Below are 54,507 nucleotides of genomic sequence, written 5' to 3'. Positions count from 1 at the left end.
GCGCTGAGCCGCCAGGTCCTGGGTGAGACCGGCCGCGACCCGGTGGTGGCCGACCTGGTCCGCACGAGCATGCGCGACCGGATGGCCCGGTCCTGGGTGGTCTACGAGCGGGCGATCGAGCGCGGCGAGCTCCGCCCCGACGGCGACCTGTGGCTGCTGACCGACCTGTTCGCCGGGCTCGTCGCCTACCGGGGTCTGCTCGGCCTCGACCTCCCCGACCCCGACGAGGTGGTCCGGTCCCTGCTGCACGGCTTCGCGACGACGGGCTGAAGCCGCCGTACGGCATGCGACGGGACGGACGCGGCCGGATCCGCGGCCGAGGACCGGCTCGGCGGCGCCGGACGCGAGCACGGGGCCGGTCGGGCCGACATCCCCCGCCGATGGTGACAGCGCGGACGTTCTGGGCGATAGTGGCTCCGGTGAAGGCACCGAGGCAGGCGGCAGTGCTCGTGCCGCTCACGCTGCTCGTTCTGCTCGCGCCGACCGTGACGGCCTGCGACGCTCCGCCGCCGCGGGATCCGGCCGCTCCACCGGCCCCGTCTCCGTCGGCCTCGGCGTCCCCGGCGGCGTTGACGCCCCGGCCGCTCCGGATCCCGCGCATCCCGGCGGGCGGCGGATGCCCTGTCACCGCCCCGCGCCCGTGGTCCGGCCCCGGCGTGGCGACGGCGGTGCTCGGCGACGGGCCGGTGTACCCGGTCGCCGACTACTTCAGGGCCGGCACCGTCCTGGAACTGCGCCCCGACGACCGCGGGCCCGACGGCTCCTACGTGAAGAAGGTCCGCTGGATCGGCGCGGGGTACAGCGGGCCGGTCCTCGTCCGGGCCGCCCGGATCGACGGGAAGGGCACCGCGAGCAGCAGGTTCTCCTACATCGGTGAGGAGCGCCACGGCGGCCACTACGCCGAGCTCACCTCTCCGACGAGCGATCTGCCGGGGACGACGACGGTCGGCGGGCCCGGCTGCTACGTGCTGCAGGTCGACGGCACGACGTTCACCACGACCGTCGTGTTCCGCGCCGCCTGAGCCTCCGGGTCGTTCTCAGCGTCCTCACAGCCGCGCTCAGGGTCCTCACAGCGAAGCCCGGCGATGATCGGCCCACGCCGCGGAGGGACGCGCCGCGGATGTCGTCGAGACGGTCCTGGCCCCGCTCGTGGGAGAGGGCCGTCGCGCGGAGAGGAGGAACCGTGCGGAGTCCGCATACGCCAGATGGAGCGGCGATCGGTGAGGCGGGGGCGCGGTGGACGAGGACGCGGAGCGTCGCGGCGTACGGCGCGGCCCTCGCGATGCTGCCGTACTTCGTCATCAAGGTCTTCTGGACGGTGGACGGCCTGCGCGGCGGGGGTCTCCAGGACGGCGCCTGGAGCACGCTGGACTGGGCGGCGGTCAACGCCATGACCGTCGGCATGGCGGGTGCGGCGATCCTGCTGGGCCTGGCGCTGGGCCAGCAGTGGGGCATGCGGATCCCCGCGTGGCTGCTGCTGTCGCCCGCGTGGATCGGCATGGGCTTCCTGGTCTCGATGATCCCCCTGCTTCCCGTCATGCTGCTGCTGGCGGGGGAGGACTGGGATGCGGCGGGGAGCGCGTCACTGCCGTCGTGGGAGCTTCCCCTGATCGGCCTGTCCTTCGCCGGGTTCGCACTCGGGCTGGCGGTCGCGGCCCCCCTCTACGCCGGGCAGAGATGGCCCGAGGCGTTCGCCGGACGGGTGGACGCGGAGGGGGCCCCGGCGGGTGCGAGCGGACCGCTGCAGGTGACGGCGGCCCGGATCGCGATGGCCGTCTGCGCCGTGATCGGCCTGCCGCAGCTCTACTGGGGCGCGGGCGGCACCCTGGGCCTTGAGCGGCCCGGCGCCGGAGACCTCCGGTGGCACCTCCTCACCGCGAACGACGGGCTGTGGGCTCTGATCGCCGCCTGGGGGGTGTGGACGCTGACCCGTCGGCGCAGCGGCATGCGGTTCCGGGTGCCCGTGCTGCTGACCTGGGTGGCCTCCGGGTCCTTGTTCGCCTGGGGCTCGTGGAGGGCGCTCTTCATGTTCGCGACCACGTCCGCGTATCCGTCCCCCGAGCCCCCCTGGGCGCTGGCGCTGGAGCACCACTTCGGCGCGCTCGCCGGCCTGCTGATCCTCCTGGTGCTCCTGCTGCTGATCGGCGACCGCGGGCACGCGTCACGCCGGTGAGCCCCTCCGCCCTCCGGCACGGGTCGACGGTCCCGGCCTCCGCGGTCACACCGGCTGCCGGAGGCCGTGGGGCATGTTCCAGCCCTCGGCGAGCCTGGAGGGACGGAGGTTGCCCGCGCCGCCGAAGAACTCGCAGAACTTCATGATGAGCGGGTCCCACTTGAGCGGATCGATGTGGTCCGTCCCGGGGATGATCAGCTCCTCCTCGACGTGGACGCGCACGACCTCCACCTGGAAGGCCGTGGCGTCCGCCATCGCCGAGGACGGCAGGTTGAGCACGCACTCGCGCTCGCGGAGCAGGTTCGCCGTCGTCTGCGAGGTGTCGTCCAGGCCCAGCATGCAGCACCGCCCCAGCCACCAGGCGGAGGACATCGGGGCGAGGTCGGCGGTGCCGTCCTCGTTGCGGGAGCCGATCAGCACCACGGGCGTACCGAAGTACATGACCTTCAGCTCGTGGATCCTGTGCACGTCCGTCCTTCCTCGTCGAGCCCCGGTCCGCCGGGGCCGGGATCCGACTCTGGCGGAACGGCGTGCGATCCGCTGGCGCTGATCGGACGCCGCACTCACCGGCCACCCGGGACCGCGTCATCCGAAGGGCGCACGGGTGCCGGGACGGGCGCCCCTCCGGGAGGCCGCCTCGGTGGAGACCGTCCGCGCCCACGTCGGAGCCTTCCTCGACCTGCGTCTCCGCGGACACCCCCGGCCGCTGCGCGACCGGCCGTCCCGGAGCCACCCCGAGGCCGGGTTCCGGCGCCGCTCGGGTAGCGTCGATGCCGATCTTCGAAGGCGACCAGGAGGCCGTTCCAGCATGAACCCGCCCGCCCGCACCCCGGAGCAGCGCAAGCAGGACACCCTCGACCGGTTCGAACGCGACGTCGACGCGTGGGTGGCCACGGCGGACGGGGAGAGCGGAAGCCCCTGCATGGTGCCGCTCTCCTTCCTCTGGGACGGCGAGACCCTGCTGCTGTCCACGTCGAGCTCCACCCCGACCGGCCGGAACCTGCTGGCCGGTGGCACGGTCCGCCTCGGCATCGGGCAGACCCGGGACGTCGTCCTCGTCGAGGGGACCGTGCAGGTGCTGGAGATCTCCGGCATCCCGGACGAGGTGGGCGACGCCTTCGCCGCCAAGACCGGCTTCGACCCGAGGAAGAGCGGCGACTCCTACCGCTATTTCCGCGTCCGCCCCCGGTGGATCCAGGCCTGGCGCGAGGTCAACGAGCTCGAAGGACGCGACCTCATGCGCGACGGGCGGTGGCTCGTCCCCTGACCGGCGCGGCCGGGGGGTGAGGGGATCCGTCCGCGGGCGGACCGGGTGTCGGATCCCGTCCACGGGCGGCCGGAGACGGCGGGACCGTCAGCGGGCGGCGAGTTCGGCGAGCAGGTCCATGCCGACGCGGTCGGGCGACCGCACATCGGCGCCGAGCACGACGACCGCGGCCCGGCGCTCGGGGGAGACCGCCAGCAGGGAGCGGTAGCCGCCGGTGCCGCCGTTGTGGAACAGGGTCCGGTGCTCGCCCCGGCCGGGGGGCTGCCGCAGCTCGATCCAGCCGGGGCGGACCGTCGCGCCGCCGGTGATGCGGTGGCCGGTGGCGTGGGTGAGGGCCACGGCCTCGGCGAGCCCGTCCGGCGCGTCGCCGAACTGGGTGCGCGCCAGCCGCAGCAGGTCGGGCACGGTGGAGTGCAGGCCGCCCGCTCCGGCGAGCGCGGCCAGGTTCCAGCGGGGGCGGGGCCTGCCCAGGCGGGAGTGGCCGGGTGCCAGCCGGGCGGTGCGCTCGGCGTCGAGGGCCACCCGGGTGTCGGCCATGCCGAGCGGCCGGCAGATCTCCGCCTGGACGAGCTCGTCGTAATCGGCGCCGGAGCCCGTACCGCCGCCGGCGCGGCGGGCCAGGGCCAGGCCGAGCAGGCCGGCGCCGAGGTTGGAGTAGCGGAAGCGGCGCCCCGGCGCCGAGCGCAGCCGGGTACGGCCCAGCCCCTCCAGCAGCATCCCGGGCGTGCAGCCGGCGTAGGGGTCGGAGCTGAACAGTCCGCGCGGCAGCAGCCCTCTGGGCAGTTTGGGCAGGCCCGAGGTGTGGCAGGCCAGGTGGACCAGCTCGATCTCCCCGCCGTCACGGCGCGGTACGGCGGTGCCCTCGGGCAGCAGGTCGCGCAGCGGCTGGTCGAGGGCGGCCTCGCCGCGTACGGCCAGCCGGGCCAGGGCCAGGGAGGTGAAGGTCTTGCTGATCGAGCCGATCTCGAACAGGGTGCCCGGGTCGGCGCCGTGCATGGCGGTCTCCTCGCCGAGGATCGCGCCGACCGCGACGGCGCCGCGCCGCTTGGCGGCGAGCCGGTCGGCGGCCCGGCGCACGAGGCCGTCGAGAGAGGTCGTGGTGGTCATCGCGGCTGTTCCTCCGTAGGTTCGGCCGGCCCGGGGGCGGACGAGTGGTCGATTCCGGCCGTGGCGTCAATGCTGGTTGACGCGAATCCCTCATGTCAACTGAGGTTGACCGCAGAAGCCCGTACTGAGGCAGGCCACAGGGTCCGCCGGGAACGCCGAGCCGCCCGGTCCGGCCCGCGTGCATTGAGTACACCGGTCGTCGCTGGGCAGGGGATCACCGTAAGGGCGGTGGCACGGGCCGTCGCCTTTCCACCAGACTGCCGAGGGACATGCCGTATGACGTTCACCACGCCCCCTTCTTCAGCCGCCCGGCATCTCACGCCGGTTCCGTCCACGGCCCCGGAGCCCACGACCGCGGGGCCCGCGGCCGCAGAGTCCACGGCCGCGGAGGGGCACCGCACGACGCGTGCCGGTGATGTGCGGGCGTTCGTGGGCGCCGCCGTGCAGCGGCCCTCCACCATCGGGGCCATGGCGCCCACCGGCGCGCGCGTGGCCCGCCTGCTGGCCACGATCACGCCCAGCACGCGCGAGGCCGTCGTGGTCGAGCTCGGCGCCGGGACGGGCCCGGTCAGCGACGCCGTCCAGGACCGGCTCCGGCCCGGGAGCCGCCATCTCGCCGTCGAACTCGACCGGGACCTGGCCGAGCACCTGCGGGCCACCCGGCCCCGGATCGACGTCGTCCAGGGCGACGCGGCCGACCTGCGGAGGCTGCTCGACGCGGCGGGCGTCGGCGCCGGGGAGGTGGACGCGGTGGTCAGCGCGCTGCCGTGGACCCTGTTCGACGGGTCCCAGCAGGAGCGGATCCTGGACCAGATCTGCGCCGTGATGCGGCCGGAGGCGGCGTTCGCCACCATCTCCGCGCATCCGTCGAGCTTCTTCCCGGCGGCCAGGGAGTTCCGTCACCGCCTGCACGAGCGGTTCGACGAGATCGTCGTGAGCCGTACGGTGTGGCGGAACGTGCCGCCCGCCCGCGTGCTGGTCTGCCGCCGCCCCCGGCTCCGGGTCCTGCCCTGAGGACGCGGGGCGGCCTCTGCCCCCGGCTCCGGGTCCTGCCGGGGCGCGGGGCGGTCTCTGCCCCGAAGGAGCGTGTGACCTGCCGCCTGGAAGGGCCGGGCGGCCCGTCCCGGGAGGGCTCCTCCCCGGGTGGAACGATCCTCCCGAGCCGGACGGAACGGCCGGAGGTCAGGCGGATCCCCGGTCCGGCTCCGGACCCGGACCCGGGAGGGCGAGCCTGCGGAGGCGGTCCTCCGCGCCCAGGATCCGCAGCGCCCGGACGAGGGGCTCGCGGTGGATCTCCTTCTCCGCCCTGTCGTACATCAGCGTGAGCGCGTCACGCAGCTTGGCGGCCTCCGTCGCCAGCGCCTGTGCGGCGGTGACCCCGGCGTAGGTGTACTCGGCGGAGGCCGGGTTGATCCGGCCCAGGAGTTCGAGGATCCGCAGGTAGTGATCGAGGAAGTCCTGCTCGGCCCGGGTCAGGGCCGGAAGCGGGCGATCGGGCTGCATCGTCGTCACTCGGAGCCGCGGTCGTGGCGCCAGGTGAGCAGGGAGACGGTGCCGTCGCCGCGGTCCCGGACGACGGGCTCGTCGTCGGTGAGGCGGAAACCCGCGGAGCGCGCGACCGCGGCGCTGGCCTCGTTGTCCGGGGCGATGCGCAGCAGCACGCGGTCCATCGCCAGGGTGTCGTAGGCGTAGTCGGTCATCAGCCGGACCGCCCGGGTCGCCAGGCCCCGCCGCCGGTGCGCGGCGCCGATCGCGTAGCCGAGCTCCGCGTCGCGCTCGTCCGGGGAGGCGCGGAAGAGCAGCACCTCGCCCAGCGGGGCCCCGCCGTCCTCGGTGACCGCCAGCTGGAGGCGGAGACCGGCGGCACGGCCCTGCCGGGCCCGCGCGAGGTAGGCCCGCGCGGTCTCCAGGGTGAACGGCGAGCGGAGCGGGGTCCAGCGGTCCACCTGCGGCTCGTCGAAGAGCGCGGCCATCGCCGGCAGGTCCTCGTCGGTCCAGTCGCGCAGGTGCAGACCGAGCCCCGACACGGTGACGGAGGGGGCTAACGCGGCACGGGGGAGGTCGGAGGTCGTCATCTGCCTGATTCTGCTACTGCGGGCCGACCGTGTCAGCACGCCGACGATCACCGCTCCTCCCCTCGGGAGCCGGGGGAACCGATGACCGGGGCAGGGTGAGGTGGACGCACACGCCGTCGTGCAGTTCGTTCTCCATCCGGGCGGTGCCGCCGTGCATCTCCATGATCTTCTCGACGATGGACAGGCCGATCCCGGTGCCCTCGGCGGCCTCCTCCTCGGCCTGCGGGGCGCGGTAGAACTCCTCGAAGACGCGCCGCAGGTCGTCCGACTCCACCCCGATGCCGGTGTCGTGGACCTCCACCCCGGGTGCGGGGTCGGAGACGACGACCACGTCGACGGCGCCATCGCGGCCGGTGAACTTGATCGCGTTGTCCAGGACCTGCAGCAGCGCGCTGCACAGCTGCTCGACGTCGGCCCAGACCTCCACCCGCTCGGAGGCGTGCAGGTTCAGCGCCAGGTGCTTGAACTCGGCGGCCGGGGCGGACCGTTCGACCGCCTGACGGGCCAGCTCGGCGAGGTCGACGCGGGCCGGGCTGAAGGTGGCGGTCTGCGCCTTCAGACTGGCCATCAGGAGCAACGCGTTGACGAGGCGCAGCATGCGGTCGCTGTTGCGTTCGACGCCCTGCAGGAAGCGCCGCTCGGTCGCCTCGTCCAGGCCGCCGTCCTGGACCAGTTCCAGGTAGCTGCGGATCGCGGTGAGCGGGGTGCGCAGCTCGTGGTTGATCCTGGTCAGGAACTGGTTCTTCAACTGCTCCAGGGCGTTCAGCCGCCGGACGACCTCCTCGGCGTGGTGGGCCCGGCCGTGCAGCTCGATCAGGGTGACGGCGTGGGTCGCCAGAGTGCGCAGGGTCTGGCGCTGGGCGTCGTCCAGCCGGTCCGGGCGGCGGTCCATCACGCAGACCGTGCCCAGGGCGTTGCCCTGGCGGCTGATCATCGGGGCGCCCGCGTAGAAGCGCACCCGCGGAGGGCCGGTCACGATCGGGTCGTCGTGGAAACGCGGGTCGTCGCGGGTGTCGGGGATCTCCAGCAGCTCCCGTTCGGCGACGGCGAGATCGCAGAACGGGACCGGCGGGTTCACGCCGGTCAGATCGGTGCCGGCGCGGCCCTTGACGTACTGGCGGTTCTCGGCGACCAGGTTGACCAGCGCGATCGGCGCCCGGCAGACGTGCGCGGCGGAGATGGCGATGGCCTGGAAGTCCGGCTCCAGCAGACTCTCCAGCGCGTTCAGCTCGTCGAGCTCCCGCACGCGCCCGGTCTCGTCGGCCGCCACCGGTGTCCTGGTCATCTTCGGCCTCCTGCCCGTTCGCCCGTCGCCGGGCTCCCGCCGGTAAGCCCTACCCGGTTCCGGCCGCCGGGTGCGCGCCGCACCCCGGCGGACCGGTAAAGACCAGGTCAGATCGGTCCATGCAGGTGGAAGGCGGCACGTACCGCGACCGCCATGACCGGGCTCGCCAGCACGGCCGGGAGGCGACCCTGGTCCGGCCGCGCTTCCTGCCCGGCCGCGTTTCCCGCCTGGCCCCGCTCGCCGGGCGCTCGCGCTCAACCGCGCGCCGGGGCGAGCGGGGCGAGCGTGTCGCGCAGGGCCCGTACGGCGGCGCGGACCGCCGGGATCTGGTCGGCCTCGCGGGGGTGGACCAGGTGCAGGGTCCGGGGGAGCAGCCCGGCGGCCGGGCGGACGGCGACGCCGGGGGCGGTGAAGGCCTCCAGGGCGAGCCGGGGCAGCAGCCCGATGCCCAGGCCGCGGGCGATCAGCGCCTGGGTCACCACGTAGTCGTCGGTGCCGTGCCGTACGTCGGGGGTGAACCCGGCCTCCCGGCAGGTCCGCAGCAGGCTCGCCGCGCACCGCTCGCAGCCCGCGATCCACTTCTCCGCCGCCAGCGTCCGCAGGTCCACCGGCTCGTCGCCACCCGCGGCGTGCGGGTGGGAGCGTGGCAGGACCAGCCGGACCGGGTCCTCGCCGACGGCCGTCCGGACCAGGCCGGGCTGCTCGTCCGGCTCCTGCCCGGCGTGCGCGAACGTCACGGCCAGGTCGGCCTCCCCGGCGGCGAGCAGGGCGAGCGCCTCCGGGGGCTCGGCCTCGCGGAGCCGTACGTCCACCCCGGGGTGGCGGCGGCCCAGCAGGCTCATCGCGGCCGGGACGACCGTGGCGCTCGCCGAGGGGAAGGCGGCCAGCCGTACGGTGCCCTCCCGCAGCTGGACCAGGGCGGCGAGGTCGTCGGCGGCGGCGTGCAGCCGGACGGCGATGGCGTCGGCGTGGCGGAGCAGCACCTCGCCCGCCTCGGTGAGCCGCACGCCGCGCGGACGGCGCAGCACCAGGGCGGTCCCGGCCTGCCGCTCCAGGTGGCGCAGGTGCTGGCTGACGGCGGGCTGGGTCCAGCCGAGGGCGCGGGCCGCACCCGCGACGGACCCGGCGCGGGCGATCTCCCGGAAGACGAGGAGGCGGTGGACGTCCATTCCCTGGGTCATACGTATAAGTATTCCTTTGGGGTCAGCCAACAAGGACACGTCTACCTGTGGGGTCGCACTCCGGCCAGGATGGCGTGCATGACGGAGACCATGAGAACGATCGGCCTGATCGGCGGCATGAGCTGGGAGTCCTCGGCGGAGTACTACCGCCTGCTCAACGAGGAGGTCCGCCGCCGCCTGGGCGGCCACCACTGCGCCCGGAGCCTGCTGCTGACGGTGGACTTCGCCGAGGTCGAGGCGATGCAGCGGGCGGGCGACTGGGAGGCGGCCGGGCGGCTGCTCGCCGGAGCGGCCGCGACCCTGCAGGACGGCGGGGCCGAGCTGGTCCTGCTCTGCACCAACACCATGCACCGGGTCGCGGCGGAGGTGGAGGCCGCGCTCACCGTGCCGTTCGTGCACCTCGTCGACGCGACGGCCGAGCGGATCACCGCCGCCGGGCTCACCACCGTGGGCCTGCTCGGCACCCGGTTCACCATGGAGATGGCGTTCTACCGCGACCGGATGCGCGGGCACGGGATCGAGGTCCTGGTCCCGGACGAGCCCGGCCGCACGCTGGTGCACGACGTCATCTACGAGGAGCTCACCCGGGGGCGGGTGGAGGACGCCTCCCGCGACGCCTACCGGCGGGTCATCGCGGACCTGGCCGCCCGCGGGGCCGAGGGGGTGATCCTCGGCTGCACCGAGATCACCCTGCTCGTCGGCCGGCGGGACAGCCCGGTGCCGGTGTTCGACTCCACCCGCATCCACGTCGAGCGCGCCGTGGACCTGGCGCTGGCCGCGCCGGTCCCGGAGGCCGCCGGACCGCGCCGGTGAGACCGGTCCCGGAGGCGCAGGGCGGCGGGACCGGGCCGGTGCCTCCGGGCGGGACCGGAGGCACCGGCGGACGGGGACCCTCAGGCAGGGGTCCGCGGGCGGGGATCAGTGGGTCGGGTCGATGACGCAGAAGCGGTTGCCCTCGGGGTCGGCGAGGACGACGAAGTCGGGGTCCTCGGGGTAGAGGTCCCAGTCGACCCGCTCGGCTCCCAGGGAGACCAGCCGCTCGACCTCGGCGGCCTGGTCGGCGGTGCCGCGGGCGTAGAGGTCGAGGTGCACGCGCGGGTGCTCCTGCACGGGCGTCGCGCTGACGTCGAGCGCCACCGCGACCCCGTGGCCGCCGCCGGCCGGGACGAGCACCGTCCAGTCGTCGCGCGCCTCGCCCTCGCGGGGCACGTAGCCCAGCGCCCGGGTCCAGAACTCCACCGCGCGCGGCATGTCGCCGACGCCCATCACGACCGTACGGATCTCCAGCATGCCGCCGATTCTGGCAGACCGCCCGGGGCCGTACGGCCCCGCAGGAGCCCTGCCCCGCCGGGCCCCGGCCGGTGTCAGCGGGCGTGCCAGGCGGCGAGGATCTCGGCCTCGCGGGCCGGGGTGACGGTGGTCTCCACGGAGAAGTCCGCCTCGGAGGCGCGGATCTCGCGTACCGACTGCCCGAAGGGGCGCGGGTCCAGTCCGGCGGCGCGGGCGGCGGACGGGTCGGCGGTGTTGATCGAGGTGTCCCCTCCCTCGCCCCAGAGCGGGAGCGAGCGGCCGTCCTGACCGGCGGCGTGCAGGAAGTCCGTGTCCACCCAGGTCAGCGTGGTGCCGGGCGGGGCGACCTCGGCCGCGATCCGCTCCAGCATGTCGCCGAAGGTGAACGGCGGGGGCGGGCTGACCGCGTGGAAGGTGCCGCCGTCCCCTCGCCCGGCCATGGCGACGGTCCAGGCGGCCATGTCGCGCCCGTCGATCACCTGGATGGGGGCCGACGGGTCGCCGGGGGCCAGGACCTCGCCGCCGCGGGCGAGGCGGTTGACCCAGTAGGTGAAGCGGCCGGTGTAGTCGTACGGGCCGATCACGTAGGTGGGGCGGACGACGAGCGTGCCGGGGCCGAACCGCTCGATCGCGGTCCGCTCGCACAGGACCTTCAGCGGGCCGTACGTCTCGCCCGTCACGGTGTCCGGGACCGGGCCGTCGCCGTCGAGCTCGGCGAGCGGGGAGTCCTCGGTGAAACCGGGCCGCTGACCGGGAGCGTAGACGGCGGTGGTGGAGACGAAGACGTACCGGCCGGTGGAGACGGAGCCGGCCAGCGCCTCGATCTGGGACGGCAGGTAGGCGCTGACGTCGATCGTCGCGTCCCACTCGCGGCCGTCCAGGACGGCGAGACCGGTGTCGCGGTCGGCGAGCAGGTGCTCAGCCTCGGGGAAGAGATCGGGGCCGGTCCGGCCGCGGTGCAGGAGGGAGACGTCGTGCCCGGCCGCCAGCGCGGCCTCGGTGATGTGCCGGCCGACGAACCGGGTGCCGCCGATGATCAGAATGCGCATGTAAGGCATCCTTCCCCACCCCGGGCGGACCTGGGGGCGCCGCCACGGGATCGGACGGGACCGCCCCTGACCGGGGTCTCTTCCGCGGGCGGGACGTCCCTGGCCGGGGTCCTTTCCGCGGGCGGGACCGCCCCTGGTCAGGGCCTCTTTCCCAGGGAAGGGCCGGGTCGCCTTTTCCCATCGGGCGGGGGAGCGGGTACGTTGAGGCAGTCGGTTGTCTATTTTCGGGGTGGTCCGTTTGACAATCCAGCCCAGGGCCAATCCGGACGGCCCGCCCCGCCTCTCCCTGCCCGATCCACCGGTCTCCCCCGTCCGGCAGTCCTCTCCACCGGGTCTCGTGATCAACCTGATCGAGCCCCTCTCCGGCCTCGAGGTGATCGGCGAGATCGACCGCACGACCAGGACGGCATGGCAGGAGGCGCTGGCCGCGGTGGCCTCCAAGGGTGAGGACGTCCACCTCTATCTGGCGGAGCTCGGATTCATCGACGTCCGGGGGACATGGTTGATCACCGATGTGGCGGGCACCCTTCCTGCCGGTAAACGGATGTTCCTGCATCACCCGCCCCGCATACTGAAAACCGTACTGACCCTGATCGGATCGGGCAGCCTTCCGGTCGTGGTGGAGAGCCCATGAACGTCACACCGTCCGCAACCGCCGAGCCCTTCGAGCATCCGGCGCTCTTCTACCGGGACGCCGACGAATACCTCGCGGGGACCGTGCCCTTCCTCCTGGAGGGACTGGCCGCGGGAGAGCCGGTCGCGGTGGCGGTGCCGGGCAGGAACCTGGAGCTGATCCGCGGGGCGCTGGGCGCGGCGGCGGCGGAGGTGCGGCTGATCGACATGGGCGAGGCCGGACGCAACCCCGGGCGCATCATCCCGGGAGTCCTGCGGGCCTTCACCGACCTGCACCCGGGCCGGCGCGTCCGCATCATCGGCGAGCCGATCTGGCCGGGCCGGTCGGCGACCGAATACCCGGCGTGCCTCCAGCACGAGGCGCTGATCAACCTCGCGTTCTCCGGCCGGGACGCCACCATCCTGTGTCCCTACGACCTCCACGGGCTGCCTCACGAGGTCATCGAGGACGCGCGGATGACCCACCCCGTCCTCGTGGACGGCTCCGTCGCGTCGGCGAGCGCCCACTACGCGCTGGAGCGCGTCCTGCGCGACTGCAACCGGCCGCTGCCCGCCCCGGAGGACGCCGCGGTGATGCGCTACGGCCAGGGCTTCGGCGACGACCCGCTGGGCCGGGTCCGCGCCTTCGCCACCGAGCACGCGGCCAGGATCGGCCTGAAGGGCGAGCGCCTGGAGGACCTGCGGCTGATCGCCAGTGAACTGGCGGCCAACAGCCTCGACTACGGCGGCGGTTCGGGGACCCTGCGCGTCTGGCGGGAGGGTGGCCGGGTGGTGTTCGACGTCAGCGACGGCGGCCACATCGCCGACCCGCTCGCCGGACGGCGCCCGACCCCGATCCACCAGCTCGGCTCGCGCGGGCTGCTCGTGACGAACCTCCTCAGCGACCTGGTCCGCATCCACACGGGCCAGGGCGGCACCACGATCCGCGTCTACTTCGACGTGGACGGGGCCGACCCCCTGGAGCACCTCAAGAGCATCGAGGACGCCGGGTTCGCCGGGAGCCCCGAGGACACGGGGAGCCCCGAGGACCTGGCGAACGCCTGACGGGCCCGCGGCGGTCGCGCCGCGGCTCAGGGGGCGTCGAGCCAGGTGTCCGTCGTGCGGGCCCCGCCGGTGTCGGTGCGGGGCAGGAGGGTGGCCCGCGTCTCCGTCACGGTGAAGCCGGTGACCACGTGGCGGTTGTGCAGCAGGAACCCCACCACCCCCGCGACGGCCTGCACGCTGTCGGGGGCGGACGTCCGGCCGGTCAGCAGGTAGACGAGCGGGGTGGAGGGCTGGTCGATGGCGAAGCTGCGGCCGTGCCGGTGGACGTCCTGCAGGGTCCTGATGGGGATCGGCCGGGGGGCGGTGAACCACGCGGCGACCTCCCAGGAGGGTGTCCCGGGGGCGGCCTCCGACGCCTCCTCGTAGCAGGTCACGCAACCGCGGCGGGCATCCTGCCCGTGGGGGCAGACCCAGGACGCCGCGTCGTTCGGCATGCTGCGCTCAGACATGTGCAGACCGTACCCCGTCGGGAGAGGACGGTCAGGCGCGGCCGGAGGCCTTCTGGCTGCGCCGGGAGAGCGAGTCGATCACCACCGCGGCCAGCAGCACCGCTCCGGTGACCATGAACTGGATCGAGTTGCTCACGCCCTGCAGCGCCATCCCGGAGGAGATCGACTGGATGACCAGCATGCCCAGCAGGGCCGAGTAGGCCGTTCCGCGCCCGCCGAACAGGCTGGTGCCGCCGATCACCGCCGCCGCGATGGCCATCATCAGCACGTTGCTCTGACCGGTCGCCTGGCTGGCCGAGGCGATGCGGGAGGCCGCGAAGACGCCGCCGACGGCCGCCATCGCACCGGAGATCATGAACACCGAGACGCGGATCGCGGCCACGTTGATCCCCGCGCGCCGGGCCGCCTCGATGTTGCCGCCGACGGCGAAGACCTTCCGCCCGTAGCGGGTACGGCGCTGCACGAAGTCGGCGGCGACCACCACCACGAGGAAGATCAGCAGGGCCAGCGGCAGCCCCTTGTACTGGTTGAGCACGTGGGCCACGCCGAACACGACGAACGCCAGGACCAGGGTGCGCAGGATGACGTCGGCCATCGTCCGGGAGGGGATGCCCGCGGCGCGGCGGCGGGCGTTGCCGAGGACCGAGGCGGCGAAGAACCCGGCCGTGACGAGGCCCGCCAGGCCGTACGCGGCGATGAGCTGGGTGAAGTAGGTGCTGGTGAGGCCGGCGACCAGGCCCTCGTAGGGCAGGTTGATCGTGCCGCTGGGCCCCAGCACCCAGAGCTGGAACCCGGTCCAGGCGAGCATCCCGGCGAGCGTGACCACGAACGACGGCACGCCGAGTTTGGCGAAGAACACGCCGTGGACGAGCCCGAGCAGCGCGGCGACCGCCACGGCCGCGGCGATCGCCGCCAGCGGGTGCCAGCCGTTGTTCACCTGCAGTACGGCCAGCACCGCCGCGCTCGCCCCGCTGACCGCGCCCGCCGACAGGTCGATCTCCCCCAGCAGCAGCACGAAGACGATGCCGACCGAGATGAGGCCGGTCGCCACGATGTCGATGCTGAGGTTGGACAGGTTCTGCGGGGACAGGAACTGGCTGTTCAGGCTCTGGAAGACGATCCAGATGACGGCCAGGCCGACGATGACGGGCAGCGAGCCGAGCTCGCCGCCCCTGACCCGGCGCTTGAACTCCTCGACGTATCCGGCCGCGCCCTTCTCCCGGACGAGCAGCCGGGGGTCGAACTGGGCCTCGGCGGCCGGTCCGGCCGGGCCCGCGGGCTCGTCCGCCCGGTGCTTTCCCCTGTCAGCCATCGGGAGCCTCCTCGGCCCGGCCGGTACGGGCCCGGCGGCGCATGACCACGTTGTCGGTCGCCCCGGTGATCGCAGCGATGATCTCCTCCTGGGTGGTCCGCCCGGTGTCGAAGAGACCGTTGTTGCGGCCCAGGCGCAGGACGGCGACGCGGTCGGCGACCGCCATCACGTCGACCATGTTGTGACTGATCAGGATCACCCCGAGTCCCTGGCCGCGGAGCCGTTCCACCAGGTCGAGGACCTGGGCGGTCTGCTCGACGCCGAGGGCCGCGGTCGGCTCGTCCAGGATCACGATCCTGGGCTCGCCCAGCAGCGACCGGGAGATCGCCACGGTCTGCCGCTGGCCTCCGGACAGGGACGCCACCGGGATGCGGACGCTGGGGATCCTGATGGAGAGCGTGTGCAGCAGGTCGCGGGAGCGCTTCTCCATCGCGACCTCGTCCAGCACGCCGAGGCGGCCCAGCTCCCGGCCGAGGAACAGGTTGCCGACCACGTCGAGGTTGTCGCAGAGGGCGAGGTCCTGGTAGACGGTCGCGATGCCGAGCGACTGCGCCGCGCCGGGGCTGGTGATCGTGACGGGCCGGCCCTCCCAGCGGATCTCGCCGCTGTCGGCCGGGCCCACGCCCGCGATCACCTTGATGATGGTGGACTTGCCCGCGCCGTTGTCGCCGACCAGGGCGACCACCTCGCCCGCGTGGACGTCGAGGTCGACGTCCGACAGGGCCTGCACCGCGCCGAAGCGCTTGGAGATCCCCTCGACGGCGAGGACCGGCTCCCCGCTCACGGCGGTCATGACAGCCCGGCGGCCTTGCACGCGGCCTGGACGTCGGCGGTGCAGATCTCCTCGACCGTCCAGAAGCCGTCCTTGACCACCGTGTCCTTGATGTTGTCCCTGGTGACCACGATCGGTGTGAGGATCAGGGCGGGGATCGGGGAGCCGCTCCCGTTGTCCACGGTCGTGGCGCCCTGCACGGCCTTGCCGGAGCCGAGGTCGTAGGCGAGCCGGGCGGCGTTCTCGGCCTCGGGCTTGATCGGCTTGTAGATGGTCATCGTCTGGGTGCCGAGCAGGATGCGCTGGATGCCGGCGAGTTCGGCGTCCTGGCCGGTCAGCGGGGTCCCCTTGGGCACCCCGGCGTTCTGCATGGCGCGCGCGATGCCGCCCGCCATGCCGTCGTTGGCGGAGTAGATCCCGATGACCTTGTCCGCGCCGAGCGCGGTGAACGCCCCGGCCGCCTGGGTGTTGGCCTGGTCGGGGCTCCAGTCCGGGGTGTCGTACTCCTTGCCGATGGTCACCTGTCCGTCGAGGACGGAGTGGGCGCCCTTCTTGAAGTCGCCCGCGTTCGGGTCGGTGGGCGAGCCGTTGACCATCACGATCGGGCCGCGCTTGGGGTCGCCGCCCTCCTTGAGGGCGTTGAGCAGCGCCTCGCCCTGCATCTTGCCGACCTGGACGTTGTCGAAGGAGGTGTAGGCGTCGATGGGGCCGCCGGCGAGCCGGTCGTAGGCGACCACCTTGACGCCCTGCTGCTTGGCCTTCGCCACCGAGGAGGCGATGGCCTTGGCGTCCACCGCGTCGAGGATGAGCACCTTGACGTTGTTGGTGAGCATCGAGTCGACCTGCTGCTGCTGCTGGTTGGGGTCCTGGTTGGCGTTGGCGTAGACGACCTCGCAGGCCGGGCAGAGCGTCGCCACCCCCTGCGTGATGTACGGGCGGTCGAACTTCTCGTAGCGCGCGGTCTTCGACTCCGGCAGCAGCAGGCCGATCTTGAAGCTCGACGCCCCGGTGCCGCCCGTGGCGCCGGGGGACGTGCCGGCCGGGGTCATGGTGCCGCCGCCGCCCGCCTCCTTCGCGCTCCCGCAGGCCGCCATCCCGAACGCCAGGACGAACGCGGCGCCGCCCACCGCCCATCGAACCGTCTTCACTGGATCCCCCGATCACGCACCGGAACCGATGCCGTCCGTACTCCGCTGGCCGTACCCGGGGGCGAAATCGGGATTCTCACTGGAAACCGACCTTGACGATGACTTGGAGAGGAAGCTGCACGTCAGTCGGGGTCTTGGGTGAATCAGGGAGTGCGAGGTGAATAAGAAGAATCAGTGGGGTGAGTGAGGTTTGAAATTGTTTCGGTGGGTTTGTGTATGGCGGAAGGGTACCTGGGCAGAGGCCGCGGCAACCGAGGATGCACGACCTTTGGAGGCATCGGTGAACGAGTACCCAACCAGGGCGGGGGAGCGCCCGGCAGAGGGCGGGGAGCTCCGCGAGACGGCCAGAGAGGCCGCGCAGCAGACCAGGTCGGCTGTCGGGGAGGTGGCCGGCACCGCCAAGGAGCAGACGAGAGCGGTGGCCGGAGAGGCCAGGGAGCAGGCCCGCCGCGTGGCGGACCAGCTGCGTGAGCGCGCGAACGAGCAGGCGCGGCAGCAGGGCAGGCGCGCCGCCCAGGGGATCCGGCAGTGGGCCGACGAGCTGGCCTCGGTCGGCGACGCGGTCAAGCCCGACTCCCCGGTCTCCGGAGTGGTGCAGCAGGTCGCCGACGGAGGACGGCGAGCGGCCGACTACCTGGACGAGCACGGCCTGGCCGGCGTGGTGCAGGAGGTCCAGAACTTCGCGCGCCGCCGTCCTGGAGCGTTCCTCGCCGGTGCGCTGGCCGCGGGATTCCTGGTCGGCCGGATCGCCAAGGCCGCGTCGGACACCGGAAGCCAGACGGGTACCGGAACCGGTACGGCGGGCGCGTGGAGCGGCGCGGACGACCGGGGCCCGGCCACAGCGGGCGGCACGGCGGACACCTGGGGCGCCACGGGCGGTACGGCGGGCACCTGGGGCGCCGCGGGCACCGGCGCGTCCGGCTCGCCGACGACCCCGATCCCGCCGGTCCCGCCCGCACCGGTCACGCCCCCCGTCCCGCCCGCGACCCCGGGCCGGACGGCCGGAACCGATCCGGCGTTCGGGGAGGAGCGCTTCCCCGGGACCCCCGTCACCCCTCCGCCGACGGGCTGGGACGGTGAGCCGCGATGAGCTCGCCCCTCGAACCCGAGCCGCCCACACTGGGGCAGCTGGTAGGTGAGATCGGGGAGGACCTGTCGAAGCTGTTCCGCCAGGAGGTGGAACTGGCCAAGGCCGAGATCCGCCAGGAGGCCGCCAAGGCCGGCAAGGCCGCGGGCCTGCTCGGCGGAGCCGGGTTCGCCGGCTACATGGTCGCGCTGCTGGTGACGCTGGCGGTCATGTTCGGCCTCGGCAACGTCATGGACCTGGGCTGGGCCGCGCTCATCGTCGCGGCCCTGTGGGCGGGGGCCGGCGCGGCCCTGTTCGTGACCGGCAAGGCCAGGTTGCGGCAGGTGTCACCCAAGCCCGAGCAGACGATCGAAACGCTCAAGGAGGATGCGCGATGGGCGCGGAACCTGACCAGATAAGGGCCGAGATCGCAGCCACCCGGGCGGAGCTGGCGGCGGACGTGGACCGGCTCGCGGACAAGACCAGCCCGGCGCGGATCGTGCAGCGCCGTACCGGCCGGATGCGCCGGCGGATGCAGGTGGTCCGGGAGCGGGTGATGGGCACCCCGGTGCACGCCGCCCACCAGGTGCGGCAGCAGGCCGGGCAGGCCGCTCACAGCGTCCGGGAGACGGCGGCGGGCGCCGCCGGGACCGTCCGGGACACGGCGGCCGACGCCGCCGGAACCGTTCGCGACACGGCGGCCGACGCCGCCGGGACCATCAAGGAGACCGCCGTGGAGGCCGCCGGAACCGTCAAGCAGGGTGCGCAGCAGGCCGCGGAGGCCGTCAAGGGGGCGCCGGAGCAGGCCATGCGGGGGGCCCAGGGCAACCCGCTGGCCGCCGGCCTGATCGCCTTCGGCGCGGGACTGCTCGCGGCCACCCTCATCCCGAAGACCGAGGCCGAGCAGCGGGCCGCCGAGCAGCTCCGCGACCAGGCCGGCGAGATGGTCGCGCCGGTCAAGGAGGCGGTGCTGGAGTCGGCCCAGCGCCTCGGCGAGGAGGCCAAGGAGGCCGCGCAGGAGGCCGGCCGCCAGGTCAAGGAGACGGCCGCCGAGGCGGCCAAGGCCACCGGCGACCACGCCCGGGAGCAGGCCCAGCAGGTGACCGGCCAGACCCGCTCCACGTTCGGCTCCTGATCTCGGGCCGGAACGCTCTCCGAGCGGCTTGAGCGGTTCGAGCGGCCCACTCGGGCGAGCGGCCCCGTCCCCGGTACGACTCCGGGGGCGGGGCCGCCGCCGTCAGGGGGTGGGGCCGGGCCACGGAGAAGGCGGGCCGTACGGGCTCAGGTCCCGGTCTCGGTCGCCGGCCGGGTTCAGGCCGCGGTCCCGGTGGCCGTTCCGGCCGGTTCCGGGCCCGGCCCGGCCGTCTCGACCCGGTTGCGTCCTCCGCGCTTGGCGGCGTAGAGCGCCCCGTCGGCGGCCTGCAGGAGGTCGTCGGGGCTCTGCCCGGGGGACAGCGCGGCGACGCCGGCGCTGAAGGTGACGCGCAGGGTGTGGCCGCCGCTGTGCACCGGGTCCGCCGCCACCTGTTCGAGCAGGGCCTCCACCCGGGAGCGGGCCTGCGCCTCGTCGGTGCCCGGGAAGACCACGACGAACTCCTCGCCGCCGTAGCGCGCCACGGTGTCGTCCCGGCGCACGCCGCCGGAGAGCAGCTGCGCGAAGCGGACCAGCACGTCGTCTCCGACGCGGTGGCCGTAGCGGTCGTTGACCTGCTTGAAGTGGTCGATGTCGAGCAGGGCGAGGCTGAGCCGCCCGCCGTTCCCGCCGTCCCTGCCGTTCCCGCCGTCCCCGTCGGCCGTTGCGGCCTCGCGGTGGAGCACGTCCATCAGGTGGCGGCGGTTGTGCAGGCCGGTCAGCGCGTCCCGGGCGGCCTGCTCGGCGAGGTCGGCACGGAGCAGCTCGATGGTGTGCAGCTGGTCGCGGAGCCGGGCGTTGGCCTGCTCCAGCTCGTCCTGCTGCCTGCGCAGCCGCGAGTTCGCCCGCTCCAGCTCGTGCCGCTGCCGGTTGAGCGCGGTGACGTCGCGGGCCACCATGGCCCAGCCCGCGCGCTCGCCCCGGCGGTCGTACAGCGGGGTGGTGCGCACGTTCAAATCCAGCCGCCGGCCCGTGCCGTCGGTGAAGACCAGGTCGCTCTCCCCGTCGTCCGCGGGGGTGAAGACCTCGCCGAGCAGTTCCCTGAGCGAGAGCCCGATGACCCTGTCCGGAGTGCCGGGCCTCAGCCGGTGGAGCACGTCCTCGGCGACGGAGTTGAGGTCGAGGATCCGGCTGGAGGCGTCGATGGTCACGACCGCGTCGCCGATCATGTCGAAGACGCGGTCGCGCGCCACCGGGACCAGCTCGGGCAGGGCGCGGTGGACGAGCAGCCAGTAGACGACGACCGCGGTGACGCAGAAGCCGACCGGGGTCAGGTCGGCGGTGCGCACGAGCGCGAGCAGGCCGACCACGTTGCCCAGGGTCGAGGGGGCGACGCTGAGCAGGAGGAGGCCGTACAGGGGGCGCTGGGCGCGCGGGCCCCGCGCCCACGCGCGGACCAGCCGCACCGCGCCGATGCCGAACAGCAGGTAGCTGTAGCCGGTGTGCGCCCAGAACAGGGGACCGAACTCGGGGATGCGCATCTCGGGCGAGACGGCCCAGTCCATCGAGAGGAAGAACAGGTGGTGCCGCGGGTTCGTCACGATCGCCGCGGTGACCAGCGCGGGCTCGATCGAGAGCAGCGGCAGGGCGCGGCGCGGGAGCCGCCAGCCGCGGTCCGCCACGGCCTTGGACAGGTACAGGAAACCCGCCATGGCGGCGCCGACGCCGACGTACTTGACCACCGCCAGCAGCAGGGCGGTGCCCGGGTCGCCGGTCAGCAGGATGAGCCCCTCCGCCGCGGACCACGCCGCGATCGCGGCCGAGACCAGGGAGAGCGTGCCGACCGCGGGCGCGGTGCGGCGCCGCCGCCAGCCAACGGCGGCCACGACGCCGGCCACGGCCGCCGCGAGCGCGAACAGCAGGAGAAGGAAAACCTGCCCCGCCATCCCGCGCCTCCCGCTCGTCCCGCCGATGTCCTTTCCCCCATCGGCACGGCCGCCGCGCGGTGTAGGGAAACACGGGGGTCCGCTGACGGCGCTTGTCGTAAAGTAAATACTTACTTACGATGGTCGCATGAGCGACGGACTGTTCGAGGACGACGACCTGGTCAGGGTGATCGGCCGCGAGGCCGTGCTGCTCGCCGCCGGAGGCGCGGCCTCGCTGCTGCAGACCGCCCATCCGAAGGTGGCCCAGGGCGTCCACGACCACAGCTACACCGCCGAGGACCCGCTCGGACGGCTCAGGGGCACCATGCAGTGGGTCTACGCCGTCTCCTGGGGCACCCGTGAGGAGGCCGAGCGGCTGAGCGCGGCCGTGACGCGGATGCACGACAGGGTGACCGGCCCCGGCTACCGGGCCGGTGATCCCGAGCTGCAGGTCTGGGTGGCCGCCACCCTCTTCGCCACGGCCGTGCACGTCTACGAGGCGGTCTTCCGGCGGCTGTCCGGCGACGAGCTCGCCGCCTACTACGAGCAGTCGAAGGTCTTCGCCACCATCCTCGGCTGCCCGCCGGACCTGATGCCGCGGACCTACGCCGACTTCCGCGTCTACTACGCGGACATGCTGGCGAACCTCAGGATCAGCGACGCCTCGCGGGCCGTCGCCGAGCAGGTCCTCCACCCCGACGTGCCGTGGCTCGCGCGCGCCGGCCTGCCGGTGATCAGGCTCGTCACCGCGGGGCTGATGCCCGCGCCGGTCCGCGAGCAGTACGGCTGGAGCTGGACCCCCGCCCGGAGGGCGCGCTTCCGCCTGCTCATGCGGCTCCTGGCCGTCGTCTATCCGAGGCTACCGCTGCGGGTCCGCACGCTGCCCCGGGACCGCTATCTGGGCAACCTGCGCAGACGGTCGGCCGGGCGGCGCCCCGCCATGTCATGACCTGAGGGGAAAGGCGCACCCCGCGGCGGACCCGGACCCGGCGCGATGGCCCCCGCTACTGGAATTCGGTGACCCATCGCATTACTGTGACTACTCTACGTGGTTACCTCTTCTTGACCAGCGAGGACATGTCATGTGGCGACGGTGCGCCATCTATGGGCCGCTGACGACCTGGGCCGTCGTCATGTGCATGCTCACCGGGTGTCAGTCCGCGCCCGCCGAGTCCGTCTCCGTCCTGGAGCCGACCGCCCTCCCTTCGGCCACTCCGCCGCCGGACCCGCGGGCGGCCGCGGAGGAGGCCGTGCTCGCCTCCTACCGCGGCATGTGGCGCGAGTTCGTCTCGGCGGCGGCGACGGCGGACTGGAAGGCCCGGGGCCTCGGCCGGCACGCGACCGGAGACGCGCTGAACATCCTGCGCCACGGCCTCTGGCTCGCCCGGCAGCGGGAGCAGGTGATCGGGGGTGAGCCGGTCCTGAGCCCGGAGGTCGCCTCGCTGAGACCCGGGGCCGGGCCCACCAGGGCCAAGGTCATCGACTGCGTGGACGACACCGGGTTCCTGGTCCGCACGCGGAGCGGAGAGCGGGTGAGCGGGGGCGCCCCCACCGGCAGGCACCGGACCACCGCGGGTCTCGTCCTGCGTGGAGGCTCCTGGTACGTCAGGAGCTTCGTGCTCAAGGAGGCCGGGACATGCTGAGACACGCCGCCGCGATCACCACCCTCTGCTGCACGGCCCTCACCGTGGTCTCCGGCTCCGGGACCGCAGTCCCCGCCGCCGAGGCGGCCGTCCGCACCGGGACCACCGGATCCGCCGGGACCACCGGCAGCAAGTGGATCATCAGGGCCGCCGGGAGCGGAGGAGCCGCCGGGGTCGCCGCTTCCGCCGCCCCCGCCGCCCCCGCCGCCGAGGGTGCGGTCGAGGCGACGGGGGGCGTGGCCGAGCTCATCGGGTGCGGCTCCGAAGGCGGGCCGGGGTGCGCCGCGCGGGCCAGGCGCTGGTGGAAGCGGCTGGCCGCGGCCGGGAGGCTCCCGGCGGGCGGCGGAGGCGGCGACCCGCGCGCTGACCGCTCCGAGGGCGCCGGCCGCTCCGGACTCCGGGGCCGGCCGGGCCTGCCGTACACCCCGGACCCCCGCGGTCCGCTGGACCCGCGGGACGGTTCCCGGAGCCCGCTGGACCACCCGCTGGACCTCCTGGACCCGCTGGACCCGCTGGATCCCCTGAAGCCCCTGAAACCGCGCCCGCAGGCAGGCGGGGGGCGGGCCGCCGGGACCCCCGTCCCCCCGGCTGCCGTGCTGGAGGCGGTGGACCGCCTCGTTCTGCCCGAGCCGGAGATCGGTTCCTCGCCGGGCCCCGAGGACCTGCAACTGGTCCGGCTGCCGATCTGGCTCACGATCTCGCGGGCGTCCTGGCGTCCCCGTACGGCCACCGGCACGGCGGGCGGGACCACCGCGACCGTCCTCGCCCGGCCGGCCCGGGTGAACTGGGACATGGGCGACGGCACCACGGTGGTCTGCCGGGGTCCGGGCACGGCGTACCGCGAGGGCCGGGACGACCCGCGCCGCCCCTCGCCCACCTGCGGCCACACCTACCTCGACTCGAGCATGGACGCCCCGAACGGCGAATACCGGGTGACCGCCACCGTCGTCTGGGAGGTCACCTGGACGGCCGGCGGGCGGAGCGGTCCGCTCCCGTCCCTGACCACCACGGCGAGCGAGGAGTTCCGCGTCGCCGAGTCGCAGTCGGTCGTCACCGCATGACGACGGCGGTCGCCACAGCCTGAAGACCATCGCAATCTGCAGATCGTCACAGTCCGAAGAGGGGGAAGCAGTGGCCACGACGGCGGTCAGACCGGCGCGACCGACGACCGGTGCGCCGAGGAGGCGCCGGAGCGCGGGCAGGATGCTGCTCGGAGGCGTCCTCGTGGCGGCGTGCGCGCTCGCCTCGGCCGCGATCACCCTGCGGGCCGGGACCCCGGCGGGGGCGGTAGCCGTACGGTCCGACCTCCCGGCCGGGCACGTCCTCGACGCCGGCGACCTGCGCCCGGTGACCGGGGCCGTGGACGCCGGCCTCATCCCGGCGAGCCGTGCCGGGAGCCTGGTCGGCCGGAAGCTCACGGTCCCGGTGGTGGCCGGGGCCCTGCTCACCGAGAAGAACGTCGGCGAGAGCGCCGCCCACCCCCGGCCGGACCAGGCGCTGATCGGGGCGGCGGTGCGGCCCGGGCAGTACGCTCCGGGCCTGGCGCCCGGAGACCGGGTCGCCGTCACCGAGATCCCCGGCGACGCCGTCACCGCGGGCGCCGGCGGGACCCGCACGAGGCCGCAGTCCGTGGTCGCCGTGGTCACCGAGGTCCGCAGGCCCGACCAGCCGCAGAGCCCCGCCGTGGTCACGCTGCTGCTGCCGCGGAGCGACGCGGAGAAGATCGCCGCTCCGGTCGCGCAGGGCATGTTCACGCTGGTGCAGGTCTCGCAGGGGGCGCGGTGACCGTCATCGGCGTCGCCTCGATGAAGAACTCGCCGGGCGCGACCACCTTCGCCCTCGCCCTGGCGGCCACCTGGCCCGGAACGGACGTGGTCCTGGCCGAACTGGACGCCTCCGGCGGAGAGCTCGCCGGATACTTCCGGCTCGAACCCTCCCCGGGAACCGTCTCGCTGGCCGCCGAGACCCGCAGCGAGCGCGACGCGGAGGCGCTGCGGCGCCACACGCAGACCCTGCCCGGCGGCCTGCCGGTGATCGCCGGCCCCGCCCGGCCGGACCGGGCGCACGCCGCGCTCATGACGCTCAGCGCCACGCTGCCGGAGGTGTTCGGCAAACTCCCGGCGGGCGCGGCCGTGGTCGCCGACCTGGGGCGGCTGGCGGGCCCGGCCGCGGAGCTCGCCGTGAGCATGGACCGCGTCCTCGTCCTGGCGCGTCCCCGGCTGGCGGACCTGGCGCACCTGGAAGGGCTGGCGGAGGCCCTGCCCCACGCCGAGCTGGTCCTGGTCGGCCGGGGTTCCTACCCGCCCCGGGAGGTGACCGACGCGATCGGTGTGCGGATCCGCGCGCACATCGCCCATGACCCGGCCGCCCAGGCGTTCCTGGAGGGGCGGCGGCAGCGGACCCGCCTGGTCCGGGCCGCCCGCCGGATCTCCGGCGCGCTCGCCTCGGTCGCGCCGCTGGAAGGAGTGGCGTGACCGTTCAGGTGCTGCTGGCGGTGCTGGCCGGGGCGGGCGCCGGTGCGGGGCTCCTCCTGCTCGTCTCGGGACTGCGCCGGCAGGAGGCGGGTCAGGAGCACCAGGGGCATCGGGGTCCTCGGGGGGCCGGGAGGTACGGCCCGCGCGCCGACCGCCGGACACCGGTGCGGATCACCGCCGCGGTCCTCGCGGCCGGAGCCGTCGGCGCGCTCACCCACTGGCCCGTCGGCACGGTCCTGGCCGGGCTGGCCGGCTGGTTCCTGCCGGGGACGCTCGGCCCGGACCACGAGCACGCGCGGGCCGTGGAGCGGATCGAGGCCATCGCGGGCTGGGCGGAGATGCTCCGCGACGTCCTCGTCGCCCCGACGAGGCTGCAGCAGGTCGTCACCGCGACCGCGCCGATCGCGCCGGCGGCGATCCGGCCCCGGATCGTCTGGCTGGCCGCCCGCGTCGGCCGGGGCGAGCCGCTCCCCGCGGCGCTCCGGCAACTCGCCGACGAGCTCGCCGATCCGACCGGCGACCTGGTGTGCGCCGCGCTGATCCTGGCCGCCGGGCGGCGGGCCGACCGGCTCGGCCTCCTGCTCGGCGCGGTGGCCGAGGCCGCCCGGGCGCACGCCTCCGTGCGGCTGCGCGTCGCGTCCGCGCGTGCCAGGGCCAGGTCGTCGGCCCGGGCGGTCGTAGCCGCCACGGCGGTGGCGGCGGGCGGGCTGGTGCTGTTCAACCGCGAGTTCCTCGCCCCCTACGACACCTCGGCCGGGCAGCTCGTCCTGCTGGCGGCGGGGCTCGTCTCCGCGGTCTCGTTCCTCCTGCTCCACCGGCTCGGCCGCGTCCCCGAACCGCCGCGCCTGCCGCTCCGGCCGGACGGGGGCGATGCCTGATGGCGCTCGCACTGCTGCTCGGGGCGGGCACCGGTCTGGGGCTCGTCTCCCTCCTGTTCGGACTCTGGCCCGCCCGCCCCACGCTCGCCCAGGAGCTCCACCGGCTCCGCCACGGCACCCCGGTACGCCCCGCCGACCCCGGCGCGGGCCTCCTCGCGCGCCTCGGCCGCCCACTGGCCGGCCCGCTGGCCGCCTGGGGGCTGCCCGGCGTCGCGGCCCGCCGCGACCTGGCCGTCTGCGGGGGCGGCACGAACGGCCTGCTCGGGGAGAAGGCCGTCGTCGGGATCGCGGGCGCGCTGCTGGGCCCCGCCGCCTGCGCGGCCGCGGCGTTCACCGGCGCCCCCACGCCCTGGCAGGTCTCCGCCGGGACGTCCGCACTCCTGGGAACGGCGGGATTCCTCGCCCCCGACCGGGTGCTGCGCTCGCGTGCGGCCCGGCGGCGGGATGAGCTCCGCCACGCGCTTTCCGCCTTCCTGGACCTGGCCGTCATCGCCCTCGCGGAGGACCGCGACATCGACGGCGCGCTGACCGAGGCGGCGCGGGCCGGTGACGGGTGGGCGTTCGAACGGCTCGGTGCCGCGGTCCGGGCCGCGCTGACCTCCGGCCGTCCCCCCTGGGCCGCCCTCGGGCGGATGGGGGAGGAGTACGGCGTGCACGAACTGGCCGGCCTCGCCGTCGCGGGCGGGCTCGCCGGGGCCGATGCCACCCGGTTGCGCGCCTCGCTCACCGCCAGGGCGGCGGAGCTCCGATCTCGGCGGCTCGCCGAGACCGAGATCGCGGCCCGGACCGCGACGGAGCGCATGGACCTGCCCGTCACGGGGCTGCTCCTCGGCTTCCTGATCTTCACCGGCTACCCGGCCGTCGCCTCGGTCCTGGCCGGACTCTGAGCGGCTGGAGGAGCCCTGAACCACTGGAGGAACATCCGGAACGCCCAGGGAAACGGTGGAGACGGCCGAAGTGCCGGTCAGAGCGACGGGAGCGGTCAGGGAGACCGGGGGAAAGGCCGTAGGGACGGCTGCAGGGACGCCGCCCGTGCACGGTCCCCCCGGTTCGTACCGGACCGTGGGGCGGCGGCCGTCCAGGCGGCGGTGGTGTTCCCCGCCGCGCTGGCGCTCGTCCTGATCGTCGTGCAGTTCGGGGTGTGGCGGCACGCCGTACACGTCGCGGAGGCGACGGCGGCCGAAGCGCTGGCGTCCGCCCGGGTCCACGGGGCCGGGGCGGAGGCCGGCCGGGCGAAGGCGTCGCTGCTGCTGTCCCAGCTCGGGCGACCGGTGCTGCGCGACGCGCGGGCATCGGTGTCCCGTACGGCGGACAGCGCCCGCGCCGAGGTCAGCGGGGTCGCCCAGGCGGTCGTGCCGTTCCTGGATCTCCCGGTGCGGGTGGTCGTGCACGGCCCGGTGGAGAGACCGGGAGACATGGGAGACGGCCGGTGAGGCCCCTGCCCGGTGGGGCGGTCTGGAGTGGCAGGTCGCTGTTCGGTGGGGCGGTCTGGAGTGGCAGGTCGCTGTTCGGTGGGGCGGTCTGGAGTGGCAGGTCGCTGTTCGGTGGGGCGGTCCGAAGTCGCAGGTCGCTGCCGGGTAGGGCGGTCCGGAGTGGCGGGTCCCTGCCCGGTGGGGCGGTCCGGGGGGAGCGGGGGGTCGCGGCGGTGGGGCTGGTCCTGCTCGTTGCGCTGCTGCTCGTGCTGATCCTGGCCGCGGTCGCGGCGGGCGGCCTGGTCAGCGCGCGGCTGGAGGTCGACGGCGCCGCCCGCCAGGCGGCCCGGGCCGCGGCCGCCGCCCGCGACCCTGCCGGGGCCGTCTCGGCGGCGCGGGCCGCGGCCGAGGCGGTGCTCGCCTCCGGCCGGAGCGGCTGCGGCGGTCCGGCGGTCGCGGGCCCGGACGTGGGCGTCGGCCTCTTCCGGCCGGGCGGCGCCGTCACCGTGACCGTCACCTGCCGGGTACGGCTGGCGGACGTCGCGATGGCGCACCTTCCGGGCGGAGCGGACCTCACCTCGGCCTTCACCGCGCCGATCCCCTCCTGGAGGTCGCGGTGAACGGGTTCGCGGCGGGAGTCGTCGGAGCGCTGCTCCTGCTCGCCGGGATCGTCGTGGACGGGGGCCTGGTGCTCGCGGCCCGGGTGCGGGCGGTCAACGAGGCGTACGAGGCCGCGCGGTCGGGCGCCCGGCAGCTCGACTTCGGCGCCTACCGCCGCGACGGGGAGGTGCGGCTCGACCCGGGCCGAGCCCGGACCGCCGCGCTGGCCTACGCCTCGGCGGCCTCCGGCAGCGCCACGGTGGAGGTCTCCGGCGACACGGTGACGGTCGTCGTCCGGGTGGTCCAGCCGCCCCGGATCCTCGGTCTCGCCGGGGTGGGCGCCTTCGAGGTCTCCGGCCGCGCGTCGGTGACGGCACAGCGCCGGACGGCGGGGACGCCGCGATGAGAAGGGCCCCGGGGGCCGCCGCTCCTGCGGAGGCGGATACGGGTGCGGGCACGGGCACTGGGGCGTGTGCGGCGGGGCGGCCGGATGCGCGGGCCACCGGGTGGAAGGCCGTGCGGGCGGAGCTGCGGAGGGCGGGACGGCGGACAGGGCGGGTGCTCGGGCGCGCGGCGCGCCTTCTCGGGGTGATCGGGCTGCTCTCGGTGGTCGAGGCGGGCGTCCCGGTGCTGCTGGTCCGCCTGGACGGTCCGCCGGTCCCGCGGTTCCCGCGGGAGATCCCGTCCTGGGAGGAGGCCCGGCGGATGCTCACGGGCCCGCTCCCGGACGGCCTGCCGTACGGGATCCTGACCGGTGTGCTCTGGCTGCTGTGGGCGGCGTTCACGGTGGCGCTGCTCGCCGAGATCGCCGTCGCGGCCCGGGGAGTGGAGACTCACCTCCCGCTGCTCGGACCGCCGAGGGCCGTCGTGGAGCGGTTGATCGGCGCGCTCACCACCGCGGTCCCGCCGCCCGGCCCGCAGCCGACCGTCCGCCGGGAGCCCTCGACGATCGTGGTGGCCGCCGCCGGCGACTCGTGGCCCACGGCCCCGATGAGAAGGATCACCCTGGAGAAGGACGCGACCGATCCCGGACGTCTGCCACCGGCATCTGGCATCCGGATCCCGCAGGTCCCGGTTCCAGAGGCCTCGCGCTCTCCGCTCTCCGAGGTCTCGCGCTCTCCGTTCCCCGAGGTCGCGGCTTCTCCGTTCTCCGGGGTTCCGCCGGTGGTACGGCCCGCGGTCCCACCGGCCCCGGTCGCCGTGCCGGAGTCCGCGTCTCCCGGAGCGCTCGTCGTGGAGACCCCGTCGGGTGGAGTGGTCTCCCCGATGTTCGCCGCCGGCATCAGCACCGCCTACGCCACCGTCCGTTTCCACCGCCATCGCCGCCGGAGGATCTCCCCACAGGCCCCGGCCGGACCGGAGACCGGAGCCGGGGCGGGGACCGGGAGTGGAATCGGGGCGGGGACCGGGAGTGGAATCGGGGCGGGGACCGGGAGTGGAGCCGGGGCGGGCGCGGGCAGCGGTCCGGAGGAGGACCCGGAGCCCGCTCCCGTCGTCGGCGCGTTGCGCCGGGCCCATCTGCGGACCTACGCGGACAGGGGAGAGGATCTGCCGGGCGACGCCGATCTGGTACGGGAGTCGTTCTCCCTCGACGTGCCGGAACGGCTGCTCGTCGGCCACCGCCGCGATCGGAGCGGCGTCGAGGCCGGACTCGCCGGGCTGAGCCTGGGGCTCACGGGACCGGGGGCCGTCCGGTCCGCCCGCGCGATCGTCCTGGACCTGCTGCGGCAGGCCGGGCGGTTCCGCGCCGAGGTCGTCGTCCGTGCGGCGGACGCACGGGAACTGTTCGGCCCCGCCGGGAATGGGTGGGAGGCCCGGACGGGCGCCGTACCGGGGCTGACGGTCGTCGAGTCGGCCGACGCGGCGGTCGACCGGTTCACCGAGGCGCACTTCACCCGGCGCCGCATGCTGATCGAACGTGGTGCCGCGGACGTCGCGGAACTCCGGGAGCGCGATCCCGGTGAGGTGCTGCCCGCCGTCCTGCTCGTCGCGTCGGTGACCGAGGAGATCTTCGACTGGGACGTGGCCGCGCTGCTGGCCTCCTCCGCGCGGACCGGCACCGGGGCGCTGCTGCTGGGCGACTGGCCGCCGGGGACCACCTGCGAGGTCGGGGAGGACGGCCGGATCGGCGAGGCGAGCGGGCCGAAGGCCGAGGAACTGCTCGGCGCGCGGCTCTTCGGGCTCTCCGCCCGTGACGGGGGCGACTGCCTGCGCCTGCTCGCCGAGGCGGCTGCCGGGGATGGTGACGGCCGCGTCGGGAGCGGTCTCGACGAGGAGGGCGAGGAGGAGGGCGACGGGGACCGTGGCGGGGCGGACACGGGCGGTGTCCCCGGTTCTCCCGGTTCCACCGGTGGGCGCGGTGCCCGCGGCTCCGCCGGGGAACGGGCGGACGCGGACGGGCTGCCCGTCTGGGAGGGCCCGGAGCCCGTACGCCTCTCGATCCTCGGGCGGCCGGTCGTCCAGGCGAAGGGCCGCCCCGGGGCGGTGCCCGTGGGCGGTCCCCGGCTGCTCCTGCTCGTTCTGCTCGCCCTCCACCCGCAGGGACTGCGGACGGGGGAGATCCGTGCCGCCCTGTGGCCGGGCACGGAGGTGGACGCGTGCGTCCACGACGCCCTGCGGAGCCTGCGCGACGCGCTGCGGGCCGCGACCGATGGAGCGGACCGGGGCCGCCGGGACTCCCCGTTCATCACCGGGGACGGCGGGACCTACCGCATCGATCCGGCCATGGTCGCGGTGGACCTGTGGGACTTCGAGGCCGTGGTCGGGGAGGCGGGCACGGCCGCCGACGACAGGTCGCGGATCGACGCCCTGGACTGCGCCGCCCGGCTCTGCCGCGGGGCGCTGGCCGAAGGGCTCGCCCGCGAGTGGCTCGACGACCGGCGCAGCGGGCAGCGGCGGGTCCAGACCGACGTGCTCGTCCGGCTCGCCGAGCTCCGGGCACCCGCAGACCCGCAGGCCGCGCTCGACGTCCTGGAGCGGGCCGTCGCCCTGGACCCGGACCCGGAGGAGGCCTGGCGCCGCCTCATCCGCCTCCAGCTGGAGCTCGGCCACCGGGACCGGGCGGGTGAGGCGGCGACGCTCCTACGCAGGCGCCTGTGCGCGATGGGGGTACGGCCCACCCGCGAGACGGAGCGCCTGCTGTCCGAGCTGTGAGCGGCTGTGAGCGGCTGTGAGCGGCTGTGAGCGGCTGTGGGCGGCTGTGAGCGGCTGTGGGCGGCTGTGGGCGCGGCCTCCGCTCACACCCCCGCGCGCTCGGCGGGCAGACCCGTCTCGACGGGGAGACCCGCCTCGACCCAGTCCTGGATGCCCTCCCGGTACTTGCGCACGTCGGTGTAGCCGAGAGCGGACAGGCGCCGGGCGACCGCCTCGCTGTTGCCGCAGGCGGGGTTGGAGCAGTAGGTGACGATGGCGGCGTCCCGGTCGGGCAGCAGCTCTGCGGCACGGGCGGTGACCTCGCCCTCCACCAGGGCGACCGCCCCGGGCAGATGCTGCTGCTCGTAGTAGGCGCCCCCGAGGGCGTCCACAACGGTGACGGTCCCCGCCTCGATCGCGGCCTTCAGCTCGTCGCGGCTGATCAGTGCGGTCATGTCGACCTCCGAAGTTAAGTGGACTATAGTCCGTTTGTGTGAACGACCCGAAAATTACCGGACCACAGTCCGTTTCGTCAAGCGAGCCGCTGCGGACGCTGCTGGGAGAAGTGCCGAAGGAACGGGCGGACGCCGCGCGCAACCGGCTGAAGGTGCTGTCGGCGGCGGCGAGGCTGTTCCGTGAGAGGGGAGTGGACGGCGTCTCGATGGACGCGGTCGCCGCCGAAGCCGGGGTCGGGAAGGGCACGCTGTTCCGCCGGTTCGGCGACAAGTCGGGACTGGCCGCAGCCCTGCTCGACGAGCGTGAGCGCGAGCTGCAGGAGGCCGTCCTGTCCGGACCGCCTCCGCTGGGCCCCGGAGCCCCGGCCGCCGAGCGGCTGTCCGCCTTCGTGGGCGCCTACCTCGACTACCTGCTGGACCACCTCGACCTGGTCCGCCTGTCCGAGACCGCCAGCCCCGGCGCGCGCTACCGGATCGGCGCCTACCGGTTCTGGCGTCTGCACGCGGCGATCCTGCTCGCCGAGATCCGTCCGGGATGCGACGCCGACCCGCTCGCGCACGCGCTGCTCGCCCCGCTGGCGGCCGAGCACATGACGGCCCTGGCCGGGGAGTACGGCGAGGCGCGGGCGAGGGAGGCCGTCCGGGCTCTCGTGCTCGGCGGGGTGCGCTGAGGAGCCGCCTCGGACCGGTCGCCGCGGGATTCCGCCGGGCCCGGCGGGCGGGACGGGCGGGACGGCGGGGAGACACCCGGGCCCGGCGGGCGGGACGGCGAGGAGACACCGGTCGAAGCCGTGGGCGGGACGTCTCCCGGCTCCCCTTCCCCTTGGTCCGTTCACTCCGTATGGATTTGGCTCTTACATCCGGCCGACGCCGTTCCTAAGGTGCTCGTCACGGGCTTCGGGAGAGGCCGGGGCGTCGTCTGCCGAGGTCTCCGGCGTCCGCCGCGGGCAGGAGCGTCCGCGAGCCCGGAAGCCGAATTCCGAACCGGGGAGTGTGAGCCTGTGAGCCGACGCGGCTGGGGCCTGTTCGCCATGATGAGCGTCATCTGGGGGATCCCGTACCTGCTGATCAAGGTGGCGGTGGACGAGGTGTCCGTTCCCGTCCTCGTGTTCGCGCGGACCGCGGTGGGTGCCGCGGTCCTGCTGCCGCTGGCCCTGTACGGGGGCCGGTTGCGAGGGATCCTCCGGCATTGGCGCCCGCTGGCCGCCTTCGCGGTGATCGAGATCATCGTGCCGTGGTGGCTGCTGTCCGACGCCGAACGCCATCTGACCAGTTCGATGACCGGCCTGCTCATCGCGGCCTCGCCGATCGTCGCGGTGATCGTGGAAAGGCTGACCGGAGGCACCGAACGGCTCAGCCCCCTCCGGTGGGCGGGCCTGGCCGTGGGGTTCGCCGGGGTGGCCGTGCTGGCCGGGCCGGAGCTGAGCGGCGGGAGCGTGTGGGCCACCGCCGAGGTGCTGCTGGCCGCGGCCTGCTACGCCGTGGCCCCGATCATCGCCGCCCGGCGGCTGCGGGACGTCCCGTCCCTGCCCATGACGGCCGTGTGCCTGGGCCTGGCGGTGCTCGTGTACACGCCGCCCGCGATCGCGACCTGGCCGGACGCACTGCCCTCGGGCCGGGCGCTGGCCGCGCTCGCCGGGCTGGCCCTCGTCTGCACCGCGCTGGCGTTCATCGTGTTCTTCGCGCTCATCCGGGAGGTCGGCGCCTCCAGGGCGCTGGTCTTCACCTACGTCAATCCCGCGGTCGCCGTCACCGCGGGCGTCGTCCTGCTCGGAGAGCCCCTCACCGCGCCGACCGTCATGGCGTTCGCGCTGATCCTCGGCGGTTCCGTGGTGGCGACCGCGAGCCGCTCCACGGGTGGGAGCGCGGCCGCACCGGCCCCTGCGGAAGGCTCCGCCGGCCTCTCCGACCTCCCTGAACGGTCCCGGTAGGAGGGCGCCCGGGACCGCCGGGCGGAAGCAGGGGTCTTCAGAGGGCCTTCAGAGGGCCTTCAGAGGTCCGGAACCGGGCCTTCAGGAGCCGGAACCGGACCGTCAGGCGGGACCGGCGTGGGCGGCCAGGACGCGCCAGCCGTACCCGTCGTCGTGGACCCAGGTCCGGGTGTAGCGCATCCGTCCGGCGAACGGCTCGCCCGCGAACGTGCCCGCCAGCCTGCCCAGGAAGCAGGTCACCCCGGTCCGCCCCTCGACGAGCACGGTGAGGTCCTCCTGGACGACCTCGGTCATGACCTGCGTCCGCGAGCGGTGGTTGTGCAGGTCGAGCGGCTTGGCGCCGGTGACGCAGGCGCCGTCCGGCGGGCCGGTGAAGACGAGCCGCTCGTGGAGCAGCCGGTCCAGCTCCTCGACGTCCCCGGCGAGCTGAGCCGCCTGCAGGCGCCGCTCGGCCTCGTGCAGTTCGTCCGTGAGCGTCTGGTCGGACATGGGAAACCCTTCTCTCCGCCGTCTCCGCTGCGGGTGCGGCCACCGATGTGGACATGATGCCTCCCGGTGCGGACACGCGGGAAGGGACCGTCCGGGGACGCCGCCCGCACGCCGCCCGTGCTGGTCCGCGCGGTTCATCGGAACCGCCGGCCACGGCCGCCGCCTGGAACGCTCCTCCGGGATTCCCCGGGTAGATTGATGATCGGCCGGGCCTTACCGGGCCTCGCCCCGTGATTCATCGATCCGGCCCGGCGAGACGGGGGCGTGAGCGTGACCGAACCGGAGAACGGGCGGCTCCCGGCCAAGGAGGCGGACGCCCTCTGCCGGGACGCGCACCGCCTGCTCGGCGACGCCCGCGCCCTGCTCGGAGAATACTCCCGGGCCCGGAAGGAGGCTGAAGGAGCGCTCGGCGCGCTCCGCGCCGGTCTGGCCCGGGCCGAGCTGGGCTCGATCCCCGTCGGCCGTCTCAAGGACGTGACCGGCGGACGGCTCCGCCTCGGCGCGCTGGAAGGCTCCGGATACGCCACGGTCCTGGACGTCCTGGAGTCCTCGCCGTACTACCTGCAGCTGATCCCCGGGATCGGCACGCGCACGGTGAAACAGATGCACGCCGCGGCGCGCCAGATCGCGCAGGCCGTCGAGGAGGCCGTCAGGGTCCGCATCGACGTCGAACGGCACGAACCCCTGACCACCGGTCTGCTGATCGCACTGCATCGGCTGGTGACCGCCGGTCCCGAACTGGCGGGCGCCCGCGAGGTGGCGCACGACCTGGACAAGCGGCTCGGACCGCTGCTGGCGGACGCGCGTCCGGCCCGTGGGCGGCTGCGGATGATGCTCACCCGCCCGGAGCGCCGCCGTCGCGCCCGGGAGGCGCTCGCGGAGCTCTCGAACCTGCTCGTTCGCGCCCGGGAGACCCGTCTCCTGCTCACCCAGGTCACCACCGATCTGCTCCGCCCGGCGGTGTCGGAGTTCGAGGCGTGGACCGACTTCGAGTTCCGCGCGCCTGACTACTACGGCCTGCTCGCCGAACTGGCCGGCGGGTTCGGCGCGGCGGGTCACGGTCTGCTCCCCGACGAGCTGATCGCGAAGATAGACGCCCAGGAGCTCGACGGCACCCACCGCAGGGTCTCCCTGCGCGGATACCAGGCCTTCGGAGCCCGCTTCGCCCTCGCCCAGCGCCGGGTGATCCTCGGCGACGAGATGGGCCTGGGCAAGTCGATCGAGGCCATCGCCGCCCTGGCGCACCTCAGGGCGGAGGGGCGGACCCATTTCCTGGTGGTCTGCCCGACCAGCGTCCTGATCAACTGGCTGCGCGAGCTCCGTTCGCGCAGCACCCTGAGCGTGCATCCGCTGCACGGGACCGACCGTCCGGCGGCCGAGGAGGAATGGGTACGGCGGGGCGGTGTGGCCGTGGTCACCCTCGACAGCCTCTACCGGTTGAAGGCGCCGCGCACCGTCGAGGTCGGCATGCTCGTGGTCGACGAGGCGCACTACGTCAAGAACCCGCAGACCAGGCGCTCCACAGCCGTCGCCCGGTGGTGCCGGCACGCCGAACGGGTGCTCTTCCTGACCGGGACACCGATGGAGAACCGGGTGGAGGAGTTCCGCGTCCTGGTCTCCTACCTTCAGCCGGAGCTGGCCGCGAGTCTCCGCGACAGCGACGCCGCCGCCGGAGCGCGGGCCTTCCGAAAGGCCGTCGCCCCCGCCTACCTGCGCCGCAACCAGCAGGACGTGCTCACCGAGCTGCCGGACGTGGTCCGTGCGGAGGAGTGGGTGGAGTTCAGCGGAGCCGACCTCGCCGCCTACCGGCAGGCGGTCACGGCGGGCGACTTCATGGCCATGCGCCGCGCCGCCTACGCCTCTCCCGGCACCTCGGCCAAGCTGAAGCGACTGCTCGAACTGGTCGAGGACGCCCGGGTCAACGGGCTCAAGGTCCTGGTCTTCTCCTACTTCCGGGACGTGCTCGCGAGCGTCCGGGAGGCCCTGGACGGTCGGGCGCACGGGCCGATCTCCGGTGACCTCGCCCCGGCCCGCCGCCAGCAGCTGGTGGACGAGTTCTCGGACGCCGAGGGCCACGCGGTCCTGCTCTGCCAGATCCAGGCGGGTGGCGTGGGCCTCAATCTGCAGGCCGCCTCAGTCGTGATCATGTGCGAGCCGCAGGTCAAGCCGACCGCGGAGGCACAGGCCGTGGCCCGCGCTCACCGGATGGGCCAGGTGCGCAAGGTGCAGGTGCACCGGCTCCTGGCGGTGGACAGCGTCGACCAGCGCATGCTCGACATCCTGGGCTCCAAGGAGGAACTCTTCGACGCCTACGCGCGCCGGAGCGACCTGGCAGAATCCAGCGCCGACGCCGTGGACGTCTCCGAGCAGGAACTGGCACGCCGGATCGTCGAGGAGGAACAACGCCGCCTCGCCGTACGACGCGGCTAGGTTCCGGTACGGAGGTGGTCCCGGCTCCGTTCCGAGAACCGGTCCTGTGCGGCGAGCACGTCGCCCGCGTGACGCACGGCCCACTCGCCCATCGCCCGCATCGGCCCGAGCAGCGCCTTTCCGGCCTCCGTCAGCGCGTAGTCCACGCGGGGCGGCGCCTCCGCGTACGCCTGCCGGAAGACCAGGCCGTTGTACTCCAGCCGTCGCAGCGTCTCGTTGAGGACCTTGGGGCTGATACCGCCGATCCGGGTCACCAGCGCCCGCGGCCGCATCGGGCCGGCCTCGCCGAGCGTGTAGACCACGACGCCGTCCCAGCGGTTCGTGAGCACTTCGAACGCGAGACGCGCCTGGCAGTCGGCGGTGTAGCCGGATTCCGGCGGGCCGGGGGGCTTCTCCATGCCCCCATCCTGTCCGGTCCGATGCACACCGTGCGGTGTGCATCGGACCGCCTAGCGTCACGGACCGGTGCCCCTCCCCGGGGCGCTTCGGAGCACACGGATCCCTCGGAGCACACCGGATCACTGACGATCCGGGGACAGGAGCCGCATCATGCGCATCGGAATCCTCGGCACGGGCGCGATGGCCACGACGCTGGGCGGAGCGTGGGTCCGCGCGGGACACGACGTCCTCGTCGGCGGGCGCGACCGGACGGCCGCCGCGGCGACCGCGGCCCGAATCGACGCCGCCGGGCACGGAACCCCGGCCGACGGGGCGGCCTACGGAGACCTCGTCCTGATCGCGGTCCCGGCGGACGCGGCACCCGGGTTGGCGAAGGAGTTCGGCGGCACGCTCGCCGGGCGGACGGTGATCGACTGCACGAACCCCGTCGTACCGACCGACGACGGCCTGACGCTGACGACGGGCGGCACGACGTCGATCGCCCGGCGGATGGCGGAAGCCGCACCGGGGGCCCACGTGGTCAAGGCGTTCAACCTCTGCCACGAGAGCATCTGGACGTTGCCGCGGCCGGTGTTCGAGGGTGCTCCCCTCGCCGTGCCGTTCTGCGGCGACGACCCGGGGAGCCTCGATCTGCTCACCGGGCTGATCACGTCGATGGGCTGCACGCCCATGCCCTGCGGGGGACTCTCTCACGCGGCCTACCTGGAGGCGACGGCGGTGTTCGCGATCGGGGTGTGGTGGTCCGGAGCGGAGACGCGATTCGCCTTTCCGACACCCGCGGAGGCCCCGCGGACTCCTTAGCGTCACCTGGCCCGTTCCCGGCCGCACCCGGCCCGTCTCCGGGAGCACCTCCCGGTCCACTGGAGGAGGGGCGCCGGGGCCGTGCGCTCAGGGGCCGGTGAGGCGGCGGTCGCCGCGGGTGGTGACCACGAACACCTGCCAGTTGTAGTAGGCGTAGTAGTTCCGGATGTCGCGCTTGATCTGGCGCGCGTGCAGCCGCACCGCGTCGACGTACGCCCAGGAGTGGTTGTAGGCGTACAGCGCGCGCCGGTAGTCGCGCGGCGCGCCCGAGGCGCGCAGGTAGTTGGCCGCGGCGAGCAGGGCGTCCCGGGTGTCGTGGACGTCGCCGCCCATCCCGTAGGCGGCCCAGGTCCCAGGCATGAACTGCATGGGCCCCTTGGCGCCCGTGTGGCTGGGCGAGCGCACGCGGCCGAACTTCGTCTCGACGAACATCACCGCCGCCAGCACCTCCCAGTCGACGCCGAACCGGCGCTCGGCGTGCCGGAAGTGCTTGAGCAGGACGTCGGCGGGCTCGGGCTCCCGGACGCGGAACCTGGCCGGCCTGCTGACGGGGTGGACCAGGGAGAGCAGGTTCCGGCCGGCCGTCACGTTGGCCTCCGCCTCCCCGGCCAGGGCCTTCGACAACCCGGGGTAGGTGCGGGAGGCGGTCTTCGGGTTGCGGGCGAGGTGACGGTAGATGCGCTGCTGGTGCAGGGCCAGCAGCACCACCGGCTCGGGAGCCCTCCCCTCGGCGGGGTCGCCGTCGCGGATCCAGTCGTCGATCGCCCGACGGAGCCGTGCGGTGGTGTCGGTCAGGGCACGGGCCAGCCGGGCCGGGTCCTTGGGGATCACCGCACTGGGGGCGGGCAGATCGGCGGCGGCCTCACGCGCGGGCTGCGTCGCCGGTGCCGCGGATCGCTCCGGAGCCGTCCGCTCCGCCGTACGGCCGGCGGGGGCGGCGGTGGAGGCCGATCCCTGCGAGGCGGCGCAGCCGGAGACGGCGACGGTCAGGGCGAGGAGCGAGGCGGCCACCGGCCCGCCGCGCCGCCGGGCGCGCGCGGCCACCGGCTCGCTGTGTCGCCGGGGGTGCACGTCCGCCGATCCCTCGTGCCGCCGGGCGCGCGCGGCCACCGGCTCGCCGTCCGGAGAGCCCGCCCGCGCCGACCCCGCCCACCGGCCGGTTCTTCCGATCTTCGTCTGCTGCTGCTCCACCGGCCCCAACGTACCCGAGCGGCGACCTCTCAGGCCGGTTCCCCGTTCGGCCGGTGAGCCGTCCGGGCGAGGGCGGAGCGGGCCGGGCCGGCTACCAGTCGAACGGGAAGGGGACGTGACCGGGGATGACGTAGGAGTAGTCCCAGGACTCGACGACCAGGCCCCGGGTGTCGAAGCGGAGCATCGTGCACCCCGAGATGGTCAGCGGGCCGCTGTCGTAGCGGCACAGCGCCCAGTACTCTGCGGCGGCCTGCTCCCCCTGGACCAGTGGCGCGGCGAAGCGGGCCCGCGTCGGCTCGACCTCCGACGCGAACGCGTCCTGGAGATACTTCCTGAGCCCGGCGCGTCCCCGGTGGGGAGAGTCGAAGGGCGTCGACCAGTGGACGCCGTCCTCGGCCTGGAGCTCGACGATGGCCTCGGCGTCCTGCCGGGCCCATCCTGTCGTCCACACCTGTGTCCAGCGCAACGCGGCCTCGTGAACGTGCACGGCGATCCTCTGCGGTTGATGATCGGTTCCCGTCGCCACGAACACTACGACCTGCCCGACCGGTGTGCCAGGTCGGGAGGATCACCGGCCGAGGATCCCGGCCGCCCTCCGGATCTTCGCCCCGCCGTACTCGCCGCGGTCGACGCATACCGGACACGTCCCGACCAACGGGATTTCTACCCTGCGGGAGCGAGTTGTCGGTGCCGTCTGGTTCGGTGGTCGGGACAGATCGCAGGGGCGGTCATGAGAGGCGGCGGACATGAGAGATCAGCGGCTCCCGGTGGGGGACGAGGAACGGTTCTGGGGGCTGGTGGAGGAGGCCTGGGCACCGCTGGGGGCGGAGGTCGAGCGGGCGCGGCGGGCGCTGACGCACCGGGCGGCCGGTCCCGGCGGAGACTCCCGCGACGCGTCGGTCGCCGTGGTCGAAGCCGCTCTGCCGAAGTTCCTGGGCAACCTCCGCTCCGCAGGCGAGGGGCTGTCGGCGCAGGAGCTGACCGATCTCGACCGGGTGGTCGAGCGCAAGCTCTACGACATCGACCGCGCCGACGTCCAGGCGGTCACCGACGGCTCCGACGACGGGTTCCTCTACGCGCGAGGCTTCATCGTGGCGATGGGCCGGGACTTCTACACGGCGGTGGCCGAGGATCCGGAGACGGCGGTGCCGGACGCCGAGTGCGAGCGGATGTGCTACTTCTTCGCGCACCTGCACCATGAGCGCCACGGGGCCTTCCCGGACACCGGATCGGGGATCTCCCGCGAGTCGTGCTCGAACCCGGCCGGCTGGCCCCGCTGACCCGTCCCCCGCGGCGCCCGTCCGCTCCCGCCGCACGGCGGCGGTCCGGACGGGCCGTCGTCCGCTCTCCGGGGGCGGACCTCAGATACGGCCCCCTGACCGGTCCCGCTCGTCGGAAGGGCCGCCCGAATGCGGCTCACCGACGTGTGCGGAGGACCTGGACGGCGGTGGTGATCGCCTTCCTGCGATAGCCGTTGACGGGCATAGTGGCACCGTGGGCGTGGCGGACGACGCCCTGGGAATCGATGAGGACGCTGCCCGACTGCTGCACCGCGCCGAAGACCTTCCTGCTCAGGCCGATCATCTCGTGCGGGCTGCCGAGGCGGCCGGTGAGGACGGGGAACGGGATCCGGCGCTCGGCCTTCCACGCGGCCGCCGTCCGGCGATCTTCGGGAACCGCGACGAACACCAGGATGTCCTCGGCGGCGAACTCGTCGCGGTGCCGGATGAGGTCTCGGACGTGCCGGTTGCAGACCGGGCACGACGTCGACCGCATGAAGTAGATGAGCACGGCGTGACCGCCCCGGTGGTCGTGCAGGCGGAAGGTCCGGCCGTCGGTGTCCTCCAGCACGACGTCGGGTGCGGGCGATCCGGTTTCGAGCATGGGCGGGCTCCCCTTCGACTCGGGTGGTGGGAATGACTCAGGTGGTGGGAATGACTCGGGTTGTGGGGATACGGTCCGCGCAGGCCGGGCGCGGGTGGTTCAGGCCTGGTGCGGGCGGTCGGCGGTGTCGTTCCTTCCGTCCAGGCTGTGCCGCAACCTGCTACGGGCCCGGTGCAGCTGGGACTTCATCGCGGCGTTGCTCAGCCCGAGCCTCTCCGCGACCACCGGCCCCGGGTGACCCAGCACATCCCGCATGATCAGTACTCTGCGCTGCACGTCCGGCAGCTCCCTGATCGCCTGTGCGACGAGATCGGCCTCCAGCCGCCGGATGACCTCCTCCTCGGCCGACGTCGCCAGACCGGCGTCGGCCTCGTCATAGCGGTCGAACAGCAGCCGGACCCGGCGCAGGCACTCGTTCTGGACGATCCGGAACATCCATGACGCCAGCGCCCCGGTGGCGCGCAGCGAACCGATCTTCCGGTAGAGGATGATCAGCGCTTCCTGGGCGGCGTCCTCGGCATCCTGCGGGGAGGCGCAGAGATGCTCCGCGAAGCGCCGCACATGGGAGTGGGCGCCGTGGACCACCGCGGCGATCGACTCTCGATCACCGGCCTGTGCGGCCTCGATGAGTTGCGCGCTCGCCCAGCCGCGGTCAGCCACGTCCGCGCCCCTGCCACCGGAACGGGGCCGTGAAAGGCGCCCGCCGGACAGCCGGCACCACGACGTCACTCATCCGAATCTCCTTCCCAGCGTGAACATCACCCCATAAGAGGCCCCCGCGCCGCGAAAGGATTCACCGTCTCAGGGCCGACTTCGCCGGGAGCACCGCGACCGGTACGCCGGCACGCGGTCCGTCGCGGCGCGGGACGGCCCGCCGACCGCTCACGGCCCGGCCGGCCGCTCACGGCTCGGTCGGCGGGTGCGCCCCGGTGGACGATCACGACGGTGCGTCTCAGGACGACGCCCTGTAGCGGGCGGCGACCGCGGCGGCGCGGTCGCGCAGGGAATCGCGCAACCACTGCGGGGCCAGGGCCTCGGCGTTCGTGGTGAGCTGCCACAGCGCCCATTCGGCGTGCCTCGGATCCTGGAAGGTCACCTCCAGCCGCAGCCAGCCGTCCGGGTCGGCCGCTTCGGCGAGGACGGCCAGCGCGGTTCCCACCAGGTCCTCCCGCCGCGCCGGGTCCACCCGTACCAGCACGGCGACCTGGTCGCCGCCGGTTCGGAACCGCGTGCTGCGTTCCTGCCAGGCCCGGTCCAGGTCGACCCGGTCCGGTCGCTGCGCGGGTTCGGCGAGCTCTTCGGCGGCCAGGATCCGGGACAGCCGGTAGGTTCGGTCCGCGCCGGACCTCGTGGCCAGCAGATAGCCCCGGTCGCGTACGGTGACCAGGCCGACCGGGTCCACCGTGCGCCACCGCGGGGTCTGGTCCGCGGCCGCGTAGTGGATGCGCAGCCTGTGCCCGGCGACCACCGCGCGCAGCACCTCGGCCACCACGGCGTCGGGCACCTCCTCGGTGACCAGCCGGCGCGAGAGGAGGTCGGTCTCCGGATCGATGAGCAGTCGCTCGGCCGCGCCGGCCGCGGTGTCCCGATAGCTCTCAGGCAGCGCGTCGACCACCTTGAGCATCGCCGAGGCGAGCGCCGAGCCGAGGCCGAACGCCTGCGCGCCGCGCCGCGATCCGGCGACCAGCAGGGCGAGGGCCTCGTCGTGGTTCAGCCCGGTGAGCTCGGTCCGGAAACCGGGCAGCAACGCGAAACCGCCGTGTCGGCCGCGTTCGGCGTAGACCGGGACGCCGGCTGCGGACAGCGCCTCGATGTCGCGCAGCACGGTGCGGGTGGACACCTCCAGCTCGCGGGCCAGTGCGGCCGCGGAGAGCCGACCGTGCTGCCGCAGCAGGAGCACCAGCGAGACCAGCCGGTCGGCGCGCATGCGAAAACTTTATCGGAATACGCGACAAAAGATGTCGTGATTTGCCGGGAGGCTGATCGGCGTCACGAAAGAGACGGCGGCCACCGCGCCGACGGGCGTGCGTGATGTCGACGAACCGAATGGAGCTGATAGGGCAATGGAACGAACGGCGGTCAACCCGTGGGTGTGGTCGGTGGAGCTGGGATACAACCAGGGCGAGATCGTCTCGGGGCACACCCGGACCCTGTACTGCGCCGGGCAGACCGCGATGAGCGGCGACGGCAAGCCCCAGCACGCCGATGACATGGCGGCGCAGCTGGCGCTGAGCCTGGACAACCTGGAGGCCGTGCTCGGCGAGGCCGGGATGTCCCTCGCCGACCTGGTCCGGCTCAACGTCTACACCACCGACGTGGACCGGCTCTTCGAGCACTACGGCGTGCTGGCGGCGCGGCTGGGCGCCGCCGGGGCGGCACCGCCCACCACGATGCTCGGGGTGACACGACTGGCGATCCCCGGCCTGATGGTCGAACTCGAGGGGACCGCCGTCGCGTGATGCGGCCTCGCCGCCTCCGGCAGGACCGCCGGAGGCGGCACGGGTGGGCCTGACCCGCCGGTCGGGTTCGAGTGCCTGGGTTCAAGTGCCTGGGTTCGAGTGCCTGGGTTCAAGTGCCCTCGGGTTCAAGCACCCCGGCCTTGGGCGCCCTCGGGTTCAAGCGCTCTCAGGCTTGAGCACCCCCGAGGAAGGCGCGCACCTCGTCGATCTCGGGGACGCCGAGCTCCTCGTAGAGATCCAGGGCCGAGCGCCCGTGCTCGTGCGCCCGGTCGTCCTGCCCGATGCTGAGGTGGGCCCTGGCCAGGCCGTCGTGTGCCCGGGCCTGCTCGGGCCGGTTGCGGGCCGCACCGGCGAGCGCGAGCGCCGCCGTGTGCTCGTCGATCGCCCGCGCCGGGTCGCCCAGCGCCAGGGCCGCCTCACCCAGACCGTTGAGGGCCGAGGCCTCGTCGCTGCCGTTGCCCATGGCGCGGTAGAGCTCCCCGGCCCGGCGGTGGCAGGCCATCGCCTCCTCGGCCCTGCCCTGGTTTCGTAGGGCCGAGCCGAGGTGGTTGAGCACCCGTGCCTCGCCGAGCCGGTCGCCTTCCTTCCGGTGCAGGGCCAGCGCCAAGTCGAGATGGCGCCGGGCCTCCTCGTGGCGGCCCGTCTGGACCAGGATCATGCCGAGGTCGGCGAGGACGAACCCCTCCCGGGCCCGGTCGCCGGCGATCCGGGTGAGGTCGAGCGCCTCCTTGAGGTGCTTCTCGGCCTCGGCGCTCTCCCGGCGGCGCCAGGCCACGTTGCCCAGGGCGTTGAGCGCGAGCGACCGCTCATGCGGGTCCTCGCAGGCGGCGAGCGCCTGGCGGGCGAAGTCCTCGGCCTGCTCGTAGTCGCCGCGCCGCCAGTGGGTCCAGGACAGGTCGGCGAGCGCGCGGCCCGGCGGCATGGCGTGTTCCCCGAGCGCGCGGCTGCGCTGCAGCGCGATGCCGTGCAGGGTCAGGGCGTCGTCGTGGTGGGCCCGGCGGTCGAGGTAGGGGCTCAGGGCCACGGCGAGGTGGCTGATGCACACCTCGGGCCCGTGGACCACGGTCGCGATGATGTTGGCACGCTCGGCGTCGAGCCAGCCGATGGCCTCCGCCGCGCCGCCGATGGGCTCCACCGGCGTGATCTGGGGCGGCATGTTCGGCCGGTCGGGGACGCTGTGCGGGAACAGCAGCTTGACCGCTGAGCGGGACCGGTGCAGGTAATGCAGGAGCAGGCGCATGAGCGCGCCGCCGTCTGGGCCGCCGTCTGGGCCGCCGTCCGGGCGCTCGGCTTCGTTCAGGGAACGGGCGTGCTCGCGCAGCAGGTCGTGGAGGGTGTACCGGCCCGGCTCGCGCTGCAGGAGCATGTGCGCGTCCAGGAGACCCTCCAGCAGTCCCTCGGCCTCGAACACCGGGACGTCGGCGAGGGCCGCCGCGGCGTGCGGCTCGATGTCCTGGCCGGGAGCCAGCCCGAGCAGCCGGAACATCCGCTGCTCTGCCGTACCGAGCTGCTCGTAGGAGACCGTGAACGCCGCCGCGACGCTCCGCTCGGACGTCGCGAGCTCGGCGAGCCGCCGCCGCTCGTCGTGCAGGCGGCCGGCCAGGTAGGAGACCGTCCAGCGGGGCCGGTGCTGCAGGCGCGCCGCGGAGATCCGGATGGCGAGCGGGAGGTACCCGCACGCCTCCAGCACCTCGTGCACGGCCTCCGGCTCGTCGGCGGCCCGCTCGCCCACGATGCTCTCGAAGAGCGCGACGGCGTCGCGGGACGGCAGCACCTCCACGGACAGCGCGTGCGCGCCGTCCAGACCGGTCAGCCGCCGACGGCTGGTGATCAGCAGCAGGCTGTCGGAGACGCCGGGGAGCAGCGGACGCACGTGCTCGTCGTCCGCCGCGTTGTCGAGGACGGCGATGACGCGGCGCCGCGCCAGCTCGGCGCGCCACAGGGCGCTCCGCTCGCTCTCCGCCGTCGGGATGTCGGTCAGGCCGAGCTGCCGCAGCAGGGCCTCGAGCGCGGCGGAGGCCGGGAGCGGGTCCTGGCCCGCGGTGTGCGCCCGCAGATCGATGAAGAGCTGACCGTCCGGGAAGCGATCGGCCAGGCGGTGGGCGGCGCGGACGGCGAGCGTGGTCTTGCCGATGCCGGCCATGCCGTCGATCGTCACGATCGCGTTCCGCCGCCCCGAGACGAGCCGGTCCAGCTCGGCGGTACGGCCTGCGAAGTCGGGGATGTCATAGGGCAGGAAGTTCGACCGGATCCTGTCCCCGGCCTTGCCCTGTTCCTGGTCCCGCTCCTGTTCCCGGTCCTGGTCCCGGTCCCGGTTCTGGTCCTCGGCCGCGACCTCGGCCGCGACCCTGAGCGCGGGGGCGTCGGTCAGGACCGCCTGCTCCAGTTCGGCGAAAGCCCGGCCGGGATCGAGGCCCTGCTCCTCGGCGAGAGCCGTACGGTAAGACCGGGCCGCGGCGAGGGCGTCGGCCTGCCGTCCGGAGCGGTGCAGAGCCAGGACGAGCTGGCCGACGAGCCGTTCCCGCATCGGCTGGGCCGCCACGTGGCCGGCCAGCTCGTCGAGTACCCGGCTGTGGCGCCCCGCGTCGAGCTCGGCCTGCATGAGACGCTCGACCGCGGTCAGCCGGCGGTCGTCCAGCAGCGCACGGGCGCCCTGCGCATAGGCGGCCTGCACGTCAGCCAGGGCGTCGCCGTTCCACAGTCCCAGCGCGTCCCGGAACCGGCCCGCCGCGACCAGCTCGGTGAAATCCTGCACGTCGAGCCCGCCCGGAGCGGGGAGCGCGACGTAGCCGCCCGGCCGCGTGCCGAGAACGTGGTCGGCGCCGACACCGCGGAGCGCCCTGCGCAGGGCGGTGATCGCGGCGTGGACCTGCGACCGGGCGGTGTCGGGCCGGTCGTGTCCCCACACGGCGTCGATCAGCTTCTCCATGATGATCACCCGACCGGCGTTGAGCAGCAGGTAGGCGAGGACCGCGCGATGCCGCGGCGCGATGCCCCCCACCACGTCGCCGTCGGCGAGCACCTGCACCGGACCCAGCAGTGTGAAGCGGATCTGCACGTATCGCCCTTCCATCGCCGACGCATCGGGAATCTATCAATCCGGACATCCATCCTCGTAGCTGTCAGGAAGACAGCACGTCGGAGGAGCGAGAACGATGCAGGCACGGATGAAGAACCCGGTGACGATCATCCCGGCTGCGATGCAGCCGATCCAGGATCTGGCCAAGGCCGCCCACTCGCAGGGTGTCCCCGAGGAGCTCCTGGAGATGGTGCACCTGCGGGTCAGCCAGATCAACGGCTGCAGCTTCTGTGTGGACGCCGGTCTGAAGAACCTCAGGAAGCTGGGCGAGAGCGACGAGCGGATCGGCCTGGTGTCCGCCTGGCGCGAGGCGCCGCACTACACCGACGCCGAGCGCGCCGCCCTGGAACTCGCCGAGGCCGCCACCCGGCTGACCGACCGCGCTGACGCGGTCTCCGACGCGGTCTGGGACGCGGCCGCCGACCACTTCGACGAGCGGCAGCTCGCCTCGATCCTCCTGCTGATCGCCGTGACCAACCTGTTCAACCGCCTCAACGCCCCCATCCGGCAGATCGCCGGCACCTGGTGAAGGAGTCCTCCGTGTCCGTCGTCCGGTCCCACACCTACTCCGTCGACCCCGCCGACCTCGAGGAGTTCCTGGCCCGCCGGGCCTCGCTGATCGGCACAGTCCGCGAGACGCATCCGGGGCTGACGGCCGCCCTGCTGGTCGAGTTGGAGGACGGCACGTACAGCGACACCTGGCACTGGGAGAGCGACGCGCAGATGGGCGCCGCGCTCGCCGCCATCTCCACCTTCCCGGAGGCCCCGCTGACCATGGCGCTCACCAGGGACGCGACGGCCCTGAACGGCCGGGTCGTCGACGAGCGCTGAGTCTCCGCCGGGACGTCGCGGTCGTCGCCCCGGCTGCGGCCGTCATCCCGGCCGCGGTGGCGGCTCCCATCGCCCGGCGGCGCGAGGTGCCGCCGGGCGCCGCGGATCCGGCCCGCCGCGAGGTGGGCGGGCCGGATCCGGAACCCATGCGCCATCCTGGACGGAAAGGATCACACGCGCATCCCCGCCTTCCGCAGGAGTCGCCGATGTCCGCCCGCCGGATCGTCCCCAACATCCAGTCCGAAGCCCTGGAGGAGAACGCGGAGTTCTACGGCCTCCTGGGTCTGGAGGAGGTTATGAACCACGGTTGGATCGTGACCCTCGCCTCCCCGTCCGCTCCCGGGGCGCAGGTCAGCATCATGACCCGTGACAGGACGGCACCCGTCGCCCCCGACATGAGCATCGAGGTGGACGACGTGGACGCCGCCTACGCGGCCATGCGCGACAGCGGCGCCGAGATCGTGCACCCGCTGCAGGACGAGGAGTGGGGCGTCCGCCGGTTCTTCGTCCGGACCCCGGACGGCCGCGTGGTCAACGTCCTGGGGCACCGCTGATCGTGGAGATCCACCGACGGCGGAACCCGCCACACGAGATGACGTCGCACTTCCATGGGCGCCCGTTCTCCTCCTCGGCCTATCCGACGGCGTGGAAGGAGACCCGGCGGACCCTCTCGGTGCCCTGGACGCTCATCGCCGCGACGGAGAGCGGCGGTGCCGACCATACGCTCTTCGTCTCCTTCGCAGCCCTCTTCATCGGCGCCGCGGCGCGCTCGCTCTTCGCCCTGGACGCCTTCGTTGCAGGTGCTCTGCCGCTGTTCGTCTTGCTCGCGGCCATCTGCCGCAGGTGGTGGCCGGCAGGGGTGGTCGTCGCGGTCGTTCTCGGTGTCATGGCAGTCATCAACCTGGTGCTCTTCCTCGGTGAACTTCCCCGCGGCATCGTCACGGACGATGTCAGCGCCGGTGCGCAGCCGGACTTCCACGCCAGCGGCGGGGAACCCGTAACCGCCATGTCGGCTGCGGTCGCGTACGTTCTCGCGGCCGCGGCGCTCGCTGTAGGGGCACATCGTTCCAAGGCGGCGCCTCGTCCCACGGGCGGCTGAAACAGGGACCACGGCCCGGGGAAGCGCCTTCAAGGTCGTATCGCGACTACCGGTTTAGCTGCACATGACGGCATCCGGCTGAATGCGGCCGTTGAGGGAGGATGTGCCTGGTTCTGTAGGTGGTTCGCGGCACTGTTCGTAGACCAGGGCTGACACCGGTGCTGATGCGCCTCGGGTTGTGTCGCTGGGTTTTGACACCGCCCCGATGGTCGTAGTCGGTTGTCCGTCAGGTCAGTCGGTACTCCCATCCTTCGCGCCAGCCGAAGTCGGCATCTACCAGCTCTTCCAAGGACACGTTGTTGATGAGGTGATCGAACGCCCACCGCGTCGCGACGTGGCCGATCACCAGGACCCGCGAATCGGACCAGCGCAAGGGCAGGTCGCCAAGAAAGCGGCCCACACGATGCACCGCCTGTCGCCAGCTCTCTCCCCTCGGATAAGGCTTGTCGAGGTGCTCAAAACGGCTCCGGTGCAGCTGAATCGCGCGCAGGCCGTTGTTGTCGCCGTAGTCGCATTCCCGAAGTCGCCAGTCATGCAGGATCGGAATGTCGGTGCCAGCGAACGCCAAGGAGGCGGTCTCGACCGCCCGGGTAAGGTCGGAGGTGAAGACGGCGGCCAGGCCGTCTTTCCGTCGTCGCTCACCCAGTTCCACGGCCAGGCGCCGCCCTCGATCGGACAGGCTCCCGGGCAGCCAGCCGGTGGCGATCCCTCGATCGTTGTCCTGGCTCCATGAATGCGTCTCGAAAACGATCTCTATCGGCATGACGTCACGCTAACGCTGCCTCTGGCGCATCTCCTCGTGCTTCTCCCAAAGCGGACAGCCATCACTCGGCAGAGCGCAGAGAGCACGGTGGCTTCTGCCCTGGTGGAGAGGAGAGAAGCGACGCGCCCAGGTGACGTTGTCGGTTCTCGGCAAGATTTCAACGCCCGGCGATCACCGAGTGCTGTCCGATCGCATCAACATCCGGTGTCCGTTCTCACCTGCGGAACCAATGTGCCAGACCCCTGGCCAGGGGTCTGGCGGTTGGTGAAGATGGTCTCTCTCGACGAGGCGCGGCGCAGATCTACGACGCCTGGACCTGCGGATCTGTGCAGTCACCTTGTCGTGGAGGCGCACGTTGCGGTGGTCGGAGGGTGATTTGGAGACCGCCCACCAAACAGCTCCTCGTCCTGCATCGTTTCCTCCCCGTCGACCGGCACAGACGGGACATGCTGATCAGCATGTCGGACCGGTATGGAGAATGCGGTGACTGCGGATTGTCTGAAAGTGAGCCGCGCCGATCTCGCGTAGACCCGGCGCGGACCGGCACCTTCAGTGAAGCCGGAACGATTCAACGAACGATGAGCGTCAACGTGCAGCTTGAGGCGATCACCAGTGTCTTGCCGCTGGGGGAGAAGGCGACGGCACGAAGTTCGCAGGCGTCCTCCCGATGTACGTGCCACCAGGATAAGCCGGGTTCGCCTCGGTAAGGGGAGCCATTGGCCGCGGACAGCATCACGCTCTCGACGGGCCAGTCCGGAGCCACGACATCGAGTGCCCAGCCGTCGGGTGTGGTGGTGTGGAGGCCCCCTCCCCAAAGGCCGGCCACGGGTACGGAGACGCCGGAGAGCGGGCCGATCCCCTCGTGGACCAGCTCGTGGGTGTCGGGCCAGCCGGCGTCGGGATCCGGGTCGCGGGCGATCCGGGTGCCGGTCGCGCAGTCGAAGAGCCCTCTGCCGTTGCTTGAGACGACGAGCAGCAGATCGTCAGGACTTCCGGGAAGCGTGCCGAATCCGACGCAGGAGAGGCCTCCCACCGCTATGGGAGTCAAGCTCCGCCACGGGGCGGGCGGCGCCTGGAGAGGGGCACTTCGCATGCGGGCGCGCACTTGCTCGTGGTGCGAGGTCATGACGGACAGCTTCTCGCGTGATGAGGAGCTGTGGAGTCATAGGCGGGGATGGATCTCCGATCCCGCTACGCAGAAGCTCATGCCGACCTGGGCGAATGCATGAAGATCCATCCCGCGTATATCCCGCGACCGCTGACACGCGGCTGCCCACGGTGGCACTCGGCTGCATGTGATCGTTGGGAGAGGACACGTCAAGCCCCTGGTCAGGGGCCTAACGGCTGGTCACGATGGTGCCCCCGGCATGATTCGAACATGCGACACCCGCTTTAGGAGAGCGATGGTTGGATGGCTGGCTCATACGGTGTGAGCTGCGCGAATGCTTCGCACAGCTCACACTCTTTACAAGATCATCCCGTACATGTCCCGCACCCGCTGAGACCGGCCACCACGTCATCCGATGGCAAGGCCCGACGAAGGAGGGCTGCGGCAGCCGATCGCCCTGACCCTGTACGGCGCGAGCCACAGTCTGCGATCGTCACGACCTCAGCCCTGATCACCTGATCCGTAGGGAGAGCGGATACCTCGTCAACGGCCTCCCGCCCTGGTGAAGCGGTGGATGCGGGCCGGTACGGGGTGCTCCCGTACGACGGCGTTGCTGTACAGCAGTTCCAGAAGATTCGGAACGGCTCCTCGGCCGGCACTTGCCACCCCACTCAGAACGTGATCATGATGACGTGTTCATAGGAGGACCATGGCTGAGCATAACTTGGTCTCTTGTCTCTTCTCCACCGATGCCGGAGACTGGTTAGCACTGCCACAAGAAGCGGCCCTCCTGTACTACATTCGTAGGTCCGCTGGGAGTGGGGCGCCGCGTCGCCGGTAATGGCTGATCAGAGCACGTGTCTGGTGGAGCCGCCGGAAGTGTGACCAGGCCAGGACGTGATCGATGGCATTGGCCGCCGGGATGAGCAGCCGGGCCAGGACGTGGCGGATCTCGGCGAGCGAGAGTCGCACGAGCCTCAGCCCGCTGACGCCTCCAGGAGCGGACGGTCTTTTCCCCCGCCGGCGGTCTCGTCGGCGGGGGCGGGCAGGGCGGCGCGCGTGACGGCCAGGAATGCCAGCGCGAGCATGGCGATGGTGACGTGCCGGTGCCACGGGGTCCACTTGCGGACCTGGTAGGAGGTCAGGCCGAGCAGGTCCTTGCCGTGCTCGTTGTTCTCCTCGATCTTCCAGCGCATCCCGGCCGCCTCGATCAACTCGGAGACCGAGGTGCCGGTCGGGGCGTGGGCCAGGAAGAACTCCACCTCCAGCGGGGCCGTGACCGAGCGGCGGATCAGAAGCGTGTGCGCGTACCCGGGCGCGGGCGCCTGCCCGGCCACGGCGGCGGACACCGCGGTCCAGTCGTAGACGCGCAGGCCCTTGGTGCCGGCCCCGCACGAGCGGCGCTCCCAGATCCCGGCTCGGCCGAGGGCCAGCAGCCGGTCCAGGACGTGCCCGGCCGGCTCGACGCCACCTCGGACGGCGACCAGGGGCAGGTCGATGGGGACCGCCATCACGTAGGAGATCTGTCGTTCGTGGCAGAAGGCGCGCAGGTGCGGGTCACGGCCGTAGCCGGAGTCGGCGCACAGGTAGCGGAACGGGGTGCCGGCCGCGAGTTCCTCGGTGAGCATGTCGATCACCAGCTGGGGCTTGGTGCGGAAGACGACGTGCTCGGGCACTCCGGCCCTGCCGCGGCGCCCGGTGTCGTGCGCCCAGGACTCGGGCAGGTACAGGCGCCGGTTGACGAACGCGTGCCCGGCCTCGGAGGCGTAGGTGAGCATGGGCATGACCTGGCAGTTCTCCACCTGGCCGGTCAGGCCGCAGTACTGTTCGGCCACGCCGACGGACATCTCGCCCTTCTTGATCGCGACCGTGTCGTCGGCGATCAGCACGCCGTCGGCGCGGCCCAGATGTGCGATCACGTAGGAGCGGACTTCGTCGCGCAAGGCGTCGACGTCCCATTTCGCGCGGTCCAGCAGGTGCTCGAAGCGGTGGGCGGTGGCGTGGCCGATGTGGTCGGCCAGCTGCCAGGAGTTCTTGCGGGGCACGTCGGCCAGCAGGGCACGCACCAGGTCGGCGAAGGCCTCACGCGGTTCGGGCCGGGTGAACAGGGGGTCGGCGATGCGGGTGGTCAGCGCGGTCAGTTCCGCATCCCAGGACACGACGAGATCGTAGGTCAGAGCGCACGTCACGTACTGACGATGGACCAACCACATTCCGTGACGCAGTCAAACGAATCAAGATCTACGAATGTAGTACCTGCCCGTCGGCGCTGAGAAAGCCGTTCTAGACACGCCATCCCTTTGGCCAGAACCTCTCGATCGGGACCAGCTCCCGCCGACGTCAGCGAGCTTCCCGAATCCAAGTGGGAGTACGGAAGGCTCGCTGACGCCAGCGGGTTGAAGGGTGCTGCGTGAGTTCTGGTCACTGTGCTTCCGGTGACTACCTGGAGGGCGCAGACTCCTTCAAGTGGCGAAGCCATTTATCGACCAGTGCTGCTTGGGTGGGTGAGAGGCCTGCTGGGGGTTCGGTCTGGAGTCTGGTACGTAGCTCCGCGCGTTTCAGAGACAGCGCAAGATCTTCGATCTCCTGAGCTCCTGCGATACGGCTCAGGAAGATGTTGTGGAGGAAATTTGCGTCCGGATTTTCCAGCAGCTTCCTGCCGATGAGAGTCAGATTCATATGGCCATCTTCGATGTCGACGAGACCAAGGGAAACGAGAACGCGTGATCGTCGACGCGCCTCATCGGACCGAGTGATAGTCGGAAAGTGTTGTTGGAAATTGACGATGTAGTCATCCCAGGACGGTTGCCCGGTGGCGAGTGAGGTCATAGTGACGATGGAGTTAACGAGGTCACCCTTGCGATCAGAGGGCATCTTCTCGATGTAGTAGCGGCGCTGAGTGCTGCCAGATGGACGTGAAGGGGTGTCCTGATCGGAACTTTCGGCCTTGCCGGTGATCGTCGCTAGGGCATCTAAGTCGAGGGAGAGCAGGGAAAGGCGCGAAGCCTGGACTCCTATCCCATGTTCAGTGAGAAGGTCCGCCAGTAGCTGACCATCGATGAGGTGGATAGGGGCGAGCGCGTTGCTCGATGCTTCGAGGGGTGCCTCTCGGGTGTACTTGCCAGTGGTTACGATGATGCCCTGAGTTCCGGGGAGAAGTGTGCCCCTAAGTTCTCTCACTTCCTTGACTGTCACTGACCTCCCCGTCCAGCGCTTGACCTGAATCGAGGTAGGAACGGTCGTCACGCCGCCCGCAACAAGGGTGGCACGGACGTCGATGCCACCATCCTTGGAACGTCTAGTGACTTCCACCTCCTCATACTCCATCGCTGTAAATAGAGCTGCGACGATGTGCTCGAACACTTCGGGAGGAACTTCTCTCAACTGCTCCAGCAGTTGTTTCTTAACTTGTTTGTTCTCCTGCTCGATAGCTTGCTCGGCCGTGTTTCCGGGCGGCCGGAGGCGGACGGATCGGCCTGATAGGGAGAAGCGCTGCCGATAGCCCCGAGTGGAGCGCAGCCTGTCATCTCGCAACAAGGTCTCGAGCAGCTGCTCCTCTTCCAGAGTGATGTTGGCTGCCTGTGCACTACCTAACTCCTTTAAGATGCGCGCAGGCTCAAGGGGGCCTCCATTGTGCTTTTGGAGGATGCCATAGACGCGATTCGAAGTGGTCTGACCAGGGGTGGTAAGACGTACAGGGGTATCCATAGGGGAGTAGCGATCCTTCTGTGACATGTTCCTACGGCCCCAGCGGGGTCTGACATCGACGGTGTTATCGAAGTGGGGTACGACGATACACTGCCGCAGCTCATGCGGCCTACGCATTTGTTTACACTACGGAAGAAGAGGACGAGAAAGGGTGCCACTAGATTTTGTGGCACCCTTTCTATTGTGAGTCAGTTAGAGAGTTGTTCTCTTTTCGAGAGACGTGCTGTACTGCTCACTCTCTAGTTAATAGAGTGAGTGCTTGTCAGTCAGGGAGGCCGGCGGCATTGAGGACATGCGTCCTGGCCGATGCTAAGCAGCTTGAGCCAGGCCACAACTGATTTCCCTACAGGACGTCCTTCACCTTGCTCATCAAGGAGTCGAGGAATATCCCCCAGTAGTCACGGAGTTGTTCGTACTGCTCGTGCGGGTCCTCGTGCATGGACTCCGCCCTGCCGTAGGCGATGAGGAGCAGAGTGAGAGCCTCCATCGCGCGGCGCGTGGCCTTGCTTGCCTGCTCCGGGCTGATGGCGGTGGTGTTCATCTTGGAGATCTCCGACAGTGGCTCCCACATCTCCTTGTAGAACCGGTGACGCGTGTTGAGTCGGATGATCACCTTGCCGCCGACGTGCTGAACGTCCATGAACTGCTTGCCGGGGAAGTTGACCGACTCAACGACGAACGGAAGGTCCTTGACCTGAGCCGTGTAGTTGGCCTTCGTCTGCTCGTCAGCGTCCGTTCCCAGGACATCGATGGCCAACTCCTCGTAGGCCTCCTCAGGCTTGATGTCGGTCTTCGCCTGAGGCGTCGGCAGGGTGCGCGCGGCTTCAGCGGCGGCCTGGGTGATCTCGCGATGGTCACCCACGTGGTCCCTGCGCTCCTTGGCGACGTCCCCC

At 72.7% G+C, this 54,507-nt stretch carries 59 protein-coding genes (2 of these 59 running past the window's edge); 32 read left to right on the top strand and 27 right to left on the bottom strand.

All coding sequences use genetic code 11. From position 1 onward, the window contains the following. From IEZ07_RS16000 to IEZ07_RS15990, 3 genes are all read left to right on the top strand, one after another. Positions 1–270, top strand: the end of a protein-coding gene (locus IEZ07_RS16000) for a TetR/AcrR family transcriptional regulator (protein ID WP_189237976.1). The gene continues 309 nt to the left of window position 1, outside the view; the window shows 270 of its 579 coding nt (coding positions 310–579); its start codon lies off the left edge, out of view; the stop codon is at positions 268–270. A gap of 149 nt (positions 271–419) precedes the next feature. Next, positions 420–1,022: a hypothetical protein gene (locus tag IEZ07_RS15995; protein WP_191895480.1), complete on the top strand. Its 603-nt coding sequence runs from the start codon at positions 420–422 to the stop codon at positions 1,020–1,022. A gap of 161 nt (positions 1,023–1,183) precedes the next feature. Further along, positions 1,184–2,173 (top strand): hypothetical protein, encoded by a 990-nt coding sequence (locus IEZ07_RS15990; protein WP_191895479.1) that lies wholly within the window; start codon positions 1,184–1,186, stop codon positions 2,171–2,173. Positions 2,174–2,218: 45 nt separating this feature from the next. Here IEZ07_RS15990 and IEZ07_RS15985 read toward each other — a convergent pair whose 3' ends face one another. After that, positions 2,219–2,641 (bottom strand): flavin reductase family protein, encoded by a 423-nt coding sequence (locus IEZ07_RS15985; protein ID WP_191895478.1) that lies wholly within the window; start codon positions 2,639–2,641, stop codon positions 2,219–2,221. Positions 2,642–2,981: 340 nt separating this feature from the next. Between IEZ07_RS15985 and IEZ07_RS15980 the strand changes: the two genes are divergently transcribed. After that, positions 2,982–3,440 carry a pyridoxamine 5'-phosphate oxidase family protein gene (locus IEZ07_RS15980; protein WP_191895477.1) on the top strand — a complete coding sequence of 153 codons (459 nt, stop codon included), beginning with the start codon at positions 2,982–2,984 and terminating at the stop codon, positions 3,438–3,440. 87 nt (positions 3,441–3,527) lie between these two features. Here the strand turns inward: IEZ07_RS15980 and IEZ07_RS15975 are convergent, their stop codons facing one another. After that, positions 3,528–4,547: a serine hydrolase domain-containing protein gene (locus IEZ07_RS15975; protein WP_191895476.1), complete on the bottom strand. Its 1,020-nt coding sequence runs from the start codon at positions 4,545–4,547 to the stop codon at positions 3,528–3,530. Between the two features lie 276 nt (positions 4,548–4,823). Here IEZ07_RS15975 and IEZ07_RS15970 point away from each other — a divergent pair, with 276 nt between their 5' ends. Next, a complete protein-coding gene (locus IEZ07_RS15970; RefSeq protein WP_191895475.1) occupies positions 4,824–5,561 on the top strand; it encodes a class I SAM-dependent methyltransferase in 738 nt (245 codons plus the stop codon). A 168-nt stretch (positions 5,562–5,729) separates the two neighbouring features. On the opposite strand, the gene IEZ07_RS15965 is transcribed toward IEZ07_RS15970, so the two are convergent. The 4 genes from IEZ07_RS15965 to IEZ07_RS15950 all read right to left on the bottom strand — a co-directional run bounded on the left by IEZ07_RS15965 (position 5,730) and on the right by IEZ07_RS15950 (position 9,088). Continuing rightward, complete coding sequence (locus IEZ07_RS15965; protein WP_191895474.1) at positions 5,730–6,050, bottom strand: hypothetical protein; 321 nt, start codon at positions 6,048–6,050, stop codon at positions 5,730–5,732. Positions 6,051–6,055: 5 nt separating this feature from the next. Beyond that, the gene (locus tag IEZ07_RS15960) at positions 6,056–6,622 is read right to left on the bottom strand and encodes a GNAT family N-acetyltransferase (RefSeq protein ID WP_191895473.1); all 567 of its coding nucleotides are present in this window, start codon (positions 6,620–6,622) and stop codon (positions 6,056–6,058) included. A 13-nt stretch (positions 6,623–6,635) separates the two neighbouring features. Next, the gene (locus tag IEZ07_RS15955) at positions 6,636–7,907 is read right to left on the bottom strand and encodes a GAF domain-containing sensor histidine kinase (RefSeq protein ID WP_191895472.1); all 1,272 of its coding nucleotides are present in this window, start codon (positions 7,905–7,907) and stop codon (positions 6,636–6,638) included. Between the two features lie 254 nt (positions 7,908–8,161). Beyond that, complete coding sequence (locus IEZ07_RS15950; protein WP_204054439.1) at positions 8,162–9,088, bottom strand: LysR substrate-binding domain-containing protein; 927 nt, start codon at positions 9,086–9,088, stop codon at positions 8,162–8,164. A 78-nt stretch (positions 9,089–9,166) separates the two neighbouring features. Here IEZ07_RS15950 and IEZ07_RS15945 point away from each other — a divergent pair, with 78 nt between their 5' ends. After that, entirely contained in the window at positions 9,167–9,901 is a 735-nt protein-coding gene (locus tag IEZ07_RS15945) for an aspartate/glutamate racemase family protein (RefSeq protein ID WP_239320204.1), read from the top strand. A gap of 105 nt (positions 9,902–10,006) precedes the next feature. Here IEZ07_RS15945 and IEZ07_RS15940 read toward each other — a convergent pair whose 3' ends face one another. Then, a complete protein-coding gene (locus IEZ07_RS15940; RefSeq protein WP_191895471.1) occupies positions 10,007–10,378 on the bottom strand; it encodes a VOC family protein in 372 nt (123 codons plus the stop codon). Between the two features lie 74 nt (positions 10,379–10,452). Next, positions 10,453–11,427: an NAD-dependent epimerase/dehydratase family protein gene (locus IEZ07_RS15935; protein ID WP_191895470.1), complete on the bottom strand. Its 975-nt coding sequence runs from the start codon at positions 11,425–11,427 to the stop codon at positions 10,453–10,455. Positions 11,428–11,764: 337 nt separating this feature from the next. On the opposite strand from IEZ07_RS15935, the gene IEZ07_RS15930 reads away from it, so the two are divergent. Both IEZ07_RS15930 and IEZ07_RS15925 read left to right on the top strand, forming a co-directional pair. Then, on the top strand, positions 11,765–12,061 hold the full coding sequence (locus IEZ07_RS15930; RefSeq protein WP_191895469.1) for an STAS domain-containing protein: 297 nt from the start codon (positions 11,765–11,767) through the stop codon (positions 12,059–12,061). After that, positions 12,058–13,104 carry an anti-sigma factor RsbA family regulatory protein gene (locus IEZ07_RS15925; RefSeq protein ID WP_191895468.1) on the top strand — a complete coding sequence of 349 codons (1,047 nt, stop codon included), beginning with the start codon at positions 12,058–12,060 and terminating at the stop codon, positions 13,102–13,104. The genes IEZ07_RS15930 and IEZ07_RS15925 overlap by 4 nt, the downstream gene beginning before the upstream one ends. 26 nt (positions 13,105–13,130) lie before the next feature. Here IEZ07_RS15925 and IEZ07_RS15920 read toward each other — a convergent pair whose 3' ends face one another. From IEZ07_RS15920 to IEZ07_RS15905, 4 genes are read right to left on the bottom strand one after another with little or no spacing between them, the layout of a single operon-like run. Continuing rightward, entirely contained in the window at positions 13,131–13,553 is a 423-nt protein-coding gene (locus tag IEZ07_RS15920; protein ID WP_191895467.1) for a hypothetical protein, read from the bottom strand. A gap of 31 nt (positions 13,554–13,584) precedes the next feature. After that, entirely contained in the window at positions 13,585–14,865 is a 1,281-nt protein-coding gene (locus tag IEZ07_RS15915) for a sugar ABC transporter permease (protein WP_068902235.1), read from the bottom strand. Beyond that, a complete protein-coding gene (locus IEZ07_RS15910; RefSeq protein ID WP_239320206.1) occupies positions 14,858–15,649 on the bottom strand; it encodes an ATP-binding cassette domain-containing protein in 792 nt (263 codons plus the stop codon). Before IEZ07_RS15910 ends, IEZ07_RS15915 begins: the two co-directional genes overlap by 8 nt. A 5-nt stretch (positions 15,650–15,654) precedes the next feature. Beyond that, positions 15,655–16,731 (bottom strand): sugar ABC transporter substrate-binding protein, encoded by a 1,077-nt coding sequence (locus tag IEZ07_RS15905; protein ID WP_191895594.1) that lies wholly within the window; start codon positions 16,729–16,731, stop codon positions 15,655–15,657. A gap of 334 nt (positions 16,732–17,065) precedes the next feature. On the opposite strand from IEZ07_RS15905, the gene IEZ07_RS15900 reads away from it, so the two are divergent. From IEZ07_RS15900 to IEZ07_RS15890, 3 genes are read left to right on the top strand one after another with little or no spacing between them, the layout of a single operon-like run. Beyond that, positions 17,066–17,875, top strand: coding sequence for an ATP synthase subunit B family protein (locus tag IEZ07_RS15900; protein WP_191895465.1), 810 nt, complete (start codon positions 17,066–17,068; stop codon positions 17,873–17,875). Continuing rightward, positions 17,872–18,270, top strand: coding sequence for a phage holin family protein (locus tag IEZ07_RS15895; RefSeq protein WP_068902240.1), 399 nt, complete (start codon positions 17,872–17,874; stop codon positions 18,268–18,270). Before IEZ07_RS15900 ends, IEZ07_RS15895 begins: the two co-directional genes overlap by 4 nt. Beyond that, positions 18,246–18,986, top strand: coding sequence for a DUF3618 domain-containing protein (locus tag IEZ07_RS15890; protein ID WP_191895464.1), 741 nt, complete (start codon positions 18,246–18,248; stop codon positions 18,984–18,986). Before IEZ07_RS15895 ends, IEZ07_RS15890 begins: the two co-directional genes overlap by 25 nt. 176 nt (positions 18,987–19,162) lie before the next feature. Here IEZ07_RS15890 and IEZ07_RS15885 read toward each other — a convergent pair whose 3' ends face one another. Continuing rightward, the gene (locus tag IEZ07_RS15885; protein ID WP_191895463.1) at positions 19,163–20,869 is read right to left on the bottom strand and encodes a histidine kinase N-terminal 7TM domain-containing diguanylate cyclase; all 1,707 of its coding nucleotides are present in this window, start codon (positions 20,867–20,869) and stop codon (positions 19,163–19,165) included. Positions 20,870–20,996: 127 nt separating this feature from the next. Here IEZ07_RS15885 and IEZ07_RS15880 point away from each other — a divergent pair, with 127 nt between their 5' ends. From IEZ07_RS15880 to IEZ07_RS15830, 11 genes are all read left to right on the top strand, one after another. Continuing rightward, on the top strand, positions 20,997–21,797 hold the full coding sequence (locus IEZ07_RS15880; RefSeq protein WP_191895462.1) for an oxygenase MpaB family protein: 801 nt from the start codon (positions 20,997–20,999) through the stop codon (positions 21,795–21,797). A 133-nt stretch (positions 21,798–21,930) separates the two neighbouring features. Continuing rightward, positions 21,931–22,491: a hypothetical protein gene (locus IEZ07_RS15875; protein WP_191895461.1), complete on the top strand. Its 561-nt coding sequence runs from the start codon at positions 21,931–21,933 to the stop codon at positions 22,489–22,491. Then, the gene (locus tag IEZ07_RS15870; protein WP_191895460.1) at positions 22,485–23,552 is read left to right on the top strand and encodes a hypothetical protein; all 1,068 of its coding nucleotides are present in this window, start codon (positions 22,485–22,487) and stop codon (positions 23,550–23,552) included. The genes IEZ07_RS15875 and IEZ07_RS15870 overlap by 7 nt, the downstream gene beginning before the upstream one ends. Positions 23,553–23,694: 142 nt before the next feature. Then, positions 23,695–24,276: an SAF domain-containing protein gene (locus IEZ07_RS15865; RefSeq protein ID WP_191895459.1), complete on the top strand. Its 582-nt coding sequence runs from the start codon at positions 23,695–23,697 to the stop codon at positions 24,274–24,276. Further along, positions 24,273–24,965, top strand: coding sequence for a CpaE/TadZ family protein (locus IEZ07_RS15860; RefSeq protein WP_191895458.1), 693 nt, complete (start codon positions 24,273–24,275; stop codon positions 24,963–24,965). The genes IEZ07_RS15865 and IEZ07_RS15860 overlap by 4 nt, the downstream gene beginning before the upstream one ends. Beyond that, positions 24,962–25,843 (top strand): type II secretion system F family protein, encoded by an 882-nt coding sequence (locus IEZ07_RS15855; RefSeq protein ID WP_191895457.1) that lies wholly within the window; start codon positions 24,962–24,964, stop codon positions 25,841–25,843. The genes IEZ07_RS15860 and IEZ07_RS15855 overlap by 4 nt, the downstream gene beginning before the upstream one ends. After that, entirely contained in the window at positions 25,843–26,730 is an 888-nt protein-coding gene (locus IEZ07_RS15850) for a type II secretion system F family protein (protein ID WP_191895456.1), read from the top strand. Before IEZ07_RS15855 ends, IEZ07_RS15850 begins: the two co-directional genes overlap by 1 nt. A gap of 15 nt (positions 26,731–26,745) precedes the next feature. Then, positions 26,746–27,276, top strand: coding sequence for a TadE/TadG family type IV pilus assembly protein (locus tag IEZ07_RS15845; protein ID WP_307729025.1), 531 nt, complete (start codon positions 26,746–26,748; stop codon positions 27,274–27,276). Further along, the gene (locus IEZ07_RS15840; RefSeq protein ID WP_191895454.1) at positions 27,273–27,875 is read left to right on the top strand and encodes a hypothetical protein; all 603 of its coding nucleotides are present in this window, start codon (positions 27,273–27,275) and stop codon (positions 27,873–27,875) included. The genes IEZ07_RS15845 and IEZ07_RS15840 overlap by 4 nt, the downstream gene beginning before the upstream one ends. Beyond that, complete coding sequence (locus IEZ07_RS15835; RefSeq protein ID WP_068902254.1) at positions 27,872–28,261, top strand: hypothetical protein; 390 nt, start codon at positions 27,872–27,874, stop codon at positions 28,259–28,261. The genes IEZ07_RS15840 and IEZ07_RS15835 overlap by 4 nt, the downstream gene beginning before the upstream one ends. A 152-nt stretch (positions 28,262–28,413) precedes the next feature. Next, on the top strand, positions 28,414–31,008 hold the full coding sequence (locus tag IEZ07_RS15830) for an AfsR/SARP family transcriptional regulator (RefSeq protein ID WP_191895453.1): 2,595 nt from the start codon (positions 28,414–28,416) through the stop codon (positions 31,006–31,008). Between the two features lie 83 nt (positions 31,009–31,091). Here IEZ07_RS15830 and IEZ07_RS15825 read toward each other — a convergent pair whose 3' ends face one another. Then, on the bottom strand, positions 31,092–31,442 hold the full coding sequence (locus tag IEZ07_RS15825) for a rhodanese-like domain-containing protein (protein ID WP_191895452.1): 351 nt from the start codon (positions 31,440–31,442) through the stop codon (positions 31,092–31,094). A gap of 110 nt (positions 31,443–31,552) precedes the next feature. On the opposite strand from IEZ07_RS15825, the gene IEZ07_RS15820 reads away from it, so the two are divergent. Together IEZ07_RS15820 and IEZ07_RS15815 are read left to right on the top strand one after the other, a co-directional pair. After that, the gene (locus tag IEZ07_RS15820; protein WP_239320210.1) at positions 31,553–32,113 is read left to right on the top strand and encodes a TetR/AcrR family transcriptional regulator; all 561 of its coding nucleotides are present in this window, start codon (positions 31,553–31,555) and stop codon (positions 32,111–32,113) included. A 330-nt stretch (positions 32,114–32,443) separates the two neighbouring features. Continuing rightward, the gene (locus tag IEZ07_RS15815) at positions 32,444–33,373 is read left to right on the top strand and encodes a DMT family transporter (protein WP_191895450.1); all 930 of its coding nucleotides are present in this window, start codon (positions 32,444–32,446) and stop codon (positions 33,371–33,373) included. Positions 33,374–33,475: 102 nt separating this feature from the next. Here IEZ07_RS15815 and IEZ07_RS15810 read toward each other — a convergent pair whose 3' ends face one another. Further along, positions 33,476–33,862: a nuclear transport factor 2 family protein gene (locus IEZ07_RS15810; protein ID WP_191895449.1), complete on the bottom strand. Its 387-nt coding sequence runs from the start codon at positions 33,860–33,862 to the stop codon at positions 33,476–33,478. 264 nt (positions 33,863–34,126) lie between these two features. Between IEZ07_RS15810 and IEZ07_RS15805 the strand changes: the two genes are divergently transcribed. Further along, the gene (locus tag IEZ07_RS15805) at positions 34,127–36,292 is read left to right on the top strand and encodes a DEAD/DEAH box helicase (RefSeq protein WP_239320212.1); all 2,166 of its coding nucleotides are present in this window, start codon (positions 34,127–34,129) and stop codon (positions 36,290–36,292) included. Here the strand turns inward: IEZ07_RS15805 and IEZ07_RS15800 are convergent. After that, complete coding sequence (locus tag IEZ07_RS15800; RefSeq protein WP_191895448.1) at positions 36,289–36,690, bottom strand: winged helix-turn-helix transcriptional regulator; 402 nt, start codon at positions 36,688–36,690, stop codon at positions 36,289–36,291. The two genes, IEZ07_RS15805 and IEZ07_RS15800, sit on opposite strands and share 4 nt — an antisense overlap. Positions 36,691–36,841: 151 nt before the next feature. On the opposite strand from IEZ07_RS15800, the gene IEZ07_RS15795 reads away from it, so the two are divergent. Continuing rightward, entirely contained in the window at positions 36,842–37,492 is a 651-nt protein-coding gene (locus IEZ07_RS15795; protein WP_191895447.1) for an NADPH-dependent F420 reductase, read from the top strand. 87 nt (positions 37,493–37,579) lie between these two features. On the opposite strand, the gene IEZ07_RS15790 is transcribed toward IEZ07_RS15795, so the two are convergent. Together IEZ07_RS15790 and IEZ07_RS15785 are read right to left on the bottom strand one after the other, a co-directional pair. After that, positions 37,580–38,683: a lytic transglycosylase domain-containing protein gene (locus IEZ07_RS15790; protein ID WP_191895446.1), complete on the bottom strand. Its 1,104-nt coding sequence runs from the start codon at positions 38,681–38,683 to the stop codon at positions 37,580–37,582. A 91-nt stretch (positions 38,684–38,774) separates the two neighbouring features. Next, a complete protein-coding gene (locus IEZ07_RS15785) occupies positions 38,775–39,170 on the bottom strand; it encodes a nuclear transport factor 2 family protein (protein WP_191895445.1) in 396 nt (131 codons plus the stop codon). 259 nt (positions 39,171–39,429) lie between these two features. On the opposite strand from IEZ07_RS15785, the gene IEZ07_RS15780 reads away from it, so the two are divergent. Further along, positions 39,430–39,963 carry a DUF4240 domain-containing protein gene (locus IEZ07_RS15780; RefSeq protein WP_191895444.1) on the top strand — a complete coding sequence of 178 codons (534 nt, stop codon included), beginning with the start codon at positions 39,430–39,432 and terminating at the stop codon, positions 39,961–39,963. A gap of 136 nt (positions 39,964–40,099) precedes the next feature. On the opposite strand, the gene IEZ07_RS15775 is transcribed toward IEZ07_RS15780, so the two are convergent. The 3 genes from IEZ07_RS15775 to IEZ07_RS15765 form a co-directional block, all read right to left on the bottom strand. Further along, positions 40,100–40,567, bottom strand: a complete 468-nt coding sequence (locus IEZ07_RS15775) for a peroxiredoxin family protein (protein WP_191895443.1) — start codon at positions 40,565–40,567, stop codon at positions 40,100–40,102. Between the two features lie 99 nt (positions 40,568–40,666). Beyond that, positions 40,667–41,227: an RNA polymerase sigma factor gene (locus IEZ07_RS15770; protein WP_068902284.1), complete on the bottom strand. Its 561-nt coding sequence runs from the start codon at positions 41,225–41,227 to the stop codon at positions 40,667–40,669. A gap of 292 nt (positions 41,228–41,519) precedes the next feature. Beyond that, positions 41,520–42,494 carry a helix-turn-helix transcriptional regulator gene (locus IEZ07_RS15765; RefSeq protein ID WP_191895442.1) on the bottom strand — a complete coding sequence of 325 codons (975 nt, stop codon included), beginning with the start codon at positions 42,492–42,494 and terminating at the stop codon, positions 41,520–41,522. A gap of 136 nt (positions 42,495–42,630) precedes the next feature. Here IEZ07_RS15765 and IEZ07_RS15760 point away from each other — a divergent pair, with 136 nt between their 5' ends. Next, entirely contained in the window at positions 42,631–43,026 is a 396-nt protein-coding gene (locus IEZ07_RS15760; RefSeq protein ID WP_191895441.1) for a RidA family protein, read from the top strand. Between the two features lie 166 nt (positions 43,027–43,192). Here the strand turns inward: IEZ07_RS15760 and IEZ07_RS15755 are convergent, their stop codons facing one another. Continuing rightward, the gene (locus tag IEZ07_RS15755) at positions 43,193–46,099 is read right to left on the bottom strand and encodes an AfsR/SARP family transcriptional regulator (protein ID WP_204054441.1); all 2,907 of its coding nucleotides are present in this window, start codon (positions 46,097–46,099) and stop codon (positions 43,193–43,195) included. A gap of 82 nt (positions 46,100–46,181) precedes the next feature. Between IEZ07_RS15755 and IEZ07_RS15750 the strand changes: the two genes are divergently transcribed. The 4 genes from IEZ07_RS15750 (at position 46,182) to IEZ07_RS15735 (ending at position 48,035) form a co-directional block, all read left to right on the top strand. Further along, entirely contained in the window at positions 46,182–46,634 is a 453-nt protein-coding gene (locus IEZ07_RS15750; protein WP_191895440.1) for a carboxymuconolactone decarboxylase family protein, read from the top strand. 11 nt (positions 46,635–46,645) lie between these two features. Then, complete coding sequence (locus IEZ07_RS15745) at positions 46,646–46,936, top strand: hypothetical protein (RefSeq protein ID WP_191895439.1); 291 nt, start codon at positions 46,646–46,648, stop codon at positions 46,934–46,936. A 206-nt stretch (positions 46,937–47,142) separates the two neighbouring features. Next, complete coding sequence (locus tag IEZ07_RS15740; protein ID WP_191895438.1) at positions 47,143–47,490, top strand: VOC family protein; 348 nt, start codon at positions 47,143–47,145, stop codon at positions 47,488–47,490. A gap of 38 nt (positions 47,491–47,528) precedes the next feature. Next, positions 47,529–48,035 (top strand): hypothetical protein, encoded by a 507-nt coding sequence (locus tag IEZ07_RS15735; protein ID WP_191895437.1) that lies wholly within the window; start codon positions 47,529–47,531, stop codon positions 48,033–48,035. Positions 48,036–48,261: 226 nt separating this feature from the next. Here IEZ07_RS15735 and IEZ07_RS15730 read toward each other — a convergent pair whose 3' ends face one another. The 5 genes from IEZ07_RS15730 to IEZ07_RS15710 form a co-directional block, all read right to left on the bottom strand. Further along, entirely contained in the window at positions 48,262–48,798 is a 537-nt protein-coding gene (locus IEZ07_RS15730) for a histidine phosphatase family protein (RefSeq protein WP_191895436.1), read from the bottom strand. A 568-nt stretch (positions 48,799–49,366) separates the two neighbouring features. Then, positions 49,367–49,831 (bottom strand): hypothetical protein, encoded by a 465-nt coding sequence (locus IEZ07_RS15725; protein WP_301549326.1) that lies wholly within the window; start codon positions 49,829–49,831, stop codon positions 49,367–49,369. Between the two features lie 1,052 nt (positions 49,832–50,883). Continuing rightward, complete coding sequence (locus IEZ07_RS15720) at positions 50,884–52,095, bottom strand: IS701 family transposase (RefSeq protein WP_301549325.1); 1,212 nt, start codon at positions 52,093–52,095, stop codon at positions 50,884–50,886. A 250-nt stretch (positions 52,096–52,345) separates the two neighbouring features. After that, on the bottom strand, positions 52,346–53,614 hold the full coding sequence (locus IEZ07_RS15715; protein ID WP_191895434.1) for a restriction endonuclease: 1,269 nt from the start codon (positions 53,612–53,614) through the stop codon (positions 52,346–52,348). 343 nt (positions 53,615–53,957) lie between these two features. Continuing rightward, positions 53,958–54,507, bottom strand: partial view of an ATP-binding protein gene (locus tag IEZ07_RS15710; protein WP_191895433.1) — the final stretch only. It continues 1,181 nt past the right edge of the window; only the last 550 of its 1,731 coding nucleotides appear in the window; the start codon falls outside the window, past its right edge; it ends in the stop codon at positions 53,958–53,960.

Origin of the sequence: Planomonospora parontospora, from assembly GCA_014647935.1 — a bacterium.
In the GTDB taxonomy this organism is placed as follows: domain Bacteria; phylum Actinomycetota; class Actinomycetes; order Streptosporangiales; family Streptosporangiaceae; genus Planomonospora; species Planomonospora parontospora.
This window is presented reverse-complemented; position numbering and strand designations above follow the sequence as displayed.

Excerpts from the sequence above, each read along its gene's own strand:
- IEZ07_RS15935 (WP_191895470.1), bottom strand. The coding sequence starts at position 11,427 with ATGCGCATTCTGATCATCGGCGGCACCCGGTTCGTCGGCCGGCACATC.
- IEZ07_RS15880 (WP_191895462.1), top strand. The coding sequence starts at position 20,997 with ATGAGCGACGGACTGTTCGAGGACGACGACCTGGTCAGGGTGATCGGC.
- IEZ07_RS15850 (WP_191895456.1), top strand. The coding sequence starts at position 25,843 with ATGGCGCTCGCACTGCTGCTCGGGGCGGGCACCGGTCTGGGGCTCGTC.
- IEZ07_RS15960 (WP_191895473.1), bottom strand. The coding sequence starts at position 6,622 with ATGACGACCTCCGACCTCCCCCGTGCCGCGTTAGCCCCCTCCGTCACC.
- IEZ07_RS15925 (WP_191895468.1), top strand. The coding sequence starts at position 12,058 with ATGAACGTCACACCGTCCGCAACCGCCGAGCCCTTCGAGCATCCGGCG.
- IEZ07_RS15945 (WP_239320204.1), top strand. The coding sequence starts at position 9,167 with ATGACGGAGACCATGAGAACGATCGGCCTGATCGGCGGCATGAGCTGG.
- IEZ07_RS15865 (WP_191895459.1), top strand. The coding sequence starts at position 23,695 with ATGCTGCTCGGAGGCGTCCTCGTGGCGGCGTGCGCGCTCGCCTCGGCC.
- IEZ07_RS15765 (WP_191895442.1), bottom strand. The coding sequence starts at position 42,494 with ATGCGCGCCGACCGGCTGGTCTCGCTGGTGCTCCTGCTGCGGCAGCAC.
- IEZ07_RS15735 (WP_191895437.1), top strand. The coding sequence starts at position 47,529 with ATGACGTCGCACTTCCATGGGCGCCCGTTCTCCTCCTCGGCCTATCCG.
- IEZ07_RS15810 (WP_191895449.1), bottom strand. The coding sequence starts at position 33,862 with ATGTCCGACCAGACGCTCACGGACGAACTGCACGAGGCCGAGCGGCGC.
- IEZ07_RS15760 (WP_191895441.1), top strand. The coding sequence starts at position 42,631 with ATGGAACGAACGGCGGTCAACCCGTGGGTGTGGTCGGTGGAGCTGGGA.
- IEZ07_RS15905 (WP_191895594.1), bottom strand. The coding sequence starts at position 16,731 with ATGGCGGCCTGCGGGAGCGCGAAGGAGGCGGGCGGCGGCGGCACCATG.
- IEZ07_RS15715 (WP_191895434.1), bottom strand. The coding sequence starts at position 53,614 with ATGGATACCCCTGTACGTCTTACCACCCCTGGTCAGACCACTTCGAAT.
- IEZ07_RS15870 (WP_191895460.1), top strand. The coding sequence starts at position 22,485 with ATGCTGAGACACGCCGCCGCGATCACCACCCTCTGCTGCACGGCCCTC.
- IEZ07_RS15740 (WP_191895438.1), top strand. The coding sequence starts at position 47,143 with ATGTCCGCCCGCCGGATCGTCCCCAACATCCAGTCCGAAGCCCTGGAG.
- IEZ07_RS15875 (WP_191895461.1), top strand. The coding sequence starts at position 21,931 with ATGTGGCGACGGTGCGCCATCTATGGGCCGCTGACGACCTGGGCCGTC.
- IEZ07_RS15980 (WP_191895477.1), top strand. The coding sequence starts at position 2,982 with ATGAACCCGCCCGCCCGCACCCCGGAGCAGCGCAAGCAGGACACCCTC.
- IEZ07_RS15750 (WP_191895440.1), top strand. The coding sequence starts at position 46,182 with ATGCAGGCACGGATGAAGAACCCGGTGACGATCATCCCGGCTGCGATG.
- IEZ07_RS15780 (WP_191895444.1), top strand. The coding sequence starts at position 39,430 with ATGAGAGATCAGCGGCTCCCGGTGGGGGACGAGGAACGGTTCTGGGGG.
- IEZ07_RS15825 (WP_191895452.1), bottom strand. The coding sequence starts at position 31,442 with ATGACCGCACTGATCAGCCGCGACGAGCTGAAGGCCGCGATCGAGGCG.
- IEZ07_RS15885 (WP_191895463.1), bottom strand. The coding sequence starts at position 20,869 with ATGGCGGGGCAGGTTTTCCTTCTCCTGCTGTTCGCGCTCGCGGCGGCC.
- IEZ07_RS15950 (WP_204054439.1), bottom strand. The coding sequence starts at position 9,088 with ATGACCCAGGGAATGGACGTCCACCGCCTCCTCGTCTTCCGGGAGATC.
- IEZ07_RS15795 (WP_191895447.1), top strand. The coding sequence starts at position 36,842 with ATGCGCATCGGAATCCTCGGCACGGGCGCGATGGCCACGACGCTGGGC.
- IEZ07_RS15955 (WP_191895472.1), bottom strand. The coding sequence starts at position 7,907 with ATGACCAGGACACCGGTGGCGGCCGACGAGACCGGGCGCGTGCGGGAG.
- IEZ07_RS15975 (WP_191895476.1), bottom strand. The coding sequence starts at position 4,547 with ATGACCACCACGACCTCTCTCGACGGCCTCGTGCGCCGGGCCGCCGAC.
- IEZ07_RS15965 (WP_191895474.1), bottom strand. The coding sequence starts at position 6,050 with ATGCAGCCCGATCGCCCGCTTCCGGCCCTGACCCGGGCCGAGCAGGAC.
- IEZ07_RS15915 (WP_068902235.1), bottom strand. The coding sequence starts at position 14,865 with ATGGCTGACAGGGGAAAGCACCGGGCGGACGAGCCCGCGGGCCCGGCC.
- IEZ07_RS15895 (WP_068902240.1), top strand. The coding sequence starts at position 17,872 with ATGAGCTCGCCCCTCGAACCCGAGCCGCCCACACTGGGGCAGCTGGTA.
- IEZ07_RS15940 (WP_191895471.1), bottom strand. The coding sequence starts at position 10,378 with ATGCTGGAGATCCGTACGGTCGTGATGGGCGTCGGCGACATGCCGCGC.
- IEZ07_RS15800 (WP_191895448.1), bottom strand. The coding sequence starts at position 36,690 with ATGGAGAAGCCCCCCGGCCCGCCGGAATCCGGCTACACCGCCGACTGC.
- IEZ07_RS15775 (WP_191895443.1), bottom strand. The coding sequence starts at position 40,567 with ATGCTCGAAACCGGATCGCCCGCACCCGACGTCGTGCTGGAGGACACC.
- IEZ07_RS15755 (WP_204054441.1), bottom strand. The coding sequence starts at position 46,099 with ATGGAAGGGCGATACGTGCAGATCCGCTTCACACTGCTGGGTCCGGTG.
- IEZ07_RS15920 (WP_191895467.1), bottom strand. The coding sequence starts at position 13,553 with ATGTCTGAGCGCAGCATGCCGAACGACGCGGCGTCCTGGGTCTGCCCC.
- IEZ07_RS15730 (WP_191895436.1), bottom strand. The coding sequence starts at position 48,798 with ATGCCGATAGAGATCGTTTTCGAGACGCATTCATGGAGCCAGGACAAC.
- IEZ07_RS15890 (WP_191895464.1), top strand. The coding sequence starts at position 18,246 with ATGGGCGCGGAACCTGACCAGATAAGGGCCGAGATCGCAGCCACCCGG.
- IEZ07_RS15970 (WP_191895475.1), top strand. The coding sequence starts at position 4,824 with ATGACGTTCACCACGCCCCCTTCTTCAGCCGCCCGGCATCTCACGCCG.